Annotated in this window: 50 protein-coding genes, 1 pseudogene and 2 riboswitches (1 of these 53 running past the window's edge); of the genes and pseudogenes, 24 read left to right on the top strand and 27 right to left on the bottom strand. The window is 70.3% G+C overall.

Going from position 1 to position 57,113, the window contains the following annotated elements; all coding sequences use genetic code 11:
* The 3 genes from AC07FN_RS15285 to AC07FN_RS15275 all read right to left on the bottom strand — a co-directional run.
* On the bottom strand, window positions 1–168 hold the 5' portion of the coding sequence (locus AC07FN_RS15285; protein ID WP_452617316.1) for a YbaB/EbfC family nucleoid-associated protein. It extends 135 nt beyond the left edge of the window; only the first 168 of its 303 coding nucleotides appear in the window; its start codon is at window positions 166–168; its stop codon lies beyond the left edge, outside the window.
* A 132-nt stretch (window positions 169–300) separates the two neighbouring features.
* The gene (locus AC07FN_RS15280) at window positions 301–456 is read right to left on the bottom strand and encodes a hypothetical protein (RefSeq protein ID WP_010306908.1); all 156 of its coding nucleotides are present in this window, start codon (window positions 454–456) and stop codon (window positions 301–303) included.
* A 61-nt stretch (window positions 457–517) separates the two neighbouring features.
* Window positions 518–1,696, bottom strand: a complete 1,179-nt coding sequence (locus AC07FN_RS15275) for an acyl-CoA dehydrogenase family protein (protein ID WP_478391509.1) — start codon at window positions 1,694–1,696, stop codon at window positions 518–520.
* A gap of 101 nt (window positions 1,697–1,797) precedes the next feature.
* Between AC07FN_RS15275 and AC07FN_RS15270 the strand changes: the two genes are divergently transcribed.
* The 4 genes from AC07FN_RS15270 to AC07FN_RS15255 all read left to right on the top strand — a co-directional run bounded on the left by AC07FN_RS15270 (window position 1,798) and on the right by AC07FN_RS15255 (window position 6,820).
* Window positions 1,798–2,424 carry a TetR/AcrR family transcriptional regulator gene (locus AC07FN_RS15270; protein WP_478396180.1) on the top strand — a complete coding sequence of 209 codons (627 nt, stop codon included), beginning with the start codon at window positions 1,798–1,800 and terminating at the stop codon, window positions 2,422–2,424.
* Window positions 2,425–2,500: 76 nt separating this feature from the next.
* Window positions 2,501–2,600, top strand: a riboswitch (glycine riboswitch).
* Window positions 2,601–2,700, top strand: a riboswitch (glycine riboswitch).
* 115 nt (window positions 2,701–2,815) lie between these two features.
* On the top strand, window positions 2,816–3,919 hold the full coding sequence (gene gcvT / locus AC07FN_RS15265) for a glycine cleavage system aminomethyltransferase GcvT (RefSeq protein WP_478396179.1): 1,104 nt from the start codon (window positions 2,816–2,818) through the stop codon (window positions 3,917–3,919).
* A gap of 25 nt (window positions 3,920–3,944) precedes the next feature.
* Window positions 3,945–5,225 (top strand): serine hydroxymethyltransferase, encoded by a 1,281-nt coding sequence (gene glyA / locus AC07FN_RS15260; protein WP_478396178.1) that lies wholly within the window; start codon window positions 3,945–3,947, stop codon window positions 5,223–5,225.
* A 212-nt stretch (window positions 5,226–5,437) separates the two neighbouring features.
* The gene (locus AC07FN_RS15255) at window positions 5,438–6,820 is read left to right on the top strand and encodes an amino acid permease (protein WP_478396177.1); all 1,383 of its coding nucleotides are present in this window, start codon (window positions 5,438–5,440) and stop codon (window positions 6,818–6,820) included.
* 8 nt (window positions 6,821–6,828) lie between these two features.
* Here AC07FN_RS15255 and AC07FN_RS15250 read toward each other — a convergent pair whose 3' ends face one another.
* Together AC07FN_RS15250 and AC07FN_RS15245 are read right to left on the bottom strand one after the other, a co-directional pair.
* On the bottom strand, window positions 6,829–7,470 hold the full coding sequence (locus AC07FN_RS15250; protein ID WP_452617322.1) for a response regulator: 642 nt from the start codon (window positions 7,468–7,470) through the stop codon (window positions 6,829–6,831).
* The gene (locus AC07FN_RS15245; protein WP_478396176.1) at window positions 7,461–8,615 is read right to left on the bottom strand and encodes a sensor histidine kinase; all 1,155 of its coding nucleotides are present in this window, start codon (window positions 8,613–8,615) and stop codon (window positions 7,461–7,463) included. The genes AC07FN_RS15250 and AC07FN_RS15245 overlap by 10 nt, the downstream gene beginning before the upstream one ends.
* Window positions 8,616–8,714: 99 nt before the next feature.
* On the opposite strand from AC07FN_RS15245, the gene AC07FN_RS15240 reads away from it, so the two are divergent.
* Window positions 8,715–9,362, top strand: a complete 648-nt coding sequence (locus tag AC07FN_RS15240; RefSeq protein WP_478396175.1) for a DedA family protein — start codon at window positions 8,715–8,717, stop codon at window positions 9,360–9,362.
* Window position 9,363: 1 nt separating this feature from the next.
* Here AC07FN_RS15240 and AC07FN_RS15235 read toward each other — a convergent pair whose 3' ends face one another.
* Both AC07FN_RS15235 and AC07FN_RS15230 read right to left on the bottom strand, forming a co-directional pair.
* Window positions 9,364–10,485: an aromatic ring-hydroxylating oxygenase subunit alpha gene (locus AC07FN_RS15235; protein WP_478396174.1), complete on the bottom strand. Its 1,122-nt coding sequence runs from the start codon at window positions 10,483–10,485 to the stop codon at window positions 9,364–9,366.
* A 10-nt stretch (window positions 10,486–10,495) separates the two neighbouring features.
* Window positions 10,496–12,934: a GcvT family protein gene (locus tag AC07FN_RS15230; protein ID WP_478396173.1), complete on the bottom strand. Its 2,439-nt coding sequence runs from the start codon at window positions 12,932–12,934 to the stop codon at window positions 10,496–10,498.
* A 282-nt stretch (window positions 12,935–13,216) separates the two neighbouring features.
* On the opposite strand from AC07FN_RS15230, the gene AC07FN_RS15225 reads away from it, so the two are divergent.
* A complete protein-coding gene (locus AC07FN_RS15225; protein WP_478396172.1) occupies window positions 13,217–13,531 on the top strand; it encodes a bifunctional 3-phenylpropionate/cinnamic acid dioxygenase ferredoxin subunit in 315 nt (104 codons plus the stop codon).
* Window positions 13,528–14,694, top strand: coding sequence for an NAD(P)/FAD-dependent oxidoreductase (locus AC07FN_RS15220; RefSeq protein ID WP_478396171.1), 1,167 nt, complete (start codon window positions 13,528–13,530; stop codon window positions 14,692–14,694). The genes AC07FN_RS15225 and AC07FN_RS15220 overlap by 4 nt, the downstream gene beginning before the upstream one ends.
* 23 nt (window positions 14,695–14,717) lie before the next feature.
* On the opposite strand, the gene AC07FN_RS15215 is transcribed toward AC07FN_RS15220, so the two are convergent.
* Together AC07FN_RS15215 and AC07FN_RS15210 are read right to left on the bottom strand one after the other, a co-directional pair.
* Entirely contained in the window at window positions 14,718–16,067 is a 1,350-nt protein-coding gene (locus AC07FN_RS15215) for an HNH endonuclease signature motif containing protein (RefSeq protein ID WP_478396170.1), read from the bottom strand.
* A 102-nt stretch (window positions 16,068–16,169) separates the two neighbouring features.
* Window positions 16,170–16,850 (bottom strand): TetR/AcrR family transcriptional regulator, encoded by a 681-nt coding sequence (locus AC07FN_RS15210; RefSeq protein WP_478396169.1) that lies wholly within the window; start codon window positions 16,848–16,850, stop codon window positions 16,170–16,172.
* Window positions 16,851–17,002: 152 nt separating this feature from the next.
* Between AC07FN_RS15210 and AC07FN_RS15205 the strand changes: the two genes are divergently transcribed.
* A complete protein-coding gene (locus tag AC07FN_RS15205; protein WP_478396168.1) occupies window positions 17,003–17,929 on the top strand; it encodes an NADP-dependent oxidoreductase in 927 nt (308 codons plus the stop codon).
* 467 nt (window positions 17,930–18,396) lie between these two features.
* Here the strand turns inward: AC07FN_RS15205 and AC07FN_RS15200 are convergent, their stop codons facing one another.
* The 3 genes from AC07FN_RS15200 to AC07FN_RS15190 all read right to left on the bottom strand — a co-directional run bounded on the left by AC07FN_RS15200 (window position 18,397) and on the right by AC07FN_RS15190 (window position 21,527).
* Window positions 18,397–19,071 carry a DedA family protein gene (locus AC07FN_RS15200; RefSeq protein ID WP_478396167.1) on the bottom strand — a complete coding sequence of 225 codons (675 nt, stop codon included), beginning with the start codon at window positions 19,069–19,071 and terminating at the stop codon, window positions 18,397–18,399.
* Between the two features lie 123 nt (window positions 19,072–19,194).
* Window positions 19,195–20,775 carry a D-alanyl-D-alanine carboxypeptidase/D-alanyl-D-alanine endopeptidase gene (gene dacB / locus AC07FN_RS15195; RefSeq protein WP_478396166.1) on the bottom strand — a complete coding sequence of 527 codons (1,581 nt, stop codon included), beginning with the start codon at window positions 20,773–20,775 and terminating at the stop codon, window positions 19,195–19,197.
* Window positions 20,776–20,918: 143 nt separating this feature from the next.
* Complete coding sequence (locus tag AC07FN_RS15190; protein ID WP_478396165.1) at window positions 20,919–21,527, bottom strand: LysE family translocator; 609 nt, start codon at window positions 21,525–21,527, stop codon at window positions 20,919–20,921.
* 92 nt (window positions 21,528–21,619) lie between these two features.
* Here AC07FN_RS15190 and AC07FN_RS15185 point away from each other — a divergent pair, with 92 nt between their 5' ends.
* Window positions 21,620–22,132 carry an Lrp/AsnC family transcriptional regulator gene (locus tag AC07FN_RS15185; protein ID WP_397529297.1) on the top strand — a complete coding sequence of 171 codons (513 nt, stop codon included), beginning with the start codon at window positions 21,620–21,622 and terminating at the stop codon, window positions 22,130–22,132.
* Here the strand turns inward: AC07FN_RS15185 and tesB are convergent, their stop codons facing one another.
* Both tesB and pyk read right to left on the bottom strand, forming a co-directional pair.
* Complete coding sequence (gene tesB / locus AC07FN_RS15180; RefSeq protein WP_478396164.1) at window positions 22,133–23,071, bottom strand: acyl-CoA thioesterase II; 939 nt, start codon at window positions 23,069–23,071, stop codon at window positions 22,133–22,135.
* Between the two features lie 72 nt (window positions 23,072–23,143).
* A complete protein-coding gene (pyk, locus tag AC07FN_RS15175; RefSeq protein ID WP_358576475.1) occupies window positions 23,144–24,565 on the bottom strand; it encodes a pyruvate kinase in 1,422 nt (473 codons plus the stop codon).
* A gap of 74 nt (window positions 24,566–24,639) precedes the next feature.
* On the opposite strand from pyk, the gene AC07FN_RS15170 reads away from it, so the two are divergent.
* The gene (locus tag AC07FN_RS15170) at window positions 24,640–25,011 is read left to right on the top strand and encodes a VanZ family protein (protein WP_478396163.1); all 372 of its coding nucleotides are present in this window, start codon (window positions 24,640–24,642) and stop codon (window positions 25,009–25,011) included.
* Here AC07FN_RS15170 and AC07FN_RS15165 read toward each other — a convergent pair.
* Window positions 24,989–25,711 (bottom strand): DUF2461 domain-containing protein, encoded by a 723-nt coding sequence (locus AC07FN_RS15165; protein ID WP_478396162.1) that lies wholly within the window; start codon window positions 25,709–25,711, stop codon window positions 24,989–24,991. The two genes, AC07FN_RS15170 and AC07FN_RS15165, sit on opposite strands and share 23 nt — an antisense overlap.
* A 354-nt stretch (window positions 25,712–26,065) precedes the next feature.
* On the opposite strand from AC07FN_RS15165, the gene AC07FN_RS15160 reads away from it, so the two are divergent.
* Window positions 26,066–26,419, top strand: a complete 354-nt coding sequence (locus tag AC07FN_RS15160; protein WP_478396161.1) for a nuclear transport factor 2 family protein — start codon at window positions 26,066–26,068, stop codon at window positions 26,417–26,419.
* 6 nt (window positions 26,420–26,425) lie between these two features.
* Here the strand turns inward: AC07FN_RS15160 and AC07FN_RS15155 are convergent, their stop codons facing one another.
* Window positions 26,426–27,529, bottom strand: a complete 1,104-nt coding sequence (locus AC07FN_RS15155) for a Gfo/Idh/MocA family protein (protein WP_478396160.1) — start codon at window positions 27,527–27,529, stop codon at window positions 26,426–26,428.
* Between the two features lie 116 nt (window positions 27,530–27,645).
* On the opposite strand from AC07FN_RS15155, the gene AC07FN_RS15150 reads away from it, so the two are divergent.
* From AC07FN_RS15150 to AC07FN_RS15140, 3 genes are all read left to right on the top strand, one after another.
* Complete coding sequence (locus tag AC07FN_RS15150) at window positions 27,646–28,230, top strand: TetR/AcrR family transcriptional regulator (protein ID WP_478396159.1); 585 nt, start codon at window positions 27,646–27,648, stop codon at window positions 28,228–28,230.
* Window positions 28,231–28,282: 52 nt separating this feature from the next.
* Entirely contained in the window at window positions 28,283–30,637 is a 2,355-nt protein-coding gene (locus AC07FN_RS15145) for a LuxR C-terminal-related transcriptional regulator (RefSeq protein ID WP_478396158.1), read from the top strand.
* A gap of 188 nt (window positions 30,638–30,825) precedes the next feature.
* The gene (locus AC07FN_RS15140) at window positions 30,826–31,524 is read left to right on the top strand and encodes a transglycosylase SLT domain-containing protein (protein ID WP_478396157.1); all 699 of its coding nucleotides are present in this window, start codon (window positions 30,826–30,828) and stop codon (window positions 31,522–31,524) included.
* A 9-nt stretch (window positions 31,525–31,533) separates the two neighbouring features.
* Here AC07FN_RS15140 and AC07FN_RS15135 read toward each other — a convergent pair whose 3' ends face one another.
* Window positions 31,534–32,229, bottom strand: a complete 696-nt coding sequence (locus AC07FN_RS15135; RefSeq protein WP_478396156.1) for a FadR/GntR family transcriptional regulator — start codon at window positions 32,227–32,229, stop codon at window positions 31,534–31,536.
* Between the two features lie 158 nt (window positions 32,230–32,387).
* On the opposite strand from AC07FN_RS15135, the gene AC07FN_RS15130 reads away from it, so the two are divergent.
* The 4 genes from AC07FN_RS15130 (at window position 32,388) to AC07FN_RS15115 (ending at window position 39,033) form a co-directional block, all read left to right on the top strand.
* On the top strand, window positions 32,388–33,785 hold the full coding sequence (locus tag AC07FN_RS15130; RefSeq protein ID WP_452618546.1) for a GntT/GntP/DsdX family permease: 1,398 nt from the start codon (window positions 32,388–32,390) through the stop codon (window positions 33,783–33,785).
* Window positions 33,786–33,919: 134 nt separating this feature from the next.
* On the top strand, window positions 33,920–36,208 hold the full coding sequence (locus tag AC07FN_RS15125; protein ID WP_478396155.1) for a HelD family protein: 2,289 nt from the start codon (window positions 33,920–33,922) through the stop codon (window positions 36,206–36,208).
* Between the two features lie 141 nt (window positions 36,209–36,349).
* Complete coding sequence (locus tag AC07FN_RS15120; RefSeq protein ID WP_478396154.1) at window positions 36,350–36,841, top strand: cupin domain-containing protein; 492 nt, start codon at window positions 36,350–36,352, stop codon at window positions 36,839–36,841.
* Between the two features lie 56 nt (window positions 36,842–36,897).
* On the top strand, window positions 36,898–39,033 hold the full coding sequence (locus tag AC07FN_RS15115) for a helicase-associated domain-containing protein (RefSeq protein ID WP_478396153.1): 2,136 nt from the start codon (window positions 36,898–36,900) through the stop codon (window positions 39,031–39,033).
* A gap of 59 nt (window positions 39,034–39,092) precedes the next feature.
* On the opposite strand, the gene AC07FN_RS15110 is transcribed toward AC07FN_RS15115, so the two are convergent.
* Both AC07FN_RS15110 and gltB read right to left on the bottom strand, forming a co-directional pair.
* The gene (locus AC07FN_RS15110) at window positions 39,093–40,598 is read right to left on the bottom strand and encodes a glutamate synthase subunit beta (RefSeq protein WP_478396152.1); all 1,506 of its coding nucleotides are present in this window, start codon (window positions 40,596–40,598) and stop codon (window positions 39,093–39,095) included.
* The gene (gltB, locus tag AC07FN_RS15105) at window positions 40,591–45,141 is read right to left on the bottom strand and encodes a glutamate synthase large subunit (RefSeq protein ID WP_478396266.1); all 4,551 of its coding nucleotides are present in this window, start codon (window positions 45,139–45,141) and stop codon (window positions 40,591–40,593) included. The genes AC07FN_RS15110 and gltB overlap by 8 nt, the downstream gene beginning before the upstream one ends.
* A 615-nt stretch (window positions 45,142–45,756) precedes the next feature.
* Here gltB and AC07FN_RS15100 point away from each other — a divergent pair.
* The 5 genes from AC07FN_RS15100 (at window position 45,757) to AC07FN_RS15080 (ending at window position 49,282) form a co-directional block, all read left to right on the top strand.
* On the top strand, window positions 45,757–46,698 hold the full coding sequence (locus tag AC07FN_RS15100; protein WP_478396151.1) for an ABC transporter substrate-binding protein: 942 nt from the start codon (window positions 45,757–45,759) through the stop codon (window positions 46,696–46,698).
* Window positions 46,695–47,729 (top strand): FecCD family ABC transporter permease, encoded by a 1,035-nt coding sequence (locus AC07FN_RS15095; protein WP_478396150.1) that lies wholly within the window; start codon window positions 46,695–46,697, stop codon window positions 47,727–47,729. The genes AC07FN_RS15100 and AC07FN_RS15095 overlap by 4 nt, the downstream gene beginning before the upstream one ends.
* Window positions 47,726–48,499: an ABC transporter ATP-binding protein gene (locus AC07FN_RS15090; RefSeq protein WP_478396149.1), complete on the top strand. Its 774-nt coding sequence runs from the start codon at window positions 47,726–47,728 to the stop codon at window positions 48,497–48,499. Before AC07FN_RS15095 ends, AC07FN_RS15090 begins: the two co-directional genes overlap by 4 nt.
* Before the next feature lie 95 nt (window positions 48,500–48,594).
* Entirely contained in the window at window positions 48,595–48,936 is a 342-nt protein-coding gene (locus tag AC07FN_RS15085; RefSeq protein WP_478396148.1) for a type II toxin-antitoxin system RelE/ParE family toxin, read from the top strand.
* Between the two features lies 1 nt (window position 48,937).
* Window positions 48,938–49,282, top strand: coding sequence for a helix-turn-helix domain-containing protein (locus tag AC07FN_RS15080; protein ID WP_478396147.1), 345 nt, complete (start codon window positions 48,938–48,940; stop codon window positions 49,280–49,282).
* Window positions 49,283–49,303: 21 nt separating this feature from the next.
* Here the strand turns inward: AC07FN_RS15080 and lgt are convergent, their stop codons facing one another.
* From lgt to AC07FN_RS15050, 6 genes are all read right to left on the bottom strand, one after another.
* Window positions 49,304–50,371, bottom strand: a complete 1,068-nt coding sequence (gene lgt, locus AC07FN_RS15075; protein ID WP_478396146.1) for a prolipoprotein diacylglyceryl transferase — start codon at window positions 50,369–50,371, stop codon at window positions 49,304–49,306.
* A gap of 110 nt (window positions 50,372–50,481) precedes the next feature.
* A complete protein-coding gene (gene trpA, locus AC07FN_RS15070) occupies window positions 50,482–51,276 on the bottom strand; it encodes a tryptophan synthase subunit alpha (RefSeq protein ID WP_478396145.1) in 795 nt (264 codons plus the stop codon).
* Window positions 51,277–51,349: 73 nt separating this feature from the next.
* Window positions 51,350–52,627: a tryptophan synthase subunit beta gene (gene trpB, locus AC07FN_RS15065; protein ID WP_478396144.1), complete on the bottom strand. Its 1,278-nt coding sequence runs from the start codon at window positions 52,625–52,627 to the stop codon at window positions 51,350–51,352.
* A gap of 53 nt (window positions 52,628–52,680) precedes the next feature.
* Entirely contained in the window at window positions 52,681–53,490 is an 810-nt protein-coding gene (trpC, locus tag AC07FN_RS15060) for an indole-3-glycerol phosphate synthase TrpC (protein WP_132485608.1), read from the bottom strand.
* 276 nt (window positions 53,491–53,766) lie between these two features.
* Entirely contained in the window at window positions 53,767–54,387 is a 621-nt protein-coding gene (locus AC07FN_RS15055; protein ID WP_478396143.1) for a Trp biosynthesis-associated membrane protein, read from the bottom strand.
* Complete coding sequence (locus tag AC07FN_RS15050) at window positions 54,365–55,942, bottom strand: anthranilate synthase component I (protein ID WP_478396142.1); 1,578 nt, start codon at window positions 55,940–55,942, stop codon at window positions 54,365–54,367. Before AC07FN_RS15050 ends, AC07FN_RS15055 begins: the two co-directional genes overlap by 23 nt.
* An 89-nt stretch (window positions 55,943–56,031) precedes the next feature.
* On the opposite strand from AC07FN_RS15050, the gene AC07FN_RS15045 reads away from it, so the two are divergent.
* The gene (locus AC07FN_RS15045; RefSeq protein ID WP_478396141.1) at window positions 56,032–56,664 is read left to right on the top strand and encodes a TetR/AcrR family transcriptional regulator; all 633 of its coding nucleotides are present in this window, start codon (window positions 56,032–56,034) and stop codon (window positions 56,662–56,664) included.
* Window positions 56,665–56,692: 28 nt separating this feature from the next.
* Here AC07FN_RS15045 and AC07FN_RS15040 read toward each other — a convergent pair.
* Together AC07FN_RS15040 and AC07FN_RS15035 are read right to left on the bottom strand one after the other, a co-directional pair.
* Window positions 56,693–56,863, bottom strand: a pseudogene (locus AC07FN_RS15040) (IS30 family transposase); the annotation flags it as partial.
* A gap of 12 nt (window positions 56,864–56,875) precedes the next feature.
* Window positions 56,876–57,113: IS110 family transposase (locus AC07FN_RS15035; protein ID WP_478396140.1), on the bottom strand; the 238-nt coding region annotated here is incomplete at its 5' end.

The raw sequence follows: 57,113 nt of genomic DNA, 5'->3' as shown, positions 1-57,113 counted from the left end.
GTCGAGGGCGGCGTTGACCGCCTCCCGAACGGCGGCCGCGATGGCCTCGACCCCGCTGCCCAGCAGCCGCGGCTCCAGGTGCAGCTCGTCGACCTTTCCGTCGGCACCGACGGTCACCCGTACGGCGCCCCCGGCAGCACTTCCCTCGCCACGGACGTCGTCCGCCATCACGTGCCCTCCCAAGTCCGAACCTTCCACGACCATCTCACAAGCCCCATGCACCGCATGCCTACACACAGTAGCGAGTCCGATGAAACAGCCCCCGGTGCGGACACCGGGGGCTGTCGTCAGGGCAATCGGTCAGTGGCTCTTGCCGTCCTTGCCGAAGAACTTGTTCTTGACCTGGTCGATCTTCTCCTTGTTCTTCGGGTCGGAGGCGTACTTCTTGGCCTGGTCGATCACCTTGCGGCCCTGCGGGCTGCTGGCGAAATCGGCGACCTTCTTGAACAGAGACATCGTCGCTCCCGGCGGTTCGGAGTCACGGCTACCACCAGGCTACCGACAAATCGGTCATGAATCAGCCGAGCACGCCGCTGATGGATGCGTGACCCTTCAGCAGGTTCCGCGCCACGGTACGACGCTGGATCTCGTCGGTGCCCTCGAAGATGCGCAGCAGCCGCAGGTCGCGGTACCAGCGCTCGACCGGCAGCTCCTTGGTGTAGCCCATGCCGCCGTGCATCTGCAGGACCCGGTCCACGATCTCGTTGGCGCGGGTGGCGCCGAAGAGCTTGGCCACCGACTGCGCGTGGCGGGAGTCCATGCCCTGGTCGACCTGCCAGGCCGCCTGCAGCACGAGCCAGCGCAGCGCCTCGATCTCCACCGCGGAGTCGGCGATCATCCACTGGATGGCCTGGCGCTCGGCGATCGGCTTGCCGAAGGTCTCGCGGGTCTTGGCGTATTCCATGCCCATCTCGACGAGCCGCTCGCAGGCGCCGAGGGCGTGCGCGGGCAGCAGGTAGCGGCCGCGGCCGATCCACTGCATGGCGAGCTTGAAGCCCTGGCCGACCTCGCCGAGCACGTTGTGCTCCGGGACCCGCACGTTGTCGAACACCAGCGCGGCGGGCTGCCGCTCCCACGGGCCCATGATGTCGATCGGCTCGGACTTCCAGCCCGCGTCGCGGTCGGCCAGGAAGCAGGTGACGCCTCCGTTGGCGCCCTTCTCCCGGTCGGTGACGGCGAAGACCATCACGAAGTCGGCGTCGATGCCGCCGGTGATGAAGGTCTTCTCGCCGTTGATGACCCACTCGTCGCCGTCCTTGACGGCGGTGGTGCGCAGGTTCTTGGCGTCCGAGCCGGCGCCGGGCTCGGTGATCGCAAAGCACGACTTGCGGGTGCCCTCGATCGTCGGGAGCAGGTAGCGCTCCTTCTGGTCGTCGTTGGCGTAGTACAGGATGTTGTCGGCGTAGCCGCCGAAGCGGAACGGCACGAAGGTGCGGCCGAGCTCGACCTCGATGAGCGCCGTCATCACCGCCGACAGGCCCATGCCGCCGTACTCCTCGGGCGTCTGCACGCCCCAGAACCCGGCCTGCTTCGCCTTGTCCTGCAGTTCCCGCTGCTCGTCCTTGGTCAGGCCGCGTTCCCCGGCGCGCTCGCGGCGCAACACCTCCTGTTCCAGCGGCACCAGTTCGCGCTGGACGAAGTTGCGCACCCAGTCGCGGATGTCGCGTTCTGTGTCGGACAGCGAGAAGTCGACCATCGCCGGATCCTTTCCTGCGGCCAGCTAACTAACGTCGTTAGTTTTGTGGCAGCCTAAGGCGGTCCCGGCGAGCGCCGCAAGGGATCCGGCGAGGAGAAGACGTGCCCAGACCGACCACCCCCCGGCTGTCGCCGGAACGCATCCGGCGGATCGGCCTGGAGATCATCGACGCCGACGGCCTCGAAGCGCTGTCCATGCGGCGGCTGGCCGAACGGCTCGGCGTCCGCGCGGCGTCGCTGTACAACCACGTGTCGACCAAGGACGAGCTGCTGCACGAGATAGCCGACGACGTGATGGCCGCGGTCGACGTCTCCGGCTTCGACGCGGGCTGGACGACCGGCCTGCGCACCTGGGCGCGCTCCTACCGGGCCGCCCTGATCGCCCACCCGAACCTGGTCCCGTTCCTGGCCTACGGCCCGGCCCGCCGGGAGAACGCGCTGCGCCGGGCGGACGCGGTGCACGGCGGCCTGACCAGGGCAGGCTGGCCGCAGCGCTACGCCACGATGATCGGCGCCTCGACGAAGTACCTGGTGGTGGGCTCGGCGATGGGCTCCTTCGGCGGCGGCTTCCCGGACGACGCGGCGCTCTACGGCGACCGCTTCCCGCACCTGAACAAGGCCCACCTGCTCCGCGAGCACGCGGCGGAGATCGACGCCGACAGCTTCGAGCTGGCCCTGGCCGCCCTGGTCGACGGCCTGGAGAAGCAGTACGGCGAGCTCCCCGCCTGAGATCACTCACCCGCCCGGTTGACGTGGGTCACGCCGGTTCGTAGCGTCCTGTTCGCACAACCGAATACCGCGCCCACGACGTCGTGCGGGAGAGACTCCGGCCCGTTCCGGGACCGGAGCGCCGAAGGAGCAATTCTCCCCAGCAAACTCTCAGGCACCGGCACCGCACGGCACCAGGCGAACACGGAGAAAAGCAGAAGCGCCCGCTTCTCGCCCACGGTGCAAGCCGCCCCTCGCGGGCGGCGAAACTCTCAGGCCAATGACTCCGGGGAGACCGCCCAACCAGCGCAAGCCCGCGCAGGTCGAGGTCGAGGCATCCCCGATAAGGTTGGGCTCAGTGAGCTGACCGGCCCTCGACTGCCGACCGGCGCCCACCAGGAGGAGTCTCACCATGTCGTCGCCACGACAGACGCCCTTGCACCACGTGCACGAAGCCCTCGGGGCGACGTTCACCGAATTCGCCGGCTGGCGGATGCCGCTGCGCTACTCGGGCGACACCGCCGAGCACAACGCCGTGCGCACCGGCGCCGGCCTGTTCGACCTGACCCACATGGGTGAGATCCGGATCAGCGGGCCGCAGGCCGCCGAGGCGCTGGACTACGCGCTGGTCGCCAACGCGTCCGCGATCAAGCCCGGCCGCGCCCGCTACACGATGATCTGCAACGCTGCCGGCGGCGTGCTCGACGACCTGATCGTCTACCGGCTCGGCGACGAGGAGTTCCTGGTGGTGGCCAACGCGGCGAACGCCGCCGTGGTCTCCAGCGAGCTGGCCGAGCGCATCGGCGGCTTCGACGCCGAGCACCAGGACGTCTCCGACGACTACGCGCTGATCGCGGTGCAGGGCCCGAACGCGGTCGCGATCCTCGCGCCGCTGACCGACACCGACCTCGCCGAGGTCAAGTACTACGCGGGCTACCGCAGCCGGGTCGCGGGCAAGGACGTGCTGCTGGCGCGCACCGGTTACACCGGCGAGGACGGCTTCGAACTGTTCACCGAGCCCGGCGACGCCGAGGCGGTCTGGCAGGCGCTGACCGAGTCCGGCGCCGAGCACGGCCTGCAGCCCGCCGGGTTGTCCTGCCGCGACACGCTGCGGCTGGAGGCCGGCATGCCGCTGTACGGCAACGAGCTGTCCGCCGAGCTCATGCCCTTCCACGCCAACCTCGGCCGGGTGGTCAAGCTGGACAAGGCCGGCGACTTCGTCGGCAAGGACGCGCTGGCCGCCGCGGCCGAGAAGCCCACCGAGCGCACGCTGGTCGGCTTGAGCACCGAGCAGCGCCGGGCACCCCGGCACGGCTACCGCGTGCTGGACGCCGACGGCGCCGAGATCGGCGTCGTGACCAGCGGCGCCCCCTCCCCGACGCTCGGCCACCCGATCGGGATGGCCTACGTGGACCGCGACCACAGCGAACCCGGCACGCAGCTGCAGGTCGACATCCGCGGCAAGGCCGTCGCGGTGCAGGTCGTCGAGCTGCCGTTCTACCGCCGCAATGCCTGAAGAGAAATACACAGGAGGCAACACCATGTCGACACCGGACCTGTTCAACGACCAGCTGGCCGCGGTGGACCCCGAGGTGGCGGCGGCGGTCGGCGCCGAACTCAACCGCCAGCAGAGCACGCTGGAGATGATCGCCTCGGAGAACTTCGCACCGCAGGCCGTCCTCGAGGCGCAGGGCTCGGTGCTGACGAACAAGTACGCCGAGGGCTACCCGGGCCGCCGCTACTACGGCGGCTGCGAGCACGTCGACGTCATCGAGCAGCTGGCCATCGACCGGGTCAAGGAGCTCTTCGGCGCGTCCTTCGCCAACGTGCAGCCGCACTCGGGCGCGCAGGCCAACGCGGCTGCGATGTTCGCGCTGCTCAAGCCGGGTGACACGATCATGGGCCTGGACCTGGCGCACGGCGGTCACCTGACCCACGGCATGCGGATCAACTTCTCCGGCAAGCTCTACAACGTGGTGCCGTACCACGTGCGCGAGGACGACCACCGCGTCGACATGGACGAGGTCGCCAAGCTGGCGCGGGAGAACAAGCCGCAGCTGATCATCGCCGGCTGGTCGGCGTACCCGCGGCAGCTGGACTTCAAGCGGTTCCGGGAGATCGCCGACGAGGTCGGCGCCTACCTGATGGTCGACATGGCGCACTTCGCCGGCCTGGTGGCCGCCGGGCTGCACCCGAGCCCGGTGCCGCACGCGCACGTCGTCACCACCACCACGCACAAGACCCTCGGCGGCCCGCGCGGTGGCGTGATCCTGTCGGCGGACCAGGAGTTCGCGAAGAAGTTCAACTCGGCGGTGTTCCCGGGCCAGCAGGGCGGGCCGCTGGAGCACGTGATCGCCGGCAAGGCGGTGTCGTTCAAGGTCGCCGCGTCGCCGGAGTTCGCCGACCGGCAGCGCCGCACCGTGGAGGGCGCGCAGGTCCTGGCCGAGCGGCTGCTCGCCGACGACGCCGTCAAGGCCGGCGTGCAGCTGGTCTCCGGCGGCACCGACGTGCACCTGGTGCTGGTGGACCTGCGGGACTCCGAGCTGGACGGCAAGCAGGCCGAGGACCGGCTGCACGAGATCGGCATCACCGTCAACCGCAACGCGGTGCCCAACGACCCGCGGCCGCCGATGGTGACCTCCGGGCTGCGCATCGGCACCCCGGCGCTGGCCACCCGCGGCTTCGGCAAGGAGGACTTCGCGGAGGTCGCCGACGTCATCGCCGAGGCGCTCAAGCCGGGCTTCGACGAGTCGGCGAGCGCGAAGCTCCGGGAGCGGGTGGAGGCCCTGGCCGCCAAGCACCCGCTGTACCCGAACCTCTGACAGGTGATCGGCGAGTAGCCCTCGAACGCCGCATTTCGGTCTGCAATGACCGAAATGCGGCGTTTCACGCTACTGTGTCCTAAGTGGACTATGTTGGAACTGGGAAAAGGCTCGATTTCAACTGTGCCCAATCGCTTGCAAGCACTGCCCGAATGCCGGATTATCTGCGCAGTTTCAGCGAAACACGCTGGCGATTAAGGAGTCACGCTTCGATGAGCCAACCAGAGGCCGAGGAGTACCGGAAGGATCTGAGTACCCGGCACATCAACATGATCGCGATCGGCGGGGCGATCGGGGTCGGGCTGTTCCTCGGCTCCGGCAAGGCGCTGCACCAGGTCGGGCCCGGCCTGATCCTGATCTACGCGATCGCCGGATTGATGATCTTCTTCGTGATGCGGGCGCTCGGCGAGCTGCTGATGTACCGCCCGGTGAGCGGATCGTTCGCGGAGTACGCGGGCGAGTTCGTGGGCCCGTGGGCCAAGTTCGCGGTGGGCTGGGGCTACTGGCTGGTGTGGATCGTCACCGGCATGGCCGAGATCACCGCGGTCGGTGAGTACTTCCAGTTCTGGTTCCCCCACGTGCCGCAGTGGATCCCCGCCCTGGGAGCGCTGATCGTGCTCTCCGGCGTGAACCTGATCGCGGTGAAGCTCTTCGGCGAGTTCGAGTTCTGGTTCGCCCTGATCAAGGTGCTGGCCATCATCGGCCTGATCGTGCTCGCCGCCGCGATCCTGGTGTTCGGCTTCAGCGACCTCGGGGACACCGCGTCGCTGAGCAACATCTGGTCCCACGGCGGGTTGTTCCCCAACGGCGCGGCGTCGTCGCTGCTGGCGTTCCAGATCGTCATGTTCGCCTTCGTCGGCGTGGAGATGGTCGGCCAGACCGCCAGCGAGAGCAAGAACCCGCAGAAGGTCCTGCCGCGGGCCATCAACTCGGTGATGTGGCGGATCCTGATCTTCTACGTCGGCGCGCTGATCGCCCTGACCGCACTGGTGCCGTGGAACCAGTTCCCGACCACCGGCAGCCCGTTCGTGCACGCCTTCACCCTGATCGGCATCCCGGCCGCCGCCGGCGTGATCAACTTCGTGGTGACCACCGCCGCGCTGTCGTCCTGCAACAGCGGCATCTACTCCACCGCTCGGATGCTGCGCACCCTGTCGGAGGACCGCCAGGCACCGCGCTCGGTGGGACGCCTCAGCGGCCGTGCGGTGCCCGCGCGGGCCATCGGGATCACGTTCTGCGCGATGCTGATCGGCGTGGTGCTCAACTACTTCGTGCCGGAGCAGGCGTTCACCTACATCACCAGCGCCAGCACCGCCGGCGCCATCTTCACCTGGGGCATGATCGTGATCGCGCACCTGGTCTACCGGCGCAAGGTCGCCCGCGGCGAACTCCCGGCCGGGCCGTTCCGGATGCCGCTCGCCCCGTACTCCAACTACGTCGTGCTGGCCTTCCTCGCGTTCGTCGTGGTGCTGCTGGCCTTCGACGCCGAAACCCGGATCGCGCTGTACATCACCCCGGTGCTCGCGATCGCGATGGTGATCGGCTACCTCGCGGTGCGCAACAAGCAGCCGCAGCAGGAGTCCGCGAACAGGTGAACGCCTGATCAGGATTCCAGGTAGTGCAGGACGGCGAGGACCCGGCGGCTGTAGCCGGTGGTGCGGGCGAGGTCGAGCTTGTCGAAGATCGCGTTCGCGTGCTTCTCCACCGCGCTCTGCGAGATGTGCAGGTGGGTGGCGATGCCGGCGTTGGTGCGGCCCTGCGCCATCTGTTCGAGGACGTCCCGTTCGCGGGGCGTCAGCAGCGACTGCGGATCGCGGTCGCTGCCGGACAGCAGGCGCCGCACCACCTCCGGGTCGAACGCCACTCCCCCGTCGGCCACCCGCTGGAGGGCGTCGAGGAACTCGTCGACCTGCACCACCCGGTCCTTGAGCAGGTAACCGACCCGCGCGGTGTCGCCGGTGAGCAGCTCGACCGCGTAGCGCTTCTCCACGTACTGCGAGAGCACCAGCACACCGACGGCGGGGAACCGGCGCCGGATCTCCAGCGCGGCGCGCAGGCCGTCGTCGGTGTGCGTGGGCGGCATCCGGACGTCGACGACGGCCACGTCCGGCTGCCACGCCGCCACCTCCGAGAGGAGGCTCGGCGCGTCCCCGACGGCGGCCACCACGTCGTGCCCCTCCTCCGCCAGCAGGCGCACCAGTCCTTCGCGCAGCAGGGTGGAATCGTCGGCCAGGATCACCCGCACGGCAGCTCCGCGACGATCGTCGTCGGACCACCGACGGGACTGTCCACTGTGAACTTCCCGTCCAGCGCCGCGACGCGGCGGGCCAGGCCGGAAAGCCCCGCGCCGCGCACCGATGCGCCGCCGGCGCCGTCGTCGTCGACCCGAACCACGAGCCACCCCTCTTCCCGTTCGACCCGGACGGTGACGATACCCGCGCCCGAGTGCTTGGCCGCGTTCGTCACGGCCTCCGAAACCACGAAGTACGCCACGGCCTCGACCTCCACGGCCGCCCGCCGCGCCACCTCGTACCGAAGCTCGACCGGCATCCCGGCACGCTCCACCAGCGCCGCCAGGGCCGGGTGCAGGCCCCCGGCGTCCAGCGCGGCCGGGTAGACCCGCCACGCGACATCGCGGAAATCCCGGAGTATTTCCTGGGATTCCTCGTGCGCCTGGCGCAGCAGCTCGGCGGCCCGGTCGCCGTCGTCGGCGCGCCGGGCCCGGCCGATCAGCATGCCCAGCGCCACCAGCCGCTGCTGCACGCCGTCGTGCAGGTCGCGTTCGATGCGGCGGCGTTCCTCGTGGATCGCGGCGACCACATCGGAGCGCGTGGTGGAGAGCTGTTCGACCCGTTGCCGGAGCTGCTCGGCCCGGTCCGGCTCCAGGAACCGCTCGCCGAGCGCGCGGTCCATGACCGCGATGCCCGCGAGCCCGGTCAACGCCAGGAAACCGAGCACCGCGCAGAAAACGATCAGGTAGACCGTGAGCCAGAACTTCTCGATGCCGGAACGGCCTTCCAGCGGATCCCCGGCGGTGGTCCAGAGCTCGACGAGTTCGACCAGCATGCCGACCGCGCCGTAGGCGATCAGGAAGAGCACGATCGCACCGAGCAGCCCGACCGCGCAGCGGGCCGCGAGATACCGCAGCGCGCGAGCGCCGTCGGGCCGCCCGGCATGGCTGCTGTCCAGGTACTTCGCCAGGCGCCGCCGTTCGAGTCCGGTCAGCGCCTGCGCCCCGGCGAACGACAGCGAGGCGACCCGGGCTCTCAGCCTGGGCGAGATCAGCAGCCCGGTCAGCGCCAGACCGGTCGACAGCACGAAGACGAGTTCGGCCAGCGCCGTGCCCGCACCGAGCACGACGCCGAGGAGCACCCGCAGCCATCGACGCATGATCCGAGCCTAGCCACGGCGGCAACCTGCGGTTTTCCACAGGTGGGTCGCCGGGAAACCGCATTCCGCGCGGTGCCGCGGATTCCTAGCGTTCGGATCATGAACTTCCTCGCGCAGCCCGGCACCGCCCAGACGGATGGACTGGTCGGCTGGATCACCGGGCTCATGGACACCATCGGCGGCCCCGGCGCGGGGCTGGCGGTGGCACTGGAGAACCTGTTCCCGCCCATCCCCAGCGAGGTGATCCTGCCGCTGGCCGGATTCGCCGCGAGCCGGGGCACGATGAGCCTGCTCGGCGCGATCCTGTGGACCACGCTCGGCTCGCTGACCGGCGCGGTCGTGCTGTACTACCTCGGCGCGTGGCTGGGCCGCGACCGCACCCGCGCGATCGCGGCGAAGCTGCCGCTGGTCAAGGTGTCCGATGTGGACCGGACCGAGGCGTGGTTCGCCCGGCACGGCACGAAAGCGGTGTTCCTGGGCCGGATGGTGCCGATCTTCCGCAGCTTCATCTCGCTGCCCGCCGGGGTGGAGCGGATGCCGATGACGGCCTTCCTGGTGCTGACCGCGCTCGGCAGCCTGATCTGGAACACCGCGCTGGTGCTGGCCGGCTACCTGCTGGGGCAGAGCTGGTGGATCGTCGAGTCCTACGTGGGGATCTTCCAGAAGGTCATCGTCGTCGCGGTGGTCGTCGCGATCGTCTGGTTCGTGGCCGCGCGGGTCGTCCGGATGCGCAAGGCCCGGGCGTGACTCACGGTTCGAGCTCGGCGCGCAGCCACTCGTGGAACTCGCCGATGTGGTGTTCCGAGGGCACCAGCACGCCGCCGCTGGCATAGGCGCGGGAGCTCATCGCCGGCTGGCAGCGCTCGCAGGCGTCGAAGTCCTGCTGGTTGACCCGGTGGAACAGCTCGACCGAGCGCGACACGTCGTGGCCCTGCTCGACCACCTCCGGCGCGTACAGCCAGTCGCACTCGACGAGCGTGCGGTCGGCCGCGAGGGGGAACATCCGGTGCACGATCACGTGGTCCGGCACCAGGTTCAGGAAGACCTGGGGCCGGACGGTGATCGCGTAGTACCGCCGGTCGTGCTCGTCGCCGACGCCGTCCAGCCGCCCGAACCCGCCGCTGCCGTCCACCGTGAACCCCTCGACGTCCGAGCCGAACTCGGCGCCGTGGCCGACGTAGTACTGGGCGGCGTAGCCGTCGGCGAACTCCGGCAGGACCTCGGTGAGCTCCGGGTGGATCGTCGCGCAGTGGTAGCACTCCATGAAGTTCTCGATGATCAGCTTCCAGTTGGCCCGCACGTCGTAGCTGATCCGGCGGCCGAGCGCGAGCCCGTTGACGCCGTAACCGCCGATCACGTCGTCGCCGCCGAGCCGCCCGGAGACGGCCTCGATCACGGTGTCCTCGAACGACGGTGGTTCATCAGCCAAAAAAACCCATGCGTAGCCGAGCCATTCGCGCAACGCGACCGGGATCAGCCCGTACCGCGTCCGGTCGACGTCCGGCATCGAGGTGAGGTTCGGCGCCGCGATCAGCTTGCCGTCGGTGCCGTAAGTCCAGGCGTGGTAAGGACATTGGAAGGATCGCTTCACCTGCCCGGCGTCCGCGACGCACAGCTGCGCACCGCGGTGGCGGCAGATGTTCAGGAACGCTCGCAGGACGCCGTCGCGACCCCTGGCGATCAGCACGCTCTCCCGTCCCACCTGGACGGTCTGGAACTGCCCGGCCGCGGCGAGGTCGGCGACGCGCACGGCGCAGAACCACATCGCGCCGAAGATCCGGTCCTGCTCCAGCGCGAACAGCTCGGGGTCGGTGTAGTAGTGGCCGGGCAGCGTGGAGATGAGGCTGGACTCCTGGTCCGTGGTCGTCATGGTGTCCCTTTCAGCTGCGCAGATGCTTCATCTCGGGGTCGAACAGCGGCTCCTCGGCGACCACCGCGGGCACCTTCTCGCCGAAGTACTCGATCTCCACGTCGTTGCCGGGCACGGCGAGCGAGCCGGGCAGCCAGGCGTACGCGATGCTCTCGCCGATGCTGTAGCCGTAGGCCGCGCTGGTGACGTAGCCGACCGGAGCGCCGTCGGCATGGACGGGCTCGGACCCCATGACCACGGTCTCCTGGTCCTTGATCAGCAGCGGGCTCAGCCGGCGGCGGGCCTCGCGTCGCTGCAGCGCCTCGCGGCCGAGGAAGTCCTTGTCCATCCGGACGGCGAACCCGACACCGGCCTCGAACGGATCGTGCTCGGTGGTCATGTCCGCGCCCCACGACCGGTAACCCTTCTCCAACCGCAGGCTGTTGAAGGCGCTGCGACCGGCGGCGATGATCCCGTGCTGCTGCCCGGCGTCCCACAGCTCGTCCCAGAGCCTGCGCCCCTGGTCGGCGTCGGTGTACAGCTCCCAACCGAGCTCGCCCACGTAGGACAGGCGCATGGCGGTCACCGGGACACCGCCGACGAACGCGCGCTTGTTCTTGAAGAAGCCGAAGCCCTCGTGCGAGAAGTCGGTGCTGGTCAGCGGCTGCACGAGGGCGCGAGCGAGCGGACCCCACACGCCGATGCAGCAGGTCCCGCCGGTGATGTCCCGGACCTGCACCCGGCCGTCGTCGGGCAGCTGCCGCCGCATCCAGGCCAGGTCGAGGTTCCCGTTGGCGCCGACCTGGAAGCGCTGCTCGGACAGCCGCGCCACGGTGAGGTCGCTGCGCACCCCGCCGGCGGCGTCCAGGGACAGGGTGTAGGTGACCGAACCGGGTTTCTTCGCGAGCTGGTTGGTGGTCAGCCACTGCAGGAATTCCAGCGCCCCGGGCCCGGTCACCTCCAGCCGCTTGAGCGGCGTCATGTCGAACAGCGCGACGCGCTTGCGGGTGACCAGGGCCTCGGCCCCGGCGATCGGCGACCAGAACCGCGAGGCCCAGTCCCCGCGAACGGGCACCTCCTCGACCTCCGGCAGCCCGGCGTTGGCCGCGTACCAGTGCGGGCGTTCCCACCCGGCGGCTTCGAGGAACTCGGCGCCGAGCTCCTGCTGCCGCTCGTAGAACGGGCTCGTCCGCATCGGCCGCGGTTCCTGCCCGGGTTCGAGCGGGTGCAGGATGTCGTAGACCTCGACGAAGCTGCGGCAACTGCGCGCGTGCACGTATTCGGGGCTGCGCTGCGCGGGTTCGAACCGGTTGAGATCGCACGAGTGCAAGGACTCCGCGGGCTGCCCGTCGACGAGCCACTGCGCCATCGCCCGGGCGACCCCGGCGGAGTGCGTGATCCACACGGCCTCGGCCAGCCAGAACCCGCGCAGGTCGGGATGCTCGCCGAGCAGCGGCATCCCGTCCGGGGTGAAGGAGAACAGGCCGTTGATCCCTTCCGCGACCTCGGTGCCGGCCAGCGCGGGCAGCAGCGAAACGGCCTCCTCCCAGCCGGGCCGGAAGTCGGCGGCGGTGAACGGCTCGATCGACGGCATCTCGGCGGTCTGGCCGGGGGCGCGGATGTCGCCGGCATCGATCGGCAGGGGGCGGTGCCCGTAGTAGCCGATGCCGATGCGGTCGACGTGCTCCCGGAAGTAGAGGTCGCCGTCCTGGTGCCGCAGGATCGGCAGCCCGGCCTCGGTCCGCTCGTCGTTGCGCCCGGCGATGGCGGCGACCGGCCCGGTCTTGGCGTACTGGTGCGCCATCGGCACGAGCGGGACGTCGAGGTCCACCAGCGCACCGATGCGAGGCCCCCACATGCCGACGCAGGAGATGACGACGTCGGCGGCGAACCGGTCCTGTTCGGTCACGACGGCGGTCACCCGCCCGCCGCCGCGCTCGACGGAAACGACGCGCTGCCCGGGCAGGAACCGCGCGCCCCGAGCGATCGCACGCCGCGCCTGCGCTTCGGCGGCGCGCACCGGCTTGGCCAGCCCGTCGGTGGGAATGTGCAGCCCGCCGAGGATCCGCGCCGGATCGACCAGCGGGTGCAGCTCGGCGCACTCGTCGGGACCGATCAGGCGGCTCTCGACGCCCCACGAGGTGAGCCAGCCGTGCCGCCGCTCGACCTCGTCCCAGCGCGCCGCGGAACCGGCCACCTCGAGCCCGCCGAGCTGCCGGAAGCACCACTCACCGTCGAGGTCGAGACTGCGGTACTTGGCGGCGGTGTAGGCCGCGAACCGGGTCATGGTCCGGCACGGGTTGGCCTGGAACACCAGGCCGGGGGCGTGCGAGGTGGAGCCACCGGTGGCGAACAGCGGGCCCTGTTCGAGGACGGTGACGTCGGTCCAGCCGCGTTCGGTGAGCTCGTCGGCCAGCGAGCAGCCGACGATTCCGGCTCCGATGACGACCACGCGGGGTTGGTTGCCCATGAGGCCTCCTGGGTGGGTGCGTCGACGCCGGCAGCACGGGGTCACCGGCTCAAGAAGCAGCAGGGATTTTGTTGCGCGATGCGCGCCGAGTTTCGAGGAGAGCAACACCGTCGCCGGTAGCGCCGGGGGCCGTCAAGAGCGCACGACGGGTTTTTCGGCCGTGTAACACGAATGGAGGCCGCGCACGATGTGCCGACCGAACCCCTTGACGAGCCCGGTACCGAAGCCGCACATTGTTGCGCATTGCACTCCGTGTTCTGGATAGCGCAACGGAGGTCCAAGATGTTCGAAGCCTGCCGAGTGTCCGATCTGCCGCCCGGCGAGTCCGTCCGCATCGAGGCGCACGTCCCGATCGCGGTGTTCAACGTGGAAGGCGACCTCTACGCCATCGACGACACCTGCACCCACCAGGACGCCTCGCTGGCGGAAGGCTGGGTGGAGGACTGCCGGGTCGAGTGCCCGCTGCACGCGGCGGCGTTCGACCTGCGCACGGGCCTGCCGTGCGGCCTGCCGGCGAAGCGCCCGGTGCGGACGTACCCGGTGCAGGTCGCGGACGGAACGATCTACGTCGAGACCGAAGTGCAGGAAGTCGCATGAGGGCGGTCGCGATCATCGGCGCGTCCCTGGCAGGCTGGCGAGCGGCGCAGGAACTGCGCGCGCAGGGCTTCGAGGGCCGAATAGAGCTGATCGGAGACGAACCGCACCGGCCGTACGACCGGCCGCCGCTGTCGAAGGATTTCCTCGCCGGGAAACAAGAAGCGAGCGACCTCGCGCTGGCCGAGGAACCGGACCTCGCCGAAGTGGACGCGACCTGGCGCCTGGGGCGCCGCGCAGTCGCCCTGTCGACGGCGGACGGCGCGATCGAGCTGGACGACGGCACCCGCTGCCGGGCGGACGGAGTGGTGATCGCAACCGGCGCAACCCCGAGGACGCTGCCCGCAACGCCACCAGGAGTGCACACGCTGCGCACCCTCGACGACGCGATAGCCCTGCGCGACGACCTGCGCCCGGGAGCGCGAGCGGTGATCGTCGGCGCCGGATTCGTGGGCGCCGAAGTGGCATCGACCTGCCGAATGCTCGGTCTCGGAGTGACGGTGGTGGAGGCGCTCGAAGTCCCGCTCGCGCACGTCGTGGGCCCGGAACTGGGCGCGGTGTGCGCAGCCCTGCACGCGGACCACGATGTGCGACTGCTCTGCGGAGCAGGGGTCGAGCGACTGCACGGGGAACACCGGGTCACGGCGGTCGAGCTGACGGACGGCACCGTCCTCCCGGCCGATGTGGTGGTGATCGGCATCGGAGCCCGCCCGAACACCGACTGGCTGCACGGCTCGGGCCTGACGGTGTCGAACGGCGTGCAGTGCGACGCAGGCGGAGTCACGAACCTGCCGAACGTGGTGGCGGTCGGCGACGTGGCCAACTACGGCACGCCGAACGGAGCGCAACGGTTCGAGCACTGGACAACGGCGCTGGAACAACCGGCAACGGCGATCCACAACCTCCTCGCGGGGCGTACGGCACGGAACTTCACGACGGTGCCGTACTTCTGGTCGGAGCAGTACGGAGTACGAATCCAGTTCGCGGGCCACGCGAGCCCGAAGGACGAAGTGGAGATCGTCGACGGAGCACCGGACGACCGCCGCTTCGTAGCCCGGTTCCACCGAGCGAACGAAACCACGGCATTCCTAGCGATGAACAACCCGAAGCTGTTCACCAAACACCGCAGACAACTCACCGCAAAACCCACAACACCGGTCGGCTGACCTCACGCCGCCACATCCGGGCGTCACGAATCGCCCGCCGGGCCCCGTGGTGCGGGGATGAACTCCCGGAGGTGTTCGCGGTGCCGGGTGGGTAGCGCTGTGCCGCCTGGTCTGGGTGTTCGTCTGGGGTCCACTGTGGGCGGTGGGATGAACTCGGGCCTCCCGTCGCGCATGGCGATGTCCCACCGCTGATTGTGAAGCGTGCGGTGATGATGGCCGCAGAGCATCACCATGTTGTTCAGGTCGGTGGCTCCGCCGTCGACCCAGTGTTGGACGTGGTGCGCTTCCGGTGTCCCTGGCGGCCGGTCACACTCCGGGAACGCGCACACGCCATCGCGGCGAAGTAGTGCGACGCGGATGTGGGTGGGTGCGGTTCGTTTCGCCCTGCCCACATCCAAGGGCAGGCTGTCGCCGCCAAAGACGATCGGCAAGACTTCGGCGTCGCAGGCGATGCGGCGGGCGTTGTGGGCGGTGATGGCGCGTTCGGTGTTCAGCGTGCCGGGCATGCCGTCCTCGCCGATGACCTCCAAGCCCCGCTTCAAATCGTCGAAGTCGATCGCGATGGTCATCTGTGGCCGTTGCCCACCGGTGCGCGGCATCCCGTCATGGTCCAGTGCCAAGTCCAGCAATGCCGCGAACCCATCGGCATTCCGCTGCCCGGCCGTGCGAGGATCCTTCTCCCCGTCGATCTCGGGCCGGGGCGCGGCCAGCGGTTGCATGAGCGCGGCGAATTTCGCCCCGACTTCGCGGTCCAGCTTCGCTTTGATGACGATCATCCCGTCCCGGGTGGTCGCGTAGTGCAACTCGCGCGCTTCGTGCTGGGCTTCCTCGTCGCGGTAGGCGCCGTCTTGGTCGAGGAGGTAGCAGATGCGCTCGGCGAGTTTCTCCAGTTCCCTCGGCGACATCGTCCGCGCATACCCGGCGAGGGTTGTTTCGATCTCGGCGACCTGGTGGCAGCGGGCGTAGTCGGGCAAACGGCGGACGCTGTTGACGATGACGCGCGCGTGCTCCAGCCCGATCGCACCCTCCGACAAGGCGGCGGCGGTGTCGGGGAGGTCGGAAGACATGAGCTCGCCGTGGAAGGTTTGCCGGTCTTCGACGTTGCGGGCGACTGTGACGCGGGTTTTCGCGTCGCGCGGGTCGATGTTGAGCAGTCCTTGCAGCCAGACTTGCAGTGATCGGGCGGTGGTCTCGGTGTGAATGGCGCGATGGTGGGCCTCGGCGATGTATTGCAGTTGTTCCCACATCAGTACCCGCATCTCCTTTTCCAGTTCTTGGATGCGGGCCGCGAGTTCAGAATCGGTGCATGACATCGCCGACTGTTGAGGCATGGCCTCCACAGTCGAGTCCTGGGTGTTCAGCAGCGGTGTCATACCTCCATTCTCCTGATTCGAACGCGAGTTCGCATTGTTTTTATGGTCGCTTGATCAGGTGAAACACCCGACCACAAGGGACGGACAGCGAGTTGGGCGACGTCATCCCGTTCGTTGTGGTGGCTTGTAGAGATCGCCAAGGCGGAGCGGCGCGGGCTGGGGCAAGGGCACGCCGTTGGTCGCCTGGCAGGACTGGAGGAAGTAGGCGAGCAGCCGGCGGGAGGCGGCCATGGCGATCTCTGGGGACTCCTGCACGACGCCGTTGTTCGCCAGGAGCAGGAGGGTGACGTCGCTGGGGTCGAAGTCCTCGCGCAGCTGCCCGGTGTCCTTAGCGCGCTGTACCAGTTTGGCAAGGCCTGCTTCGGCGCGGGTGCGTTCACGATGGACGTCGGGCGCGTCGGGAAATTGGGAAAGGAACGCGGCGCTGAACCCGCGATCCTGGGCCTGCATCCGGCACACCTTGGTGAGCACGGCGCGAAGACCACGCCACGGATCGTCGTCCTGAAGGGCCTCGTCGAGGGCCGCGACGCACTGGGCGAGTTGTTCGGAGAACGCCGCGGCGATCAACGAGCCGCGTGTCGGGAAATGCCGGTAAAGGGTGGCGGCGCCCACGGCCGCTCTGCGGGCGATCGTGCTGGACGGTACGTCGGTGCCGTTGAGGGCATACGCCTCGCGGGCCGCCTGGAGGAGCCGGGCGCGATTGTGCCGGGCGTCGGCCCTCTGCCCCCGCGCGGGGGCGCCGGAGTCGGAAGGGGACGGGTTCCGAGACGGTTGAGCGGGCATGTCTCCCACTTAAGCACAAGTGGAAGACGTCGTTCGTTTAGCGGGTTAGCGTGAACTGGTACCGCGGCATCCCGCGAAAAGATCTCGTCCGCAGAAATGAGCGGCCGCGAGTTCTCTCACTCACCGACATGCCATGTATTCGGAGGTTGTCCGTGTTTGCTGTGCAATACCACCGCTATGGCGGTCCCGAAGTCCTTCGTGTGGAGGAAGTCGAAGAACCGCACGCCGGGCCCGGTCAGGTCCGCATCGCCGTACGTGCCACCGGCGTCACCCCTGCCGACTGGTACCTGCGCTCAGGAATGCTGCGGGACATCACGACCGTCGACTTCCCCCATATCCCCGGCATGGACGCCGCCGGAACCGTCGACGAGGTGGGAGAAGGGGTAAGCGGCACCGCGGTGGGCGATGAGGTCTTCGGCCTCGTCCCCGTTGCGGATCAGGGCGGCGCCACGGCCCAGTACGCCGTGCTGGAGGCCTGGGCACCCAAACCCCAGTCATGGTCTTTCGAGGAAGCGGGCGGCGCGGCGGGCAATATCGACACGGCCACGCGCGTACTGGAAGCTCTCGAAGCCACCACGGGCATGACCTTGCTGATCGAGGGTGCCGCCGGAGGCGTCGGCACCACTACCGCACAACTCGCCCAAGCCCGCGGCCTCACCGTGATCGGCACCGCGAGCGAAGGCAACCACGACTTTCTCAGTCAGCTCGGTGTCGTACCGGTCACCTACGGGGCGGGGCTGGCCGATCGCCTCGCCCCACTGGCTCCGCACGGTGTCGACGTGGTCCTGGACGCGGCCGGTAAGGGCTCTCTCGTCGATTTGGTGACCATCGCCGGCGACCCGGACCGCGTGGTGACCATCGCAGACTTCGACGCCGCTCGGCACGGAGTGCGGTTCTCCCGCTCCGAAGCAGGGAAGTCGCTGGGCTGGGCAGGACTGCCACTGGCAGCCAATCTCGCCGACCAGGGCCGCTTCACCGTCCCGCTGCACGGCGTGTTCCCGCTGGAGGAGGCCGCCACAGCTCACGACGTCAGCGCCACTGGCCACGCGCGTGGCAAGATCGTAATCACCGTGCCCTGACACGACAGGCGGTTCGGCCCGCAGCAGGGCGGCCAGGAAGGCGACCACATCCGCCACCAAACCCGCGCCGCCATCGGCAATGCGCACCGCGCCTGGCGACCAGGGATCAATTCCTCGCGAAATCGAGCCATCCCCACAACGCCGCGACGGATCAATCCGAAGCCGAACCCCCACCAGCCCCGACCAACCCGAAAACGGCTACCCCGCAACGCAAGCCGCGAACGAACCGGCCCACTCCGGGCCATCCCCGCGATAGAAAGCCGCTCTGGGGCTGCGGGTCGGATGTCAAGCCTGAAACCCCGAAGGGGCGGCCGCGAGGCCGGGCTTGACCTCCGGCCCGCAGCCCCAACAATCCACCCATCGCGGGGATGGCCCCAAAACACACGGAACCTCTAAAAGCCCCAACCCACAACCAAAAAAGAACAGGCCCCCGGGAACCAACCCAAGAGCCTGCCCAGCAAAACCCATCAAGCCGCGGACTCAACGTCCTCCAGCTCACCGCCCGACGGAACCTCGGCAGCCGCAACGGCCCGCTGCGACCGCCGCCGCTTGGCGTACCAAACCCCCACCCCGACAAGCACCACGACAACGACCAGCACCCAACTGGCCCGCCCCAACGTCTCCTCGATGTACTTCGCCGAAGCCCCAGCAGCCCACCCGATGCTCACATGCGTCGCGGACCAGGTGATCGCCCCGATCAACGACGACACGAAGAACCGCGCGTACGACATCCCGCTCGCCCCGGCCGCGGCCGGCATCAGGGTCCGCACCACCGGCAGGAACCGCGCCACCAGCACGGCCCCCACGCCCCACTTGCACAGCAGCTCCCCGGCCCGGTCCCAGTGCTTCTGGCCGAGCTTGCGCACCACCTTCGTCTCGCGCATCTTCAGCCGGTAGCGGCGCCCGAGCCAGAATCCGATGTTGTCCCCGACCGCCGCGCACACCGCGACGACGGAGGCCAGCAGGATGAAGAACCCGACGTCGGTCACCGCCGCCGAGGCGATCAGCAGGCCGCTCTCGCCGGGCACCAGGAAGCCCAGGCCGATGGTGCATTCGCCGAGCACCAATGCGCCGGTCACCAGTACCAATAGCGGCTTCGGCAAGCCTCCGACGACTGCCAGGATGTCGCTGATGAAGGTCACGGGACGGGCTCCTCGGCATGCGTGCTGGCTTGACCTCGTTCACGCTACCGGCGTAACCGCGCCCCGGTCTCCGGAATGCCCCTTAGCCTTCCCCGAGACCGGGGTCACACCGGCCCTTCCGGGTCAGCACGCCTTCACCCACGAGCATTCCAGGGCACTTTCGTCGACCGGCGTGCCCGGGTCGTCGACGTGCGTGCGCGACTTCGGCACGTGCACGCGGCCGCTCGGCCGGTCATCGGCGCCGTCGTACTCGGCCAGCCGGACCGCGATCGCGTCCTCCAGGTCGCGCGGGGAGCCGCCGAGGAAGTCGTTGAACACCACCGAGAAGACCAGTTCGCGGCCGTTGGCGGCGGTGACGTAGCCGGACAGCGACGTGACCCCGGTCAGCGATCCGGTCTTGGCGTGGACGTTGTTCTGCGCCGCGGTCCCGCCCATCCGGTTTCGGAGCGTGCCGCCGACCATGCGGTCCGCTACCCCGGCGACCGGCAGCGCGTCGTACCAGGACCGGAACCAGGGCCGCTCGCGCGCGTTGTCCAGCAGCAGGGCCAGTTGCTCCGGCGTCACTTGGTCCATCGTGGACAGACCGGAGCCGTCCACCACGCGCAGCACGTCCGGGTTCACGCCGAGACCGCTCAGCTCCTCGGTCAGCACTTCCAGCCCGGCCGACCAGCTGCCCTCGCCGCGGGCTTCCCGCCCCATCGCTTTGACCAGGACTTCCGCGTGCCCGTTGTTGCTGAGCTTCAGGAACGGAACCAGGAGTTCCCGCAGCGGCATCGACTGCCGCGAGGCGAGCGCCCGCGCGTCGGCCGGCGCGATCCCCTCCCCCGTCCCCTTGATCGTCACGCCGTGCGCGGCCAGCGCGCGGGCGAAGACGTCGGCGGCGTACGCGGACGCATCCGGCACCGAGGTGAGGTCTTCGAACGGCTGCGAACCGGCCGGCACGCTCCCGGTCACCACCACCCGGGAACCGCCGTGGTCGCGCTGCACGGTCACGTCGGGTTCGCCGTCCGCGGCCGAAGTGGTGGTCCGGTTGTCGATCTGCACGACGCCGGTGGCCGGTTCCAGCCGCACCTCGGCCCGGCTCCCCTGGACCGTCGGGCTGACCCGCACGAGCGCGGTCCCGGCGTCGAAGTCGGTGTTCGGAGCCAGGGTCAGCGCGGAAACCGGTGCGGCGTAGTAGTACGGCTCGTCGTCCCACGCCCAGCCGGTGCCCAGCGGCACGTCGTCGAACCAGGTGTCATCGGCCAGCAACCGACCGTGCACGGCCCGAACCCCGGACGCCGCAACCTCTTCCGCGAGCCGTTCGTAGTCGGCGGCGAGCAGCGTCGGGTCGCCGGTGCCGCGCAGGTAGAGGTCGCCGAGCAGCACCGGCCCGTGCTGCCGCCCGGCGGTCACGACGTCGGTGCGGAACCGGTAGCCCGGCCCCAGCGCCTCCAGCGCCGCGGCCGAGGTGAGCAGCTTCGCGTTCGACGCCGGGGTCGCGCGGTCGGTCGCCTGCCTGCTGTAGAGCACCTCGTCGGTGGCCGGGTCGCGCACCACGACCCCGGCGTGCGACCCGTTCAGCCGCTCGTCGGCGAGGATGTCGTCGAGGTCGACGCGCAACGCGTCCGGCCCACTAGGTGCCGCTCCGGACGGTGCTACGAAGACGACCGACGCGCCCAGCGCCGCAGCGAGCCCGAACGCCAGTCCCCACCGTCGACGCATGAGCAGCTCCCTCGGCTCGCCCGAAACAGATCATGCAGAGTAAGCACGATCATCACAGGCGGTCAACGGAACTGCTCAATGCCGACGTGGAAACCCCCACCGGTCCCGCACCGCCACGCAGAACGAGTTCGCCAGACAGGTGTTCAGCCGACGGCGATCGCGGTCGCCATGGCCAGCAGCGCACCGCCGCAGCACCGCTCGAAGACCTTCCGCCGCCGCGGGTCGGACAAGAAGGCGGACAGCCACTGCACCGAGGGCACCACGACGAGCCACCAGGCCGCGAACGCGGACACCGCGACGCCGCTGAGCAGCGCGGCCTGCTTCACCGGCTCCGCCGCCGGATCCATGGCCTGCGGCAGCAGCGTCAGGAAGGTCAGCATGACCTTCGGGTTGAGCACGTCGGTCAGCAGCCCGCGCAGGAAGACGGCGCGGCCGGAACTCGGCACGTCCACCTCCGGGGCCCCGGACACGGTTCCGGACTTGCGGAGGATCTGCAGGCCCATCCAGCCCAGGTAGGCGACGCCGATCACCTTCACCACCAGCAGCGCCGCGGGCACGGTCATCACCAGCGCTGACAGCCCCAGGGTCGCCGCCGTCGCGTGCAGCAGCAGCCCGCAGGTGACGCCCGCCGCCGCGAGCCAGCCCCAGCGCGCGCCGTTCGCGGCGTTGCGCGTCACCAGCACGAAGTCCGGCCCCGGTACCAGGACGATCACCAGCAGCGCCAGCAGGAACGACCCCCAGGCGATGTGCACGACTGCTCCTTCGAATCGAATCAGCGGTGGATTGCCCATATCTTCCGCCGTTCGTTCGCCATCTCGCGAGCTGCGCCGTAGCATGTTCGGTTGTGCAGGAATCTGTAGAACTGGATTCGGTCGACTGGCGGATCCTGGAGGAGTTGCAGAACGACGCGACCTTGCCGAACCGGGTGCTCGCCGAGCGGGTCGGGCTGGCGGCTTCCAGCTGCCTGCAACGGGTTCGGCGCCTGCGGGAACAGGGCGTGATCACCGGGTCGCACATCGACGTCAACCCGGCGGCGACGGGGCTGGCGCTGGAGGCGGTGGTGGCGATCAACGTCCGCCCGCACACCCGGCAGGTCGTCGACCAGTTCCGGGAGTTCGTGATGGGGCAGCCGGAAACCCGCTCGCTGCTGCACGTCAGCGGTCAGGCGGACTTCCTGCTGCACGTGGCGGTCGCGGACACCAAGCACCTGCAGGAGTTCCTGGTGGACAAGCTCGCGTCCCGCACCGAGGTCCGGCACTTCACCAGCTCGATCGTGCTGGAGCAGCTGCACACGCGAGCCCTGACGCCGCCGCGGCAGCTGCGCCCGAAGCGCCGCCGCCGGTCCGGCGATGGGTAATCAGTCGCCGACGCGGAGCAGGCCCTCTTGCACGACGGTCGCGACCAGCTGGCCGTCGCGGGAGAAGAACCGGCCGGTGGCCAGGCCGCGGGCGCCGGAGGCGCTGGGCGAGGCGCAGTCGTAGAGCAGCCACTCGTCGGCGCGGAAGCGCCGGTGGAACCACATCGCGTGATCCAGGCTGGCGCCGTTGACCTTGTCCAGGCCCCAGTACACGCCGTGCCGGGCCAGCACCGCGTCGAGCAGCGTCATGTCGGAGGCGAAGGCCGCGATGCACACGTGCAGCAGGTCGTCGTCGGGCAGCACACCGTCGGCGCGCATCCACACCTGGCTGCGGGCCTCGCGCGGGCCGTTCTCGCGGCTCACCCACGGCGGCTCGGTCACGTAGCGCACGTCGATCGGCCGCGGCTGGGCGCGTCCGAGCTTCTCGATCATCGGGCCGATCTGCTCGCCGTAGGTCGGCAGCGTCTCCGGGTCCGGGACCTCGGGCATGGGCTCGGCGTGGTCGATGCCGTCCTCGTCGACCTGGAAGGACGCGGACAGCGAGAAGATCGCCTTGCCGCGCTGCACGGCGACCACTCGTCGCGTGGTGAACGACCGGCCGTCCCGGGTGCGGTCCACCTCGTAGACGATCGGGATGCTCGGGTCGCCGGGCCGGATGAAGTAGGCGTGCAGCGAGTGCACCCGCCGCTCCGGCGGCACCGTGCGGCCTGCGGCGACCAGCGCCTGGCCGGCGACCTGACCGCCGAACACGCGGACCGGCGACGAGGCCGGGCTGACGCCGCGGAAGATGTTCTCCTCGATGCGTTCGAGGTCGAGCAGCGCGACCAGGCTGTCCAGCACCGGTTGACCGTGCGGCATGCCGTTGACGTCGAGCGGAACCGCGTCCTGCAGGTGGGTTCCGGCCGGATCGGCCGCGGCGGCTCGGGCAGCTTCGGTCACTGCGCGCTCCTCGGGGTTGTACGCCGGATCTCCGGACGGGAGCGCCGGGTGGCTCCCGTCCGAGAATGCGGATCAGACGTGGTCTTCCTCGCCCAACCGGTGCACGCGGATGAGGTTGGTGGAACCGACCGTGCCGGGCGGCGAGCCCGCGACGACGACGACCATGTCGCCGCGCTGCGATCGGCCGATCGACAGCATCGACTGGTCCACCTGCCGCACCATCTGGTCCGTGGTGTCCACCTTAGGCACCAAGAACGTCTCCGTCCCCCAAGTGAGAGCGAGCTGACTCCGCACTGATTCCTCGGGGGTGAACGCCAGCAGCGGCAGCCTGGTGTGCAGCCGGGCGAGCCGGCGCACGGTGTCGCCGGACTGCGTGAAGGCCACCAGCGCCTTGGCGTTGAGGCGTTCGCCGATGTCGCGCGCCGCGTACGAGATGACGCCGCGCTTGGTGCGCGGGACGTGGCTCAGCGGCGGCGGTGCCGTCGATCCCGCCTCGACCGCTTCGACGATGCGCGCCATCGTCTGGACGGTCTCGATCGGGTAGCGGCCGACGCTGGTCTCGCCGGAGAGCATCACCGCGTCGGTGCCGTCGAGCACCGCGTTGGCGACGTCGGAGGTCTCCGCGCGCGTCGGACGCGAGTTGTTGATCATGGAATCGAGCATCTGGGTCGCGACGATGACCGGCTTCGCGTTCTCCCGCGCGATCCGGATCGCCTTCTTCTGGACCAGCGGCACGTGTTCCAGCGGCAACTCGACGCCGAGGTCACCGCGGGCGACCATGACGCCGTCGAAGGCCAGCACGATGGCCTCCAGGTTGTCCACCGCTTCCGGCTTCTCCAGCTTCGCGATCACCGGGACGCGGCGGCCGACCCGGTCCATCACCTGGTGCACCAGGTCGATGTCGGCCGGGCTGCGGACGAAGGACAGCGCGATGAAGTCCACGCCCAGCTCGAGCGCGAACTCCAGGTCCTCGATGTCCTTCTCGGACAGCGCGGGCACCGAAACATCCATGCCCGGCAAGGAAATTCCCTTGTTGTCCGAAACCGGACCACCTTCCGTCACCTCGCAGATGACGTCGGTGTCCTCGACGCCGGTGACGGTCAGCCCCACCTTGCCGTCGTCGACCAGGAGTCGGTCGCCGACCTTGGCGTCGTTGGCGAGGCCCTTGTACGTGGTGGACACCCTGTCGTGGGTGCCCTGGACGTCGTCGACCGTGATGCGCACGATGTCGCCGGTCCGCCACTCCACCGGCCCGGCAGCGAACTTGCCGAGTCGGATCTTCGGTCCCTGCAGGTCACCCAGGATGCCGACGGCGCGACCGGACTCCTTGGCCGCGGCTCGGACCATCTCGTAGACCTGCTGGTGATCGGCGTGGCTGCCGTGGCTGAAGTTCAGCCGGGCGACGTCCATTCCGCTGCTGACGAGCTCAGCCATCTTCTCCGGTGTGGCGGTGGCTGGGCCCATGGTACAAACGATCTTGGCTCGTCGACTCACGTTATGCCAGCGTAGTCTGTTGACCGACGCGCGCAGCACGCAGCCATGCCGGTAGACGTGGATCGGGGAGATCGTTGCTGGATCATTACAGAACCCGGCTCACCCGGATTCCGTTCGGGGTCGCGGTGCTGGCCAGCCTGCTCATCCTGTTCATGCCGGCGTCCGGGGTGCCGACCGCGCCGCCGGGCACCGACAAGGTGGTGCACTTCGCGATGTTCGCGGCGCTGGCCGCGACCGGCCGGATCGCCGGGTTCCCGACGTCGCGGCTGCTGCCGGCGCTGGTCGGCTACGCGATCGCGTCGGAGATCATGCAGGGCCTGCTGCCGATCGGGCGCAGCTGCGAGGTGCCCGACGGCCTGGTCGACGTGGCGGGCGCGGCGGCGGGCTGGGCGCTCATCACGGCGGCGCGACGGGTGCGCCGGGTCAGCGACGCTTCTTCTCGGTGACTCCGATGTGGTCGGCGCACCACTGGTTGAGCTCGCGCACCGCGCTCCAGGACTGCCGGACCCGGTCGATGCAGGCGCGCTCGTGCAGGATGTCGTCGGCTTCCCAGTCGCGGGACGCGTAGAGCGTGCGGTGCCGCAGCAGGTCCAGCCGGGGATGCCCGGCGGAGAACCCGCGCGGCCGGCTCTTGAGCGTCTCCCCTTCGATCTCCCAGCCCTGCTCGACGAGCACGGCCAGCAACGACCGCAGCCGCTCGCCGTGGATGTCGGTGTCGACCGCGGCGCGGAACCGGGCCAGCTGGTCGGACTCGGTGTGGTAGCAGCCCCCGGCGACGAGCAGCCCGTCGGCGCTGACCTCGACGTAGTAGGCGCCACCGCCGCGCCCCAGCTCGATCACGGCGCCGCAGTGCGTCTTGTAGGGCGACTTGTCGGCGCTGAACCGGACGTCCCGGTGCGGCCGGAAGACCTTGCCCTGCCCGAATCCCGGCCCGAACTCGGGCTCCAGCTCGGCGAGCAGCGCCTCCATCGGCGCGCGGACCTGCTCCCGGTAGGACGCGAGGTTGTCGTTCCAGTAGGCCTTGGCGTCGTGCACCTCTCGCTGCGAATCCACCAGCCCGGCCTGGACCCCTTCGAGCCCTTCGAAGAACTCGACCACTCCCCTGCCGAAGCCCTCGAACCTCTGCCCTGCGATGTCGCCGCCCACTGCTCCTCCCCCTTCGCCCCGATGATGATCCGCGATCGCCCGCCGTTCGCGCACCGGGGGTGGAGGAAGAACTGCGGCGCCTGACCGAACCTGGGGGTTGCCGGTCAGGCGCCGCAGCCATGCACCGATCATCGACTGCGACCCCCCGATGACCGATATTCAAAAGACGCGAACGTCACTCGCGTGCCCTAACAGTAAGCACGTCATTTGGCATATACCAACTCAATACAGGACATGCCACCCTTTCGGGCGAAAAGACGCCCGCCGCGCCCCCGGATCACACGAGTCCACTGTGGCCACTCGCCGACCACGAGAGCGGAAATTCGCGCGACCGCGACCTTAGGCTCGGAAGCCATGGACGAGGACTTCGAGACTGTCATCAACAGCGAGCTCGAACTGCTCACCCCCGGGGTTCGCGCGGATGACGATGCGGTGCGGGCGCTGCTGCACGAGGACTTCCGCGAGTTCGGCGCATCCGGGACGATCTGGGACCGGGAGACGATCGTGCGCGCGACCTGCGCGAGCAGTTCGGCGCCGATCCAGGCGGACGACCTTCGGCCGGTGCGGCTCGGCCCGGACGCGATCCTGCTGACCTACACCGCGCGGATGGAAGACTCAGCCTCCCTCCGGACGGCCATCTGGATCCGCACGGACGGCGCTTGGAAGCTGCGCCACCACCAGGGAACGCGCCTCCCGCCGGGGCCGTGAGCCGGTTCAGCCGAGTGCCTGGCGGGCGCCGGAGGCCGCCGAGGCCCGGATCGCGTCGAGCACTCGGTGCAGGCGGAGGCCGCGGGCGAAGTCCGGCGCGACCTGCTCGCCGGTGCGCAGCCCCTCGGCGATGTCCGCGTACACCGCCGCCACGTTGCGGGCCTCCTGCGTGACCGGGCGGACCGGCGGCAGCTGGACCGCCTCCCACGGCCGGCCCGGCTCGGCGGACACGCGGAGTTCGAGGTCGCTCATCTGGATCTGGGTGCCGCGCGGATCTTCCGCGCCGGTCGAGGCGATGGCCAGACTTCCTTCGGTGCCAACGATTTCCAGCAGCACTCGCGGGTCCGCGACCTCGCCGTCGCGGATGTTCGCCGACAGCGTCGCACCGGAGGCCAGCCCGGCGTGCAGCACCAGGTGGTCCGGGCTGTCGACCGCCACCGGCTCGCCGGTCTCGGCCACCACCTGGTCCGGGAGCTGCACGGACAGGTCGGCGGACAGGCGGGCGATGTCGCCGAGCAGGTGGTCCAGCACCGACAGGACGTGTCCACCGTGAACTTCCAACAGTCCGGCGGCATTGGCCGACTGCAGCGTGTAGACGGCCCAGGCCGGCACCTTCCCCGTCGCCCCCTTGCCGCGAGCGCTGTGCACCGCGGCAGAGGTGATCCTCCCCAGCGCGCCCTTCGCAAGCAGTTCCCGGGCATGCTGGATCGCGGGCGAGTACAGCGCCTGCAGGCCGATCACGTTGTGCACGCCGGCTGCCCGGGCTCCCGCCACCAGGACCTCCGCCTCCTCGGTGGTGCGCGCCAGCGGCCACTCGCAGTAGACGTGCTTGCCCGCGTCCAGCGCCGCCTGGACGAGTTCCAGGTGCTTGGGCACGCGGACCGTGACGACGACCAGATCGACGTCCGGATGCCCGGCCAGCGAACGCGCGTCGGCGAAGGCGTGCTCGGCGCCGAACGCCGCAGCCGCGCGCCGGGCGCTCTCCTCCCGGCTGGTCGCGACGGCGGTCAACTCGTACTGGTCGAGCGCGCGCAGCGCCGGGACGTGCGCCCGCCCCGCCCAGCCCTGGTCCGGGTTGGCCCCGATGATCCCGACCTTGATCCTGCCCACGACATCCTCCAACCGGACCTCAGAGGTCCGTTTTGTCCCGACGAACCGGACTCGACAAGTCCGGTTCAATCCGGAGTCTAACCGGACTCATCAAGTCCGGTTGGTAGGGTGGTCCGGTGAGCGCGGTGGAACGACTTCTGAGCGAGGATGCGCCGCGGGCGGACGCGCAGCGCAACGTGCGGCGGCTCGTGGTGGCCGCTCGCGAGGCGGTCGCCGAGGTCGGCGTCGGCGTGACCGCGCACGAGATCGCCCGCCGCGCCGGTGTCGGGATCGGCACCTTCTACCGCCGGGTGCCCTCCCGCGAGGCCCTGCTGCAGGCGGTGGTCGAGGACACCATCTACGAGATCGTCGGCCTGGCCCGCCAGGCGTTGCGGGACCCGGACCCGTGGCACGGGTTCTGCAGCTTCGCCGCCGAGTTCGTGCAGTTGCGCGCGATGAGCTGCGGGATCAACGAGGCGCTGGGCACGGACTGCGCGCTGACCCTCGACCAACCGCTGGCCGACCTGCGCGAACAGATCCAGCTGCTCGTCGAGCGCTGCCAGCAGGCCGGCGCCGTGCGCGGGGACGTGCCGTGGCAGGACGTGCCGTTCGCCCTCACCTCGGTGATGACCGGGAACCGCACCATCGGACTGCCCGCCGCCGACGACCAGTGGCGGCGGAACCTGCGCATCGTGCTCGCCGGGCTCCGGGCCACGGCCTAGCGCCGGAACAAGATCCCAGGTCAGGGGTCGCGCAGCGGGTTAAGCTCGGGACGTGGTCTCCACTGCTCGAGCCCGTGCGCGGGAGCCAGCGGGCAACCTCCCGGCCGACGTCACGAGCTTCGTCGGCCGGCGTCGCGAGATCACCCTCACCAAGCGCCTGCTCGCCGAGTCCCGGGTGGTCACCCTCACCGGCCCCGGCGGCGTCGGCAAGACCCGGCTGGCGATACGGGTCGCGGGAAACATGCGCCGCACGTTCCGGGACAAGTCCTGGTGCGTCGAGCTCGAGGGCGTCCGGGACGGCTCGCTGGTGGTCGACGCGGTCATCGAGCAGCTCGGCATCGGCGGCCCCACCGGCGGGGAGGACATCGACACCATCATCGAGCAGCTCAAGTCCCGCGAGATGCTGCTCGTGCTGGACAACTGCGAGCACGTGATCGAAGACGTCGCGCTGCTGGTCGACGCGGTGGTGCGCTGGTGCCCCGGGGTGCGGGTGCTGGCCACCAGCAGGCAGTCCCTCGGCGTCTCCGGCGAGGCGACCCTGGTCGTCCCGCCGTTGCAGGTCCCCGACATCGAGCACCTGCCGCCGCCGGAGGCCTACGAGCAGTTCGCGTCGGTCCGGCTGTTCGTCGACCGGGCCAGGGCCGCGGTCCCCGAGTTCGAGGTCACCGCCGACAACGCCACGGCGCTGATGCGGCTCTGCCACCACCTCGACGGCAACCCGCTGGCGATCGAACTGGCGGCCGTCCGGCTGCGGTCGCTGTCGCTGCAACAGCTCGAAGAGCGCCTGGCCGAGCGCTACGACCTGCTCACCGAGGGCCGCCGCGGCGCACCGGCCCGGCAGCAGACGCTGCGCGCGCTGATCGACTGGAGCTACGAGCTCGCCTCCGACCAGGACCGGCTGACCTGGGCGCGGGTGTCGGTGTTCTCCGGTTCCTTCGACCTGGCCGCCGCCGAGCACGTGGCCGGCAACGGGCTGTCCGACGCCGACGTGCTCAGCGCGATCCACTCGCTGGTCGACAAGTCCGTGCTGATGCGCGAGGAGGAAGGCGGCGAGGTCCGCTTCCGGCTGCCGCACACCCTGCGCGAGTACGGCCAGGACAAGCTCGCGGAGTTCGGCGAGCTGGAGACCATGCAGCAGCGGCACTGCTCCTGGTACGCCGACCTGGCCGGGCGCTTCGCCGCGGAGTGGATCGGCCCGGACCAGGTCGCCTGGGTCAACCGGCTGCGCAGCGACCACGGCAACCTGCGCGCGGCACTGCGCACGGCCGCGGCCAATCCCGGGACCGCCGGGGCGGCGCTGCGGATGTGCACCGACCTGTGGCAGTACTGGGGCATCCGCGGTCTCAACGGTGAAGCCCGGCACTGGCTCGACCAGGTGCTGGCCACTACGCCCCGCGAGATGCCCGAGCGGGTGCGCGCGCTGCGGGTCAGCTCCTGGTTCGCGCTGCTGCACGGCGACGTGGAGACCGTGCAGCCGACGCTGGAGCAGGCGACGGTGCTGGCCACGCAGCGCGGCGATGAGATCGAGAAGGCGCATCTGACGCTGGTGCGCGGGATGGCGGCGTTCGCCCAGAACGACTCGCCGCGGGCCGCCGTGCTGCTGGAGGACGCGCTGGGCCAGTTCCGCAAGCACGAGGTCTCCGTCGGCGAGCTGTTCGCCCTGTTCGGCCTCGGCCTGATCAAGGGCCTGGGCGAGGATCCCGAGGCGGGGCTGGGCGTGCTCGCCGAAGGCATCCGGCTGTCGGGCGGCCTCGGCGAGCTGTACTGGCACTCGTACCTGCTGTGGGCGTCGGCGCAGGTGGAGGCGCGGCGGGGCGACCTGGAGCGGGCGGAGACCGCGGCGAAGGAGGCGTTGCGCCTGCAGCGCAAGCTGGACAACCGGCTGGGCATCGCCTTCAGCATCGACGCGCTCGCCTGGATCGCGCAGCAGCAGGGCAGGCACGACCGCGCCGCCCGGCTCTTCGGCGCGGCTTCGGCGGTGTGGGACGCGGTGCGCGCGGCGCCCGGCTTCTGGGCGCGGTTCGCCATCGACCACGACGAGCACGAGGCGCAGGCCCGGACCGTGCTCGGCGAGTCGGCCTTCCAGGAGGCGTTCGACCGCGGCCACCAGCTGTCGGTGGCGCACACCGTCGACCTCGCGCTGGAGGTCAAGCGGCACGCGCGGCCGCGCGCCGAGGACAACGTGCACCCGATGCCGCTGACCCGGCGGGAGCAGCAGATCGCGGAACTGGTCGCGCAGGGCAACACCAACAAGGAAATCGCTGAGAGCCTGGTGATCGCGCAGCGCACCGTCGAGGGCCACGTGCAGAACATCCTGACCAAGCTCGACTTCTCATCCCGCGCGCAAATCGGCGGTTGGGTAGCCGCGCAGAAGGCGAGTGACGCGAGCGACATCGCTCCCAGATAATCTCACTTTAGGTAGTCGAATCTCCTCACAATGTCGCCCATCTGGGCGAATCTAGGTATTCGTGCACGTACAAACCTCGGTGCGCGAACACTCTCCGTACCGGATTCTCGGTTCTCGTGACCCCCGACGAACCGAACACCCCCGATCGAAGTCCCCGACAGGCCGGGTGGCACCGCTGGGAGAGGGCGGTGCCGCAGACGGCGAACTGGATCCGCGCGGCGTTCCTCGGCGACTCCGCGGACCGGCAGCACCGCGTCCCCCCGAAGATGCGGTCGTTGCAGGTCGGTGCCGCCGTCGCCGCGTTCGGCGTGATCGGCGTCTTCGCCGGCACCGCAGGCGCCAAGACCGAAGCCCCCGCGGTCGAAGCCGCCGCGCACTTCGCCCCGCTGGCCGAGCAGCTCCCCGCCCCGGCGGCCGTCCCACCGGCTCCCGAAGCCGCCCCGGCCCCCGCCGCGCAGCCCGCCCCCGAGGCCGCGCCGGAGCCGGCCAAGCAGGAACAGCCCGCCGAGCAGGTGGCGGAGAAGCCCAAGGACCAGATCGGCGCCTGGATCAACGAGGCGATCGGCGTCCTGGACCAGCACGGCATCCCGCGCGACCAGATCGACGCGGACGCGATCCGCACGATCATCATGCACGAGTCCAACGGCGACCCGAGCGCCACCAACGGCTGGGACTCCAACGCGGCGGCCGGCACCCCATCGATCGGTCTGATGCAGACCATCGAGCCGACCTTCCAGTCCTACGCGCTGCCCGGCCACGGCGACATCTACAACCCGGTCGACAACATCATCGCCGCCACCCGCTACGCGATGACCACCTACGGTTCCGTCGCCGACGTCCCCGGCGTCGCCGGCCTCCGCTCCGGCGGCAGCTACTCCGGCTACTAATAGCCGCTACTAGGCGTCGGTCAGCCCCAACAGGGTTCCTTCCAGGGCTTCGGCGACCAGTTCGCGCATGGCCCACTCGGCCCGCGCCCGGTCACCGCCGCGGATGCACTCGGCGATTTCGCAGTGCAGCCGCACGGCGACCGGGCGCGGGTGTTCGGGCATCAGCCCATGACCTGCGCGCCAGCGCAGCAGTTCCTCGACGACCTCGTGCAGCTGGGCGAACATCTCGTTGCCCGACGCGGTCAGCACCAGCCGGTGGAACGCGACGTCGGCGTCCATGAACGTCTCCAGGTCGCCGGCGCGCGCCGTGGCGACCATCCGCTCGGCGAGGCCGACCAGGCGTGCGGCGTCCTCGTCGTCGCAGCGCTGCGCGGCGGCCGCCGCGGCCATCGGCTCCACCGCGGTGCGCAGTTCCGCCAGCGTCTTCAGCTGAGCCGCGCGGTCGGCGGCCAGCAGCCACCGGATGAGCAGCGGGTCGAAGGCGTTCCAGTCCGCGCGCGGCCGGACCACGATGCCGACCCGCTTGCGACCGATGACCAACCGGATCGACGCGAGGCTGCGGACCACCTCGCGGGCAACGCTGCGTGAGATGCCGAAGCGCTGCTCCATCTCGTCGATGCGCAGCACGCTGCCCGGCCGGTGGACGCCTGCCGCGATCTCGTGACCGAGCTCGTCCAGCACCTTGTCGTGCAGCCCTCCGGCCATCCGGCACGCCCCTTCCACCCTTGAAATCGCCATCAAACATAGGCGCTCCGGACCGGGTGACCCGCCTAACAGACATACTTAATCGGTCCACATGGCAATAAAGTCATACTTATTGCTTAGGCTGTGCCGCGCACCAGCTGCTCAACGAGGAGCCCTCTATGCCAAGCCTCTCCGGCACCCTCGCCGTCCTAGCCCAGGCACCCGGCGCGTGGACCGCCCAAGACACCCGGCTGCTGGCCGCCGCCATCGCGGGCATCGCGGTGATCGTCGTGCTGATCAGCTGGGCCAAGCTGCATCCGTTCCTGTCGCTGGCCCTGGGCGCCGCCACCCTCGGCGTCGTCGCCGGGATGCCCTTCGACGACCTGGTGGAGACCTTCACCAAGGGACTCGGCAAGACCGTCGGCGACGTCGGCCTGCTCGTCGCGCTCGGCGCGATGCTGGGCAAGCTGCTCACCGACACCGGCGGCGCCGAACAGGTCGTCGAGACCGTGCTGCGCCGCACCACCCGGCGGACGCTGCCGTGGGCGATGGTGTTCATCGCCGCGCTGCTGGGCCTGCCGATGTTCTTCGAGGTCGGCGTCGTGCTGCTGGTCCCGGTCGTGGTCATGGTCGCCAGCCGGTCGAACCAGCCGATGCTGCGCATCGGCATCCCCGCGCTGGCCGGGCTGTCGATCCTGCACGGCCTGGTGCCGCCGCACCCCGGCCCGCTGGCCGCCGTCGACGCGCTGCACGTGGACATGGGGCTGACGCTCGCGCTGGGCGTCGTCGTCGCGATCCCGACCGCCATCGTCGCCGGTCCGCTGTTCGGCTCCTACATCTCGAAGCGCGTCGAGCTGCCCCCGGCGACGCACCTGCTGGGCAAGTCCCAGCTCGACGCCTCGCCCGAGAAACGGCCCGGGTTCTTCGCGTCGGTGTCGATGCTGCTGCTGCCCGTCGTGCTGATGCTCGGCAAGTCCGTCGCCGACCTGCTGCTGCCCGAGGACACCGTCGCCTACCAGGTGCTGGACACCATCGGCACGCCGATCGTGGCGATGATGCTGACCGTGCTGATCGCGATCGTGGTGCTCGGCACCGGCGCCCGGTTCAACCGCAACCGGCTGTCGGACGTGATCGGCAGCTCGCTGCCGGCGATCGCCGGGATCATCCTGATCGTCGGCGCCGGTGGCGGCTTCAAGCAGACCCTGGTCGACTCCGGCGTGAACAACATGATCACCGACTTCGCCAGCGGGGCGCACCTCTCGCCGCTGGTGCTGGGCTGGCTGATCGCCGTCGGCATCCGGGTGGCGACCGGCTCGGCGACGGTGGCCACCATCTCGGCGGCGGGCATGGTCGCGCCGCTGGTGATGGGGCTCCCGCCCGCGCAGGGCGCGCTGGTCGCGCTGGCCATCGGCTCCGGGTCGCTGTTCCTGTCGCACGTCAACGACGCCGGGTTCTGGCTGGTCAAGGAGTACTTCGGGATGACCGTCGGGCAAACCCTGAAGACCTGGTCGGCGATGGAGACGCTGCTGTCGGTGACGTCCTTCGCCGTGATCCTCGGCCTGTCCGCGGTGCTGTGACCCCGCGGTCGTGAGCGCGAGGGCCCCGCTTTCGCGCTCACGACCGCGCGCGCCGGGAGAGGTATATTGGCGGGTCGGGCCTGCGCGTCGGACGCGGGCTTCTCCCCCCGACCCTCCCAGCACGAGGTGGCGAATTGTCCAACGCCCGAGCCGATCGGGATGCCGTCCGCACGCAGGAGATCGCAACCGAGCAGCAGTACCTCTCGATGCTGTACGCGAAGCTCGACGCGCTGCGGCAGGAAACCACGCAGCGCCTGAAGGACACGCTGCGGGACAGCGGAGGGCCGCCGCAGGCGCGCACCGAGCGCGACATCTCCACCAGGATGTACACCGACAAGCTCACCCAGCTGAGCGCTGTGGAGCACGGGATGTGCTTCGGGCGGCTGGACCTCGACGGCGGCGAGACGTTCCACGTCGGCCGGCTCGGGCTGTTCGACGAGGACAACGAGTACGAGCCGCTGCTGCTGGACTGGCGGGCCCCGGCCGCCCGGCCGTTCTACCTGGCCACCGCCGCCGCGCGGGACGGCGTGCGCCGCCGGCGGCACCTGCGCACCAGCTGGCGGAAAGTGCTCGACTACGAGGACGAGGTGCTCGACCTCGACACCGCCGAGCAGGGCAGCGACCTGGGCCTGGCCGGCGAGGCCACGCTGCTGGCCCGGCTCGACGCCCGCCGCACCGGGCAGATGCAGGACATCGTCGCCACCATCCAGGGCGAGCAGGACCGGATCATCCGCGCGGGGATGAACGGCGTGCTGGTGGTGCAGGGCGGCCCCGGAACCGGCAAGACCGCCGTCGCGCTGCACCGCGCCGCCTTCCTGCTGTACACCTTCCGCGAGCAGCTGTCCAAGCGCGGCGTGCTGGTGGTCGGCCCGAACCAGACGTTCCTCCGCTACATCGGGCAGGTCCTTCCGTCGCTGGGCGAAACCGGCGTGCTGCTGTCCACTGTGGGCGGTCTCTACCCGGGGATCACCGCCACCGGCGCGGAATCCGCGCGGGCGGCGGAGATCAAGGGTCGCGCGATCATGGTCGAGGTGCTCGCCACCGCGGTCCGGGACCGGCAGCAGGTGCCCGCCGACTACACCGAGATCACCTTCGACCGCGAGGCGCTGCGCATCGACCGGCGCACCGCCACGCAGGCGCGCACCCGCGCCCGGCGCTCCCGCAAGCCGCACAACCTGGCCCGGCGGATCTTCCGCAACGAGATGTTCTCCGCGCTGACCCTGCAGGTCGCCGACCGGCTCGGCCGCGACCTGCTGGACCGCCGCGACCTCGACGACATCAACCGCGAACTGCGCGCGGACGCGGTGGTGGGCAAGGCGCTGGACGAGCTGTGGCCGGAGATCACCCCGCAGGAACTCCTGGACGACCTGCTGTGCTCGCCGGAACTGCTGGCCTCCGCCACCCACAAGCACCTCGACGACGCCGACCGCGACGAGCTGCTGCGCCTGCCGGGCACGCCGTGGACGCCCGGCGACGTGCCGCTGCTGGACGAACTCGCGGAGCTGCTCGGCGAGGACGACGCCCAGGCCCGGGCCGAGCGCGAGCGCCAGGAACGCGAGGAACTCGCCTACGCGCAAGGCGTTCTGCACATCATGGAACAGGACGAGGAGCTGGCCGACGAAGAGCGGCTGCGCGTCTCCGACGTGCTCGACGCCGAGCTGCTGGCCGAGCGGTTCCGCAGCAGCAACGACCTGACCGCCGCCGAACGCGCGGCCGACGACCGCACCTGGACCTTCGGCCACGTCATCGTCGACGAGGCGCAGGAGCTGTCACCGATGGCGTGGCGGGTGCTGATGCGGCGCTGCCCGAGCCGGTCGATGACGCTGGTCGGCGACGTCGCCCAGACCGGCGCCCTGGCCGGGGCCGATTCCTGGCACGAGGTGCTGCACCCGTACGTCCAGGACCGCTGGAAGCTGGTCGAGCTGACCGTCAACTACCGCACCCCGGCCGAGATCATGGCCATCGCCGCCGACGTGCTGTCCGAAATGGACACCGACCTGGCGGCACCGCGCTCGGTGCGCACCAGCGGGCACCGGCCGTGGACCCGCCGGATCCCGGCCGCCGACCTCGGCGCCGAGCTCCCGTCGGTGATCACCGACGAGCTGCGCGAGATCGGCGAAGGCAGGCTCGCGGTGCTGCTGCCGCCGGAACTGCTGGCCGGGATCGGGCCGCGGCTGGCGGAATCCCTGCCGGAGGCGGTGATCGGCACCCGGCCCGACGACCTGGAAGCACCGGCCGTCCTGCTGACGGTCGACCAGGTCAAGGGCCTGGAGTTCGACTCGGTCCTGGTGGTCGACCCGGCGGCGATCGTGGCGGACTCCGAACGCGGCCTGAACGACCTCTACGTGGCGCTGACCCGGGCGACGCAGCGCCTCGGCGTGGTCCACCCGGACGAGCTCCCGCCGGTGCTGCGCGGCATGTGACCGGCTTCGCGCTGCGCCCGGCGAGCTTCGTCCAATGGTTTCGCGAGCTCGGCCGGCGAAGGTCTCGTCGCGCTGCTGAAGAGTCGGGCGCAGCACGGTCGGGCCGCAGCTGCACCAGCCGCCTGGACCACAATGCCCCCCATGACTGATCATCAGGCTCGCACCCCCGCCCGCCCGCTGCTGCGCCGTCCCCAGGACGGTGAACTCATAGACGTCGCCGGTGTCGCGCACTTCTTCCGGCTCACCGGCGAGCACACGGGCGGGCACTTCGCCTTCGAGGAATTCAGCCTCGCTCCCGGCATCATCGGCGCCAGGCCGCACGTGCACGACGGACACGACGAGTACTTCTACGTTCTTGAGGGCGATTTGACGCTCCACACCGGAGACGGCGAGCTGACGGCCGGCCCCGGACATCTGCTCGCCGCCACCCGCGGCACCCCGCACGGCTTCCGCAACGCGGGCCCGGTCCCCGCACGCGCCCTGTGCCTCTACACCCCCGCCGGCTACGAGAACTACTTCCGCGACGTCCACGCCGCCGTGAGCGCCGGGGCCGAGGCGACCGACGAGCTGCTGGCCGAATTCCGGAGCCGTTACCGGACCCGCTCCCACCAAGCTCTCCCGGACACGCCTTAGCCAGTCCCATCTGACCGGCGGTAAGGCGCCAGAACACGCATGACACACTCGGCCGGGTGGATTCCGATCTCGTCCGGTGGCTTCGCAGTCTTGGCCGCGACGGCCTCGCTACGTTGCTGAAAAGCCGACCCGAGTCAGTGGAAGCCCGCTCGCTACCCGCTCTGGCGGCCATCCTCGACTCCCCCGGCGCTGTGCAGCACGCGTTGGAGCAGCTCGACTCCGGGTGCAGTGCGGTGCTCGGAACGCTCTGCACCCTCGGGGACGGGTGCACCTGCGGCGCGATCGAGGAGTTGCTCGGCGACGACCCGGAAGTCGATCGCGCACTGCAAGCTCTGCAGGAACAGGCCCTCATCCGGCCGAACCCACCGGGAGCGTTCCAGCTTGCCGCACCGCTGCGCGCCGCCCGCATTGCGGGGCTGGGCCGCCCGGTCGCGCAGCTCCTCCACCCGCACGTGAGCAATGCGGTCCGCCGTATCGCCGAAGCCCTCGGATTGGCGCCCGCCAAGAGGAAGGCCGACACGGTGCAGCGGATCGAAGATTTCATGCGGGATCCGGCGAAGGTGTCCACCGAGCTCGCGAAAGCACCCGGCCCGACCGTTGAGCTCGCCGTGGAGTTGGCGCACGCCGACTCGCTCCTCGGTTACTCGCTCGGCGACCCGTCGCCGCGGAGCCCGGAGGTGCGCTGGCTGGTCGACCGGGGTTTTCTGGTCAGCCAGAGCCAGTACGCCAGCTACGGCGGCCCGTTCGAAATGCCCCGCGAGATCGGGCTGGCGCTGCGCGAGTCCGCGGACAAACCGGTGCTCCGGCCCGAACCCGCGATGCCGCCGACCACTCTGGTCGACTCCGTCGAGATCGACGAGGTGGCGACGTTGGCCGCAATCGCATTCGTCGACGGAGTGGCTCGGCTGCTCGAACACTGCGCCGCCAACCCGCTGGCGCAGCTGCAGAACGGCGGAGTCGGTCTCCGGGTGCTCAAGCAGGCCGCCAAGGCCCTGCGGACCGACCAGCACCAGGTCCGGCTCTGGTTGGAGACTGCCGCCGCAGCCGAGTTGCTCAGCATTGATGGAACCGGCCGCGTCACTGCGTCAAACCTCGCCGATGATTTGCAGCAGGCAACACCCGCGCAACGCTACGCCCACCTGGCGCGAGCCTGGTGGAAGCAGCCGGCTGCGGCCATGTTCAGCAAGGTCATGGACAAGCCCGATCCGGCGCTGCTACCGCGCCCCAGCTCGTTCGACCGCAAGTTCCGCATGGACCTGCTGGCAGAGCTTTCCCGTTGGGAAGCGAGTGCCGCATTGGGCGAGCCGAACCTGATCGGCGAGAAGCTGGCCTGGAAGCGACCGATGCTCTACTGCTGCGCGGACTGCCTCGTCGATCCCATCCAGGTCAACTGGGCCGAGGCCGAAGCCATCGGCGCGATCGCCTGCGGGGCACTGTCCACATTGGGCCGTTGCGTGACCGACGAGAAAGCGCTGCTGTCGGCCGCCACGCGACTACTGCCCAGTGCACGGGAATCCGCGCTGCTGCAAGCAGACCTGACCGCGGTGGTAGGCGGTACACCCAGCGGCCGACTTGCCGCCACCCTGAACCTGATGGCCGATCCCGAAGGCCGGGACACCGCATCGACCTGGCGGTTCAGCCCCGAATCCGTCCGGCGAGCGATGGACCAGGGCCACACCGCCGAGGACCTGGTCGACAAGCTCACCGCAATCGCCCACACGAACCTGCCGCAACCGCTGGAATACCTGATCATGGATGTCGGGCGGCAATTCGGCCAGTTGCAGGTCCGAAACGTGCGCTGCTGCGTGCTCGGCGAGGAGGCTCTCCTGCTGGAAATCAGCGGAAGCCGTTCGCTGCGTGAGCTGTCGTTGCACGCCTTGGCGCCGACCGTGCTCGCATCGAGCAAACCTGCGAAGGAGACCCTGGCTGCGCTACGGAAAGCGGGATATGCCCCGGTGCAGCAGAAGGCCGACGGCACTGTCGCGGTCGAGCGCACCGTCGACGACCACCCGCCGATGCCCGTGGAACAGCCTTTCTACCTGGCTGCGCCGGAACCGCTGGCGGAAGCCGGGCTCCGCGAACTCGCCGAGCACCTGCTGGCCCAACCGGACGAGACTCCGTCCGCAGCCGCGCTCCCGGTCGGTCCCTGGATCGACTTCCGGATCATGCCGCCAGACTTTCCGACGACATGACGAAGCGCCCACCCGGTCGGATTGATACCGGATGGGCGCTTCCCTTTCAGCCCTGAGGATCAGCCGACCGCCAGCGGCAGGGCCGTGGGGTGCACCGGCGACGGGAGCTGGGAGGCGCCGGTGAGGTGGGCGTCGACCGCGTTGGCCACCGAGCGGCCCTCCGCGATCGCCCACACCACCAGGGACGCGCCGCGGTGCGCGTCGCCGCAGACGAACACGCCCGGCGCGGTGGTCTCCCAGTTCGAGCCGCAGCCGATGGTGCCGCGCTTGGTCAGCGAGATGCCCAGGCCGTCCAGCAGCGGCATGTGCTCGACGCCGTCGAAGCCGATGGCCAGCAGCGCCAGGTCGCAGGGGATCTCCTGGACCTCGTCGGACACCGGCACGACCTGCCGGCGGCCGTTCTCGTCGCGCTGCACCTTCACCTCGCGCAGCCGCACCGCCCGCACGTTGCCCTCGCCGTCGCCGACGAACTCCTCGATCGCCACCGCGAACTTCCGCTGGCCGGCCTCCTCGTGCGCCGGGTAGGTGCGCAGGATGTACGGCCAGGTCGGCCACGGCGACCGGTCGTCGTCGCGGGTCGTCGGCGGCTGAGGGTAGTTGTCCAGCTGCGTCACCGAAAGCGCGCCCTGCCGGGTCGAGGTGCCGTAGCAGTCCGCGCCGGTGTCGCCGCCACCGAGGATGATGACGTGCTTGCCCTGCGCCGAGATCGGCGTCGGGCCGTCGCCCTCGCACTCCTTGTTCGCAGGCACCAGGTGCTCCATGGCCAGGTGCACGCCCTTGAGGTCCCGCCCCGGGATCGTGGTGTCGTCGCGGCCGCGCAGGGCGCCCACCGCGAGCACGACGGCGTCGTAACCGGCGCGCAGTTCCTCGATGGTCAGGTCGACGCCGACCTCGCAGCCGGTGATGAACCGGGTGCCCTCGGCGCGCATCTGCGCCAACCGCCGGTCCAGGACGGACTTCTCCATCTTGAACTCGGGAATGCCGTAGCGCAGCAGACCGCCGATGCGGTCGTCGCGCTCGTACACGGTCACCTCGTGCCCAGCGCGGGTCAGCTGCTGCGCGGCCGCCAGCCCGCCCGGCCCGGAGCCGACCACGGCCACCCGCTTGCCGGAGTGCACCTCCGTCAGCTGGGCGGTGACGTAGTCGTTCGCCCAGCTGACCTCGGCGATGGTCTCCTCGACCCGCTTGATGGCCACCGCGCCGCCGGCCTCCGGCGAGATCGCCAGCACGCAGCCCGCCTCGCACGGCGCGGGGCACAGCTTGCCGGTGAACTCCGGGAAGTTGTTGGTGGCGTGCAACCGCTCGGCGGCGTCCTGCCATTGGCCGCGGCGCACCATGTTGTTCCACTCCGGGATCAGGTTGCCCAGCGGGCAACCGGCCGAACCCGAGTGGCAGAACGGGATGCCGCAGTCCATGCACCGCGCGGCCTGCGTGGCGGTCTCCGCCTTCCGGTCCTCTGTGGACAGCGCGGCGTAGACCTCCTGCCAGTCGCCCAGCCGCTCGTCGACGGGGCGCTTGGGGACGTCGGCCCGCGCGTGCTTCAGAAATCCCCTCGGGTCAGCCACGGGAAGCCTCCATGATCGCCTCGTCCACGTCCCGGCCCTCGATCTTGGCCATCCGCATGGCATCCAGGACACGCTGGTAGTCGCGCGGCATCACCTTGGTGAACGCCGCCGAACGCCGCGGCCAGTCGCCGAGCAGCGAGGCCGCCACCGCCGAACCCGTCAGTTCGTGGTGCCGCTGCACGATCTCGTGCAGCCACTTCAGTTCCTTGGCGCTGGGCCGCTGCAGGTCCACCATCGCGGTGTTCACCCGGACCGGGTCCAGGTCGAGCACGTAGGCGATGCCGCCGGACATCCCGGCGCCGACGTTGCGGCCGGTGCCGCCGAGCACCACCGCGCGACCGCCGGTCATGTACTCGAAGGCGTGATCACCGGCGCCCTCCGCGACCGCGATCGCACCGGAGTTGCGCACGCAGAACCGCTCGCCGACCTTGCCGCGCAAGAAGATCTCGCCGCTGGTCGCGCCGTAGCCGATCACGTTGCCCGCGATCACCTGGTCCTCGGCGGCGAACGCCGAATCCGGATGCGGCCGGACGACGATCCGCCCGCCGGAGAGGCCCTTGCCGACGTAGTCGTTGGCGTCGCCGACCATCTCCAGCGTGATGCCCGGCGGCAGGAACGCGCCCAGCGACTGCCCGGCCGACCCCTCCAGCTCCACGTGGATGGTGTCCGCGGGCAGGCCGTCGCCGCCGTAGCGGCGGCTGACCTCGGCGCCCAGCAGCGTGCCGACCGTGCGGTTGACGTTGCGCACCGGCAGCTCCAGCCGCACCGGGCGCGCGTCCTCCAGCGCGGCCTCGGCGAGCTGGATGAGCGTGCGGTCCAGCGCGTGGTCCAGGCCGTGGTCCTGCTCGCGGACCCGGCGCCGCACCGGCGAGTACGGCGTCTCGGGCTCGGCGAACACCGGGGTCAGGTCCAGGCCGCGCACCTTCCAGTGCGCCATCGCCTCGTCCTTGCCCAGCGCCGAGACCTGGCCGATGGCCTCGTCCAGGGTGCGGAACCCGAGCGCCGCCAGGTACTCGCGGACCTCCTGGGCGATGAACTCGAAGAAGTTCACCACGTGGTCGACCTGGCCGGTGTAGCGCTTGCGCAGCACCGGGTTCTGGGTGGCGACCCCGACCGGGCAGGTGTCGAGGTGGCACACGCGCATCATCACGCAGCCCTCGACCACCAGCGGCGCGGTGGCGAAGCCGTACTCCTCGGCGCCCAGCAGCGCGGCGACGATCACGTCGCGGCCGGTCTTGAAGCCGCCGTCGACCTGCACCGTGATCCGGTCCCGCAGGCCGTTGAGCAGCAGTGTCTGCTGCGTCTCGGCCAGCCCGACCTCCCACGGCGTGCCGGCGTGCTTCAGCGACGTCAGCGGCGCGGCGCCGGTGCCGCCGTCGTGGCCGGAGATCAGCACCACGTCGGCGTGCGCCTTGGACACGCCCGCGGCGACCGTGCCGACGCCGATCTCGGAGACCAGCTTGACGTGGACCCGGGCGTGCTCATTGGCGTTCTTCAGATCGTGGATCAGCTGGGCCAGGTCCTCGATCGAGTAGATGTCGTGGTGCGGCGGCGGCGAGATCAGCCCGACGCCGGGCGTGGAGTGCCGGGTCTTGGCGATCCACGGGTACACCTTGTGGCCGGGCAGCTGCCCGCCCTCGCCGGGCTTCGCGCCCTGCGCCATCTTGATCTGGATGTCCGTGGCGTTGACCAGGTATTCGCTGGTGACGCCGAACCGGCCGCTGGCGACCTGCTTGACCGCGGAACGGCGCTCCGGGTCGTAGAGCCGGTCGACGTCCTCGCCGCCCTCACCGGAGTTGGACTTGCCGCCGATCCGGTTCATCGCGATCGCCAGCGTCTCGTGCGCCTCCGCGGAGATCGCGCCGTAGCTCATGGCACCGGTGGAGAACCGCTTCATGATCTCCGAGATCGGCTCGACCTCGTCGATGTCGATCGGCGCCCGGCCGCTGTTCAGCTCGAACAGCCCGCGCAGCGTGCCGCCCTCGGCCGACAGCCGGTCGCATTCCGCCGTGTACTTGCGGAACACGTCGTACTCGCCGGTCTTGGTGGAGTGCTGCAGCAGGAACACCGTCTCCGGCGTGAACAGGTGCAGCTCGCCCTCGCGGCGGTAGGAGTAGTCGCCGCCGATCTCCAGCTTGCGGTGCACCCGCTCGGTCGGGTTGTCCGGGTAGGCGCGGCGGTGCCGCTGCGCGACCTCCTCGGCCAGCACGTCCAGCCCCACGCCGCCGAGCTTCGAGGTGGTGCCCTCGAAGTACTCGCCGACGACCTGCCCGGAGAGGCCGACCGCCTCGAAGACCTGCGCCGCGGTGTAGGCGCCGACGGTGGAGATGCCCATCTTCGACATCACCTTCAGCACGCCCTTGACCAGCGCCTGAACGTAGTTGCGGATCGCCACCTTCGCCCGCGTGCCGGTGATCTGACCGGTGACGATCATGTCCTCGATGGTCTCGAACGCCAGGTACGGGTTGACCGCCGCGGCGCCGTAGCCGAGCAGCGTGGCGACGTGGTGCACCTCGCGGGCGTCGCCGCTCTCCACCACCAGCGCGACGCGCAGCCGCTCCTTGGTCCGCACCAGGTGCTGGTGGACGGCCGAGACCAGCAGCAGCGACGGGATCGGCGCCATCCGGTGGTCGGAGTCGCGGTCGGAGAGCACCAGCACGCGCGCCCCGGCGGCGATCGCCTCGGACGCCTCCTCGCGGATCCGCTCGATGGCCTCGGCCAGCGCCTCGCCACCACCGTCCACTTCGTACAGACCGGAGAGCACGGCGGAGGCGAAGCCGGGCAGGTCGCCGTCGTCGTTGACGTGGATGAGCTTGGCCAGCTCGTCGTTGTCGATCACCGGGTTGGGCAGCACGATGTGCCGGCAGGACGCGGCCGACGGGGACAGCAGGTTCTGCTCCGGCCCCATCACGCGGGCCACCGAGGTGACGATCTCCTCCCGGATCGCGTCCAGCGGCGGGTTCGTGACCTGCGCGAACTGCTGCACGAAGTAGTCGTAGAGCATCCGGGAGCGCTGCGACAGCGGCGCCGGCGGGGTGTCGGAGCCCATCGAGCCCAGCGGCTCGCCGGCTCCGGTGGCCATCGGCGCGAGCAGCAGGCTGAGCTCCTCCTCGGTGTAGCCGAAGGACAGCTGGCGCCGCACCACCGACTCGTGGGTGTGCACCACGTGCTCGCGGTTCGGCAGCTCGTCGACGTTGAGCAGCCCGGAGTGCAGCCACTCGCCGTAGGCGTGCTCCCTGGCGAGGGCGGACTTGATCTCCTCGTCGTCGACGATGCGGCCCTGCTCGGTGTCGATCAGGAACATACGGCCCGGCTGCAGGCGGCCCTTGGCGACCACCTCTTCGGGCTTGAGGCTGAGCACGCCGGTCTCGCTGGCGAGCACCACCCTGTCGTCCGCGGTCCGCCACCAGCGAGCCGGGCGCAGCCCGTTGCGGTCCAGCACCGCGCCGACCAGCGTGCCGTCGGTGAACGTGACGCACGCCGGGCCGTCCCACGGCTCCATCAGGCTGGCGTGGAACTGGTAGAACGCCTTGCGCTCGGGGTCCATCTCGGTGTGGTTCTCCCACGCCTCCGGCACCATCATCAGCACCGCGTGCGGCAGGCTGCGGCCGCCCAGGTGCAGCAGCTCCAGCACCTCGTCGAAGGAGGCGGAGTCCGAGCCGTCGCCGGCGCAGATCGGGTACAGCCGGGAGAGGTCACCGGGGATCAGGTCGGAGGCCAGCAGCGCCTCGCGGGCCCGCATCCGGTTGCGGTTGCCGCGGATCGTGTTGATCTCGCCGTTGTGCGCGACGTAGCGGAAGGGGTGCGCCAGCGGCCACGACGGGAAGGTGTTCGTGGAGAACCGGCTGTGTACCAGCGCGATCGCGCTGACCAGCCGCTCGTCGCCGAGGTCCGGGAAGAAGGCGGGCAGCTGCTCGGTGGTCAGCATGCCCTTGTAGACCAGGGTGCGGCTGGACAGCGACGGGAAGTACAGCTCCAGCCCGTCCTGCTCGGCCACCCGCTCGGCGCGCTTGCGCAGGCAGAACGCCAGCCGGTCCAGCTCGACGCCCGCCTCGCCGTGGTGCCCGGCGACCAGCAGGATCGCGAAGTGCGGCATGCACTTCTGGGCGGTGCTGCCCACGCCTGCCCGCTCCGGGGTGATCGGCACGTCGCGCCAGCCCAGGACGCGCATGTTCTCCTCGGCGGCGACCCGCGCCACCAGCTCCACCACCCGCGCGCGCTGCTCGGGATCGGTGGGCAGGAATGCCATGCCTGCCGCGTAGCGGTGCCGCCCCGCCTCGTCCGGCTCCGGCAGCTCGACGCCGGCCTCGGCGCGCAGCAGCTCGTCCGGCAGCTGGAGGAGGATGCCCGCACCGTCACCGCTGGTCGGCTCGGCGCCGGCGGCACCGCGGTGCTCCAGGTTCGCGAGCGCGGTCAGCGCATCGGCGACGATGCCGTGGGAACGACGGCCGCGGATGTCGGCGACCATGGCGACACCGCAGGAATCCTGTTCCGCAGCCGGGTCGTACAACCCCTGGGCTGCTGGGACGGCGGAGAAGACCACTGCGCAGACCTCCCTCGTCATTTCTCGTGCTGGAAGCCCTCGGTCAATTCCTGACCTGACTTCATGACTTCTGGGCACGGGACGACGCTGGCCCGCAGATGACTCCCGGCGGCACGACAGAAGTTTTCGGGCTTTCGAAAGCCCGCTCGTGACCGGAGCGTTTAGAGAACTTTAACAGCCGCGATACCCGGAAGCAGCACTCTGGGCGTGATGCTGACCATCTTGTAGTAACACACTCGTTTGCGTTACCGCGCTCGCGATCGAACACCTCCGAACACGGTCCGTCGTCAAATTTAACCGCTGGGTCGCGCCCCGGGTAGCCCCCGTGCCGCAGGACACTCCCGCACGGCGCGGACGGCCGATCTTCTCCTGATATCTTTCCAGCTCAGAGCGCCCGCGACGCGGGTGCTCGCGGGACGCCAGCGCCAAGCGAAACCGGTGCGAATCCGGTGCTGTGCCGCAACTGCGATGGCCCGCCCCGGGCGGGCACGAGCCAGGTCGCCTTGCGCGTGGCGTCGATGTCCGCCACCCCCGGTGCAGGGGTGCGGCTCGCCCCCGGAAGCCCGGCTTCCCCGAGCCGCGCCCGCCACGCACCGGCCGAACCGTTGGGAAGACATGATCGGGTTTCGCCGACTCGCCGCCCTGCTGCTCGCGATGCTCGCCCTGCTAGTCGGGGTCACCGCGTGCGCCACCCGCCCCCATTCCGAGGCCCCCGCGCCGGCCGACGACCCGGCCTCGGCGTTCCCGGTCAAGGTCGAGCTGCCCGGTCAGCCGCCCGTGACGGTCGCGCAGCAGCCGAAGCGGATCATCTCGCTGTCCCCCACCGCCACCGAGACGCTGTACGCGATCGGCGCCGGCGACCAGGTCATCGCGGTGGACCAGTACTCCAACTTCCCGGCGGAGGCGCCGCGCACCGACCTCTCCGGCTTCACCGCGGACGCCGCCGCCGTCGGCGCGCACACCCCGGACCTGGTCATCGCGCCGGACAGCGCCGCGAAGCTGGCGGACGGCCTGAAGGTGGTCAACGTGCCGACGCTGCTCACGCCGTCGCCGGCCACGCTGGACGACGCCTACAAGCAGATCGAGGTGCTCGGGCAGGCCACCGGGCACACCAGGCAGGCCGCCGAGCTGGTCGACCGGATGCGCTCGGAGATCGACGAGATCGTCCGCACCACCCCGCGCCCGGCGCAGCCGCTGAACTACTTCCACGAGGTCAGCCCGGACTACTACACCGCGACCTCGCAGAGCTTCGTCGGCAACGTCTACAACCTGTTCGGCCTGCACAACATCGCGGACCCGGCGGGCGGGAACTTCCCGCAGCTGTCCGAGGAGCACATCGTGCAGGCCAACCCGAACCTGATCTTCCTGTCCGACGTCAAGTGCTGCCAGGTCAACGCGGCGGCGGTCGCGGCCCGGCCGGGCTGGAACACCCTGGACGCCGTGCAGCACGGCCGCGTCGTCGAGCTCGACGACGACATCGCGAGCCGGTGGGGCCCGCGGGTGGTCGACCTGGTGCGCGCGATCGGCGGCGGCATCGCCAAGGCCCAGAACGGGTGACGAAGGCGCTCGGCGGGGCCCTGAAGCAGACCAAGCTCCGCCCGCACCACCTGCTCATCGGGGTGGCGGTGCTGCTGGCGAGCGTCCTGCTGTCGGTGCTGCTCGGGGCCGCCGAGCTCGGCTGGCAGCGGGTGCTCGCCGAGATCGGCGCGCAGCTGACCGGCGGCGTCTCGCCGCTGTCCGAGCGGGAGGCGGCGATCCTGTGGCAGCTGCGGGTGCCCCGGGTCGTGCTCGGCGTGCTGGTCGGGGCGGCGCTGGCAGTGTCCGGCGCCGCGTTCCAGGGCGTGTTCCGCAACCCGCTGGCCGACCCGTACCTGCTGGGCGCGGCGGCCGGCGCCGGCCTGGCCGCCACGCTGGTGATCACCGCGGCCCCGGCGGGCGGGCCGTCGGTCCCGGTGCAGCTCGCGGCGTTTGTCGGCGCGCTCGGCGGAGTGGGCTTGACCTGGCTGGTCGGCCGCTCGGCAGGCCGGGACACGGCGACGCTGGTGCTGGCCGGCGTCGCGGTCGGCGCTTTCCTCACGGCCGGACAGACGTTCGTGCAGCAGCTCCGCGTGGAGTCGTTGCAGCAGGTCTACATGTGGATCCTGGGGCGGCTGACCACCACCGGCTGGCGGGAAGTGCTGATCGTGCTGCCGTACCTGGCGATCGCCGCGGTCGTGCTCTGCACCTGCGCCCGCCTGCTGGACCTGCTGGGCACCGGCGACGAGGAGGCCGCGGCGCTCGGCGTGCACCCGGGACGGGTGCGGCTGCTGGTGCTCATCGCGGCCTCGCTGGCCACCGCCGCGGCGGTGTCGGTGGCCGGGCTGATCGGTTTCGTCGGCCTCGTGGTGCCGCACCTGGTGCGGCTGGCGATCGGCGGCAGCTTCCGGATCATCGTGCCGCTCTCCCTGCTGTTCGGCGGGGTCTTCCTGGTGCTCGCCGACATGCTCGCCCGCACCCTGCTGGCGCCCGCCGAGATCCCGATCGGCGTGATCACCGCGTTCACCGGCGCGCCGTTCTTCGCGGTCCTGCTGCACCGGAGGCGCGCATGAGCACGCTCGAAGTGCACGGCCTGTCGGCCGGATATCGGCGCAGTACGGTGATTTCCGACGTCTCGACCACTGTGGACACCGGCGGCTGGCTGGGCGTCATCGGACCGAACGGGTCGGGCAAGTCGACGCTGCTGAAGGCCGTCGCAGGCCTGGTGCGGCACGACGGCCGGGTGCTGGTCGACGGCCGGCCGCTGACGGCGCTGCGCCGCCGCGAACGGGCCCGGGCGATCGGCTACGCGCCGCAGATCCCGCAGCTGCCGATCGGCCTCACGGTCACCGATTACGTGCTGCTCGGCCGCACCCCGCACCTCGGTGTGCTGGGCCGGGAGGGCCCCACCGACCTGGACGTGGTCCGCGCCCTGCTGGAGCGGCTGGACCTGACGCGACTCGCGGACCGAGCCCTTTCGACGCTGTCCGGCGGCGAACGTCAACGCGCCGTGCTGGCCCGCGCCCTCGCCCAGCGAGCGGGCGTGCTGCTGCTCGACGAGCCGACCACCGGCCTGGACGTCGGGCACGCCCAGGCCCTGCTCGACCTGGTCGACGAACTGCGCCGGGAACTGGGCACCACGGTGGTCATGACGCTGCACGACCTGACCCTCGCCGCCCAGTACGCCGAACGCCTGCTCCTCCTCGACGAAGGCTGCGTCGCGGCCGAAGGAACCCCGGCGGAGGTCCTGACCCCGGAGGTGCTGGCGAAGCGCTACACGGCCCGCGTCACGGTCCTGCACACCCCCGACGGCGCCCCGGTCATCGCCCCCATCCGGGGCTGACCCCGCCGTTCCTCGCCCGCCCCACGCGTCACCCGAACTGATCATGTTCGGGATATAGCGTCGACGCGTTATCGCGTGCGCGCTATGTTCGGAGCATGTCCCGCGAAACCGGAGGTGGACGGTGGAACATCGTTGTTTCGCACGAAGTCGAGCGCTGGTACTGCAGCCTCAAGAATCGGGACCGCGCCATCGCGGACCGGATGTTCGACCTGCTCTCGGAATCCGGACCGCTCCTGGGCATGCCGCACAGCAATCATCTCGGCGGCGGTCTGCGCGAACTCAGATTTCATTGCGAAGGAGTCGAGCGCCGGGTGACCTACGCACTCGACCCGGCACGCCTCGCGATCACCCTGACCACGTTCCGGAAGCAACGATCGAACGAACGGCGCGAGGTCTCTCGCGCCCGCACAGCCATGCGGCACGACCGGAGGCCATGAGATGACCTGGAAGAAGCTCGATCAGATCCGGCGCGAGAACCCGATCATCGACCAGGAGGAGTACGACGAGTCGTACGCGGAAGCCTCGCTGGCCTTCGAGCTGGCGCGGCTGGTGTACGGGCTGCGCACGGACGCGGGGCTGACCCAGACCGATCTCGCGAAGCGGATGGGCACCACGCAGTCCTCGGTCGCGCGCTGGGAGAGCGGCGGCAGCCTGCCGACCATCGACCTGCTCGACCGGCTCGGGCACGCCGTCGGTGTCCGGCTTGAGCTGGTGGCATCGCAGCACGACCCCACCGGTTCCAAGGACTCGCCGAGCGGCGCGGTGGCCTTCGGCGCCCGGTAGGCACATACCGGGCGCTGAAGGTCAGTCCTTCGCGTCCTTGCCGTTGCCGTCGGCGCTGCGCGCCTCCGCACGTTCGTCTCCCGGGGCGTCCGAGCCCTTCGGCCCGTCCTTGCCCTCGTCAAGGTCCGCGTCGTCGGTCGTCGCCTTCGGCTCCTCGGCGGGTCGCTCCGGCGTCGCGGCCGTGTCGTCGTCGCCGGGCATCGGCTTGCCGCGCAGCAGCTCGGGGTCCTCGCGCTTGCCCCGCACGTACAGCAGGTACAGGACCGCGCCGGCGAAAACGATCAGGGAGGTGAAGACGTTGATGCGGATGCCGAGGACGTGCGTGGCGTCGTCGGTGCGCATCATCTCGATCCACACCCGCCCGGCCGTGTAGCCGGCGACGTAGAGCGCGAACACCCGGCCGTGGCCCATCCGGAACTTGCGGTCCGCCCAGATGATCAGGAGGAAGACACCGAGATTCCACAGCAGCTCGTACAGGAACGTCGGGTGCACGATCTTGTCCGGCACGCTGTCCATCGCGACGCCGGTGATGGGGTCTGCGAGCCCGGTCGCCGGGTCGATGCGCCGGTAGATCTCCAGGCCCCAGGGCAGGTCCGTCGGCGCGCCGTAGAGCTCCTGGTTGAACCAGTTGCCGAGGCGGCCGATGGCCTGCGCGAGGATGATGCCGGGCGCGACCGCGTCGGCGAACGCGGCCAGCGGCACGCCCCGGCGGCGGCAGCCGATCCAGGCGCCGACCGCGCCGAGCGCCACGGCGCCCCAGATGCCCAGGCCGCCTTCCCACACCTTGAGGGCGTCCAGCGGGTTGCGGTCCGGCCCGAAGTACTTGTACCAGTCGGTGGCGACGTGGTAGAGCCGACCGCCGACCAGCCCGAACGGCACCGCGAACACCGCGATGTCGATGACCGTGCCCTCGCGTCCGCCGCGCGCCACCCAGCGGCGGCTGCCGATCCAGACCGCCGCGATGATGCCGGCGATGATGCACAGCGCATAGGCGCGCAACGGGATCGGGCCGATGAACCAAACCCCTTGCGGCGGGCTGGGGATGGTGGCCAGGAACGGACTCGCCAAGGCGGCAACCGGGGCACTCACGCCGCTAACCGTATCGGTCGCCCCACGAATGGTGAGCACCACCCGGTCCCTGGCGAGGCGAACGGCCCGTTCGCCTCGCTAGGAGGAGCGAACGGGCCGTTCGCAGCGGATCAGCGGGACCGGACGCCCCGGGCGAGTTCCGCGGTGAGCTCGCGGACGCCGGCGGGGCCGTCCTGCTCGGCGCGGGTGACGAAGGCGGAGCCGACGATGACGCCGTCGGCGAAGCCGGCCACCTCGGCGGCCTGCTCGCCGTTGCGCACGCCCAGGCCGACGCCGATCGGCAGGTCGGTGTGCGCACGGGTGCGCTGCACGAGCCCGGCCGCGGCCGAACCGACGCTCTCGCGCGCCCCGGTCACGCCCATCACCGAGGTGGCGTAGACGAAGCCGCCGGTGGCCTTGGCGGTCAGCGCCAGCCGCTCCTCCGTCGACGACGGGGCGACCAGGAAGATCCGGTCCAGGCCGTGCGCGTCGGTCGCGGCGATCCAGTCCTCACCCTCGTCCGGGATCAGGTCCGGGGTGATCACGCCGAGCCCGCCGGCCGCCTTGAGGTCGCGGGCGAACGCGTCCGGGCCGTAGTGGTGCACCGGGTTCCAGTAGGTCATCACCACGGCGTGGCCACCGGCGTCGGCGATCGAGGACACCACGTCGAAGACGTCGCGCAGCCGGAACCCGGCGCGCAGCGCCTTGTCGCTGGCGGCCTGGATGGTGGGGCCGTCCATCACCGGGTCGGAGAACGGGATGCCGACCTCGACGATGTCGCAGCCGGTCGAGCCGTCGGTGCCGGTCAGCATCGCGCTGAACAGCTCCTTGGACTCCTCGACGGTCGGGAACCCGGCGGGCAGGTAGCCGATCAGGGCGGCCCGCTGCTCTTCCCGGCAGTTCTGGAAGACCTCGCGCAGGTTCACCGCGACTCCTCAGTGTTTTGCGGGACACCCGCACCCGGTCGGCTTACATGAGCGGAGAGCGTGCAAGTGTCGCTCATGACGCCTCCGTGTTGTCGTCGTTGTTCTCGTCGACGAGCCCGAAGTACTTCGCCGCGGTGTCCATGTCCTTGTCACCCCGGCCGGAGAGGTTCACCAGGATGATCGCTTCCGGGCCGAGCTCCTGGCCGAGCTTGATCGCGCCGGCCAGCGCGTGCGCCGACTCGATGGCCGGGATGATGCCCTCGGTGCGGGACAGCAGCCGGAAGGCGTGCATGGCCTCGTCGTCGGTGACCGAGCGGTACTCGGCGCGCCCGATGTCCTTCAGGTACGAGTGCTCGGGCCCCACGCCCGGGTAGTCGAGCCCGGCGGAGATCGAGTAGGCCTCGATGACCTGGCCGTCGTCGTCCTGCAGCAGGTACGAGCGGGCCCCGTGCAGCGTGCCGGGCGTGCCCTCGCAGAGGGTGGCGCCGTGCTCGCCGGAGGCGATGCCGTGCCCGCCCGGTTCGAAGCCGACCAGCCGCACGTCCGGGTCGTCGATGAAGCCGTGGAAGATGCCGATGGCGTTGGAGCCGCCGCCGACGCAGGCCGCGACCACGTCGGGCAGCCGGCCGGTCATCTCGAGCACCTGCCGACGGGCCTCGTCGCCGATGACCTTGTGGAAGTTGCGCACCATCATCGGGAACGGGTGCGACCCGGCCGCGGTGCCCAGCAGGTAGTGGGTGTGGTCGACGTTGGCGACCCAGTCGCGCAGCGCCTCGTTGATGGCGTCCTTGAGGGTCGCCGAGCCGCTGTTGACCGGGATGACCTCGGCGCCGAGCAGCCGCATCCGGGCGACGTTGAGCGCCTGCCGCTCGGTGTCCACCTTGCCCATGTAGATGACGCATTCGAGGCCCAGCAGCGCGCAGGCGGTCGCGGTGGCGACGCCGTGCTGCCCGGCCCCGGTCTCGGCGATGACCCGGCGCTTGCCCATCCGCTTGACCAGCAGCGCCTGACCCAGCACGTTGTTGATCTTGTGGGAGCCGGTGTGGTTGAGGTCCTCCCGCTTGAGCAGGATCCGGGCGCCGCCGGCGTGCTCGGCGAACCGCTTCGCCTCGGTCAGCAGCGACGGCCGCCCGGCGTAGTTGCGCAGCAGGTCGTCGAGCTCGGCGAGGTACTGCGGGTCGCTCTGCGCCTTGGCGTACTCGGCGGCGAGCTCGTCCTGGGCGGCGATCAGCGCCTCCGGCATGAACCGGCCGCCGTAGACCCCGAAGTGCCCGCGCTCGTCCGGGTCATGTCCCTCCGGCACGGGCTTGCCCGGTCGGTGGGCGCGCGCGGTCTCTGCGCCTGCGGTCATTGCCTTACCTCCTGTGCCTTGCGCCGACCCTGGAACTCGCGGAACCGGTCCGGCTACCGGCTCGGCCGCGGGCACGCGGGGTGCGACCCGGCGGTCACCAGCTGGGTGACCGCGGTCTTGGGATTGTCGCTGGTCACCAGGCCCTCACCGACCAGCACGGCGTCCGCACCGGATCCCGCGTAGGCCATCAGGTCACTCGGACCGCGGACCCCCGACTCGGCGATCTTGAGGACCTCCTGCGGCAACCCCGGTGCGATCCGCCCGAACACGTCGCGGTCCACCTCGAGCGTATGCAGGTTGCGCGCGTTGATGCCAATCACTTTCGCACCGGCCTCCAACGCGCGGTCGGCCTCTTCGGCGGTGTGCACCTCGATGAGAGCGGTCATGCCCAGCGATTCGACCCGGTCCAGGAGCGCTTCCAGCGCGTTCTGCTCCAGGGCCGCGACGATGAGCAGCACCATGTCCGCGCCGTGCGCCCGGGCTTCGTGCACCTGATACGGGCTGATGATGAAGTCCTTGCGCAGCAGGGGCGTGTTGACCCTGGCGCGGACCGCGTCGAAGTCGGCCAGCGAGCCGCCGAAGCGACGCTGCTCGGTGAGCACGCTGATGACCCGCGCCCCGGCGGAGGCGTAGTCGGCGGCGAGATCGGCCGGCTCGCCGATCTCGGCCAGCTCGCCCTTGGACGGGCTGCGCCGCTTGACCTCCGCGATGACGCCCACGCCCGGCGCCCGCAGCGCGGCGAGCACGTCGCGTGGGGGTGCCGCCGCGGCGGACAGTTGTTTGATCTCGTCGAAGGGAATCGCGGATTCGCGAACTGCCAGATCTTCGCGAACGCCTTCGATGATTGATTCCAGAACGGTCACGCGAACACCTCGCCGGCCGTGTCCCGCACACTCGCCTTCAGGTCGGTCCGCAAGTAACCAGATGCGCAGATGAACTCATTGCGCTCGATCACGACACTCCCCTTCCCGCCGTGCCGTCGCATGGCCGATGCTAAACCTCACCGGCCACCGGTCCCACCAAGGGGTAGCCCAACGTCCCTGCACAACAAGGACCTTCGGCCCTGGCGACGCGTCCGGTCACCGGCTCGGGGCCGCGCCGAACTGGGTTTTCCACCCTTCGGTGAATTTGAAATATTTTCAGCGATCCTGCTCATCCGTTGGATCGCGTCCGGCGTCCAAGTCGTTCCACATCTGCCGGTCCGGATCGTGGGATTTCTGCTTCGCGGCACCCGGAGCCGAATATTTCGCGCCCATCGCGGGCATCCGACCGGCCCGGAACGCCACCAGAGCACCGGCGACGAACAGCAGCAGAGCGCCCGCAGCCATCAGCAGCAGCCCGTACGGCCGGCTGGCCATCTCGCCGATCGGCGTGCTGCCCGGCGGCACATCACCGGCCGTCCCGGTCGCGAACCAGCCGAAGCTGAACTGCTGGAACACCCGCCAGCCCAGCACGGCACCCGCGACCGCGATGAGGGCGCCGACCACGCGCCGCAACCACCCGCCGGTGGCCAGCACCGCGGCGACGGCGGCCAGCGCCGCCAGCGCCATCGGCACCAGCTCCGGGCGGATGTCCCCGCCGGTGATCCCGGCGGAGACCTCGGTGCCGAAGGGCGTGCGGAACCGCTGCTCCACCCAGACGAGCGCGCTCGCGCCCCAGAGCACGCCGGCGGCGACCAGCACCAGCAGCACCACCGACCACAGCAGACCCTTCGACCGCGCGGGTCGAGGACTCGGCTCAGATCCCGGCTCGGTGGTCAACCCGCTCTCCCGTCGCCCGTTCGGTCGCCGGCCGCGACAGCGTCTCGGCCGTCGCCACCGCGTTGAGCACCGCGCGCGCCTTGTTCAGGCATTCCTGGTCCTCGGCGACCGGGTCGGAGTCGGCCACGATGCCGCCGCCGGCCTGCACGTACGCGGTGCCGTCGCGCACCAGCGCGGTGCGGATCGCGATCGCCGTGTCCGCGTCGCCGGCGAAGTCCAGGTAGCCCACCACGCCGCCGTACTGGGCGCGCCGGGTCGGCTCCAGCTCCTCGATCAACTCCAGCGCTCGCGGCTTCGGCGCTCCGGAGAGCGTGCCGGCGGGGAAGCAGGCGGCGACCGCGTCGAACGCCGTCCGGCCTTCGGCCAGCTGACCGGTCACGGTGGACACGATGTGCATGACGTGGCTGTAGCGCTCGATGCGGAAGAAGTCGACGACGTGCACCGAACCCGGCTTGCAGACCCGCCCCAGGTCGTTGCGGCCGAGGTCGACGAGCATCAGGTGCTCGGCGCGCTCCTTGTCGTCGTTGATGAGCTCCTTCTCCAGCAGCGCGTCCTCGTCCTCGTCGGCGCCCCGCCAGCGGGTCCCGGCGATCGGGTGCGTGGTCGCCTGCCCGTCGCGCACCGTGACCAGCGATTCGGGGCTGGAGCCGACGATGTCGAACGGCGTGCCGCCGTCCGGCGCGTCCAGCCGCAGCAGGTACATGTACGGGCTCGGGTTGGTGGTGCGCAGGACCCGGTAGATGTCCAGGGCGTCCGCGCTGGTCTCGATCTCGAACCGCTGCGACACCACGACCTGGAACGCCTCGCCGGCCCGGATCGCCTCCTTGGCCTTCTCGACCGCCGCGTAGTGCTCGTCGGGCTGGCGGCGCCGGACGAACTGCGGGGCGGGCCGGGAGAACGCGGCGACCGTGGGCGCGGCCGGGGTGCACAGCGCCTCGGTCATCTCGTCCAGGCGGCGCACCGCGTCGTCGTAGGCCGCGTCGACGCGCTCGGGGCTGTCGTCCCAGTTCACCGCGTTGGCGATGAGCGTGATGGTGCCCTCGTGGTGGTCCAGCGCGGCGAGGTCGGTGGCCAGCAGCATCACCATCTCGGGGATCTGCAGGTCGTCCTCGGTCAGGTTCGGCAGCCGCTCCAGCCTGCGGACCGCGTCGTAGCCGAGGTAGCCGACCATGCCGCCGGTCAGCGGCGGCAGCCCGGGGAGCGGGTCGGTCTGCAGCAGCCGGACCGTCTCGCGCAGCGCCTGCAACGGGTCGCCGCTGTCCGGCAGCCCCACCGGCGGCTTGCCCGTCCAGTGCGCCTGGCCGTCGCGGACGGTCAGCGCGGCGGCGCTGCGGGCGCCCACGAAGGACCATCGCGACCAGGAGCGACCGTTCTCGGCGGACTCGAAGAGGAACGTTCCGGGGCGGTCCCCGGCGAGCTTGCGGTACACCCCGAGCGGGGTTTCGTCGTCCGCGAGCAACCGCCGCACCACCGGGATCACCCGGCGGTCCGCCGCCAGGCTGCGGAACTCCTCGCGTCCTGGGCTGATAGTGCCGATATCACCGTCGCCGACCATGTCGTCATTGTGCCGTCCACCCGATCCCGGCTGCGCGGGACCTCCGCACCGCTTTGCCCTCGGGCCGCCGGGACGGCGAGGATGGGTGGGTGAGCAGTGGCATCGACCAGAGCGGAACAGAGCCGAAGCGCCGCGGGCGGCGGCGCAGCGGAGCCGACACCAAGGCGGCGTTGCTGGCCGCGGCGCGCGAGGTGTTCACCGAGCAGGGCTACGACGCGGCCACGGTGCGCGCCATCGCGGGCCGGGCCGGGGTCGATCCGGCGATGGTCAACCACTGGTTCGGGGGCAAGGAGGGGCTGTTCACCGCGGCGGTGCACATTCCGATCAACCCGGCCGAGGTGGTGCCGCAGCTGCTGGTGGGCGATCGGGAGCAGCTCGCCGAGCGGTTGCTGCGGCGGTTCCTGACGGCGTGGGACAACGCGGAGGGCGGCCAGTTCGCGGCCCTGGTCCGCAGCGTCGCGGCCAACGAGAACGCGGTGGGGATGCTGCGGGAGTTCATCCAGAACGTGCTGTTCAAACGGCTGGTCAAGACGCTGGGCATGGACCGGGCCGAGCTGCGCACGGCCCTGTGCGGGTCGCAGATCGTCGGGCTGGGGATGGCCCGCTACGTGATCCACCTGGAACCGCTGGCGTCGGCCGACCACGACACCGTGGTGGCCGCGATCGCGCCGAACCTCCAGCGCTACCTGACCGGCGACATCTCCGGAGCCACCGGCCCCTGACCACCGGGTGCCAGTTTCAATTGTGTTTTCAGGGGGTGGGTGCAACACCAAGCGCTTGGGCTAGTGCTTCTGATGGTGTCAGCCAGTCCAGGGTCTGGCGGGGGCGGGTGTTGAGTTCGTGGGCGATGGTGTCGAGGTCTTCTTGGGTATAGGGGCGGAGGTCGGTGCCTTTGGGGAGGTAGTCGCGGGCGAGGCCGTTGATGCTTCTATGTCAAGCGGTGTGTTCGTAGCGGGTGACGTGGTGTTTCCAGGACGCTTGATCGGTGGTCATGGCTCGGTGGATGACGTCGATGAGGTGGCGTTGAAGGATGCGGCGGGCGCCGCGGCTGCCTTTGGTGGGTTCGTGGCGGGCCGGTAACGCCTGCGCGTCGGGATGCCAGCGTTTCTGCACGATCGCTGCGGTGTAGAGCACGCTGTTAAGCCGTCGGTTTCCGCCTCGGTGCAGACGA

The sequence above is a fragment of the Saccharopolyspora sp. NPDC045941 genome (assembly GCF_056431445.1).
This window is presented reverse-complemented; position numbering and strand designations above follow the sequence as displayed.

What these genes read in the sequence shown, in the direction of transcription:
- AC07FN_RS15090 (WP_478396149.1), top strand. Translation starts at nt 47,726, where the DNA reads ATGAGCACGCTCGAAGTGCACGGCCTGTCGGCCGGATATCGGCGCAGT.
- AC07FN_RS15085 (WP_478396148.1), top strand. Translation starts at nt 48,595, where the DNA reads ATGTCCCGCGAAACCGGAGGTGGACGGTGGAACATCGTTGTTTCGCAC.
- AC07FN_RS15220 (WP_478396171.1), top strand. Translation starts at nt 13,528, where the DNA reads ATGAGGGCGGTCGCGATCATCGGCGCGTCCCTGGCAGGCTGGCGAGCG.
- AC07FN_RS15120 (WP_478396154.1), top strand. Translation starts at nt 36,350, where the DNA reads ATGACTGATCATCAGGCTCGCACCCCCGCCCGCCCGCTGCTGCGCCGT.
- AC07FN_RS15215 (WP_478396170.1), bottom strand. Translation starts at nt 16,067, where the DNA reads ATGACACCGCTGCTGAACACCCAGGACTCGACTGTGGAGGCCATGCCT.
- dacB (WP_478396166.1), bottom strand. Translation starts at nt 20,775, where the DNA reads ATGCGTCGACGGTGGGGACTGGCGTTCGGGCTCGCTGCGGCGCTGGGC.
- AC07FN_RS15080 (WP_478396147.1), top strand. Translation starts at nt 48,938, where the DNA reads ATGACCTGGAAGAAGCTCGATCAGATCCGGCGCGAGAACCCGATCATC.
- AC07FN_RS15245 (WP_478396176.1), bottom strand. Translation starts at nt 8,615, where the DNA reads ATGCGTCGATGGCTGCGGGTGCTCCTCGGCGTCGTGCTCGGTGCGGGC.
- AC07FN_RS15280 (WP_010306908.1), bottom strand. Translation starts at nt 456, where the DNA reads ATGTCTCTGTTCAAGAAGGTCGCCGATTTCGCCAGCAGCCCGCAGGGC.
- AC07FN_RS15230 (WP_478396173.1), bottom strand. Translation starts at nt 12,934, where the DNA reads ATGGGCAACCAACCCCGCGTGGTCGTCATCGGAGCCGGAATCGTCGGC.
- AC07FN_RS15255 (WP_478396177.1), top strand. Translation starts at nt 5,438, where the DNA reads ATGAGCCAACCAGAGGCCGAGGAGTACCGGAAGGATCTGAGTACCCGG.
- AC07FN_RS15135 (WP_478396156.1), bottom strand. Translation starts at nt 32,229, where the DNA reads ATGGCCGGAGGGCTGCACGACAAGGTGCTGGACGAGCTCGGTCACGAG.
- AC07FN_RS15160 (WP_478396161.1), top strand. Translation starts at nt 26,066, where the DNA reads ATGGACGAGGACTTCGAGACTGTCATCAACAGCGAGCTCGAACTGCTC.
- gcvT (WP_478396179.1), top strand. Translation starts at nt 2,816, where the DNA reads ATGTCGTCGCCACGACAGACGCCCTTGCACCACGTGCACGAAGCCCTC.
- AC07FN_RS15100 (WP_478396151.1), top strand. Translation starts at nt 45,757, where the DNA reads ATGATCGGGTTTCGCCGACTCGCCGCCCTGCTGCTCGCGATGCTCGCC.
- AC07FN_RS15050 (WP_478396142.1), bottom strand. Translation starts at nt 55,942, where the DNA reads ATGGTCGGCGACGGTGATATCGGCACTATCAGCCCAGGACGCGAGGAG.
- AC07FN_RS15240 (WP_478396175.1), top strand. Translation starts at nt 8,715, where the DNA reads ATGAACTTCCTCGCGCAGCCCGGCACCGCCCAGACGGATGGACTGGTC.
- glyA (WP_478396178.1), top strand. Translation starts at nt 3,945, where the DNA reads ATGTCGACACCGGACCTGTTCAACGACCAGCTGGCCGCGGTGGACCCC.
- AC07FN_RS15235 (WP_478396174.1), bottom strand. Translation starts at nt 10,485, where the DNA reads ATGACGACCACGGACCAGGAGTCCAGCCTCATCTCCACGCTGCCCGGC.
- AC07FN_RS15130 (WP_452618546.1), top strand. Translation starts at nt 32,388, where the DNA reads ATGCCAAGCCTCTCCGGCACCCTCGCCGTCCTAGCCCAGGCACCCGGC.
- trpB (WP_478396144.1), bottom strand. Translation starts at nt 52,627, where the DNA reads ATGACCGCAGGCGCAGAGACCGCGCGCGCCCACCGACCGGGCAAGCCC.
- AC07FN_RS15225 (WP_478396172.1), top strand. Translation starts at nt 13,217, where the DNA reads ATGTTCGAAGCCTGCCGAGTGTCCGATCTGCCGCCCGGCGAGTCCGTC.
- AC07FN_RS15275 (WP_478391509.1), bottom strand. Translation starts at nt 1,696, where the DNA reads ATGGTCGACTTCTCGCTGTCCGACACAGAACGCGACATCCGCGACTGG.
- AC07FN_RS15210 (WP_478396169.1), bottom strand. Translation starts at nt 16,850, where the DNA reads ATGCCCGCTCAACCGTCTCGGAACCCGTCCCCTTCCGACTCCGGCGCC.